Consider the following 54,817-nt stretch of genomic DNA (forward strand, 5'->3'; position numbering starts at 1 on the left):
AAAGAAATACGGTCAGACCTTGCTGCTCAAAGCGGAAAATTTTGCGGCATCTCGTGGTTGCAAAAGATCCAAAGTGATGGTGGACGAAGGCAATACTAAAGGTCTTCGATTTTACCAGAAAAATGGATATAGCACCATTCGATACATTATGTTAAGCCGCTGTTACGAGTTGGAAAAAACATTATAAATCGGTCTAAAAAAAGCCCGGTGGCCGTGGTCCATAGGGTCCATATCCTGGGCCAGGGCCATATCCACCACCAAATCCCGGTCCATACCCTGGGCCTGGTTTTGGTCCCGGGCCATATCCTGGACCACCACCTGGACCAAAACCGAAGCCAGGGCCAGGGCCGTAAGCATAAGGAAGCGTAGCGATGGCGAGTAAATCAAATAATACCAATGGCAAAATGGCTTTGGTGCGTACTTTTTTGCCAACGGGACGTTTCAGCACCAATTTATTACCCGATACTTTCAACAGTCTTCCGGTTACCCGAGTACCGTCTTTTTTGATCGCGACAATATTATTGCCTATTAATTTCATCGCTGCATCACGCGTAACATGTTGTTTCATACTTTCCCCTCCTCCTCGGATCGTTCAAAACAGTGTATTCGTCCAGAGCCGACTTCGCCTGTTTCTTTGTCCCTAAATGAAAATATGGGTGTCTTTCTCTATAACAGTTTAGAACACTAGTAATCTGATATTTATCTTTGTGAAACAAAAAAAGGTTCGCACGAGGCGAACCTTTTCTAGTAAAGCATTATGTGGGAACTCATAATTCTGTCGTTACCTTTTCCCCGGATCATACGGTTCCCCGAGTGCGGACGGAGCAGAAGAGCGTCCAACAGCCGCAACGAGCACGATGATGGTCAGCAGGTAAGGCAGCATATAAATAATTTCCTGGGGAATACTTTGAGACCATTCGAACAGCTGTACATAGTTCCGGATAGCTTGCGAGAAACCAAAGAACACAGCCGCCCCAAAGGCACCAATCGGATTCCACTTACCAAAGATCATCGCTGCAATCGCAATGTAACCTTGGCCGGAAACGGTATTATGAGAGAATGTGCCTGTCGTAGTCAGCGTGATTGCAGCTCCACCAATAGCAGCCAGCGCACCACTGATCATTACCGCAACATAACGATAACGACGCACTTTAACACCTACGGTATCCGCAGCACTTGGATGTTCACCAACCGAGCGAAGACGAAGACCGAATGGGGTTTTGTACATAATGTAATACGTCAGAAAGACGAACAAAACAGCCAGATAAGTTGTCGGGTACACATTCTTGAAGAAAGCTTCCCCAAGCAAAGGAATATCCTTTAACAGTGGCACATCAAACTTGCTGAATCCTTGTACCAATGGTGAATCGCCTGATCCTTCAAACAGCAACTTTACTAGATAAAGTGTGCTTCCTGCTGCCAGAAAGTTAATGACGATACCGCTGATAATTTGGTCAGCCTTAAACGTAATGGAGGCAACCGCGTGGATCAGTGATACCACTACGCCCAGCACAACCGCGAACAAAATCCCCATCCAGGCAGACGTCGTTCCCCCCATGCCAGCTTCTTGTGCATAATGCGCCGCAATCCCCGCGGCAAACGCACCAAATACCATGAAGCCTTCAAGTCCAAGGTTGGTCACACCGGATTTTTCCGAGAAAATTCCGCCCAGGGATGCAAAAATCAATGCCGTGGCAAAGACAAGCGTCGTATTGATAATTTGCCCAATTGTCAACAAGTCCATCTACAACACCTTCTCTTTCTTGCGCTTGGAATAGAACGGTTTAAGTACCCAGCGCACGATGCCTTGTGCCGCAATGAAGAAGATAATCGAACCGATAACAATCCGAATAATCTCGGGCGGTACATCCGCAGCAAAGCTCATTCCCGCAGATCCATAAGTGAGCGTACCGAATAACAACGCACCCAGCAACACACCAAACGGATGATTCAAACCAATCAGTGCAACCGCGATGCCGTCAAAACCTGTTCCTGGCGAGCCCGACATAACGGTCTGGTATTGGAACACACCAAGAACCTGAAATGCACCGCCAAGACCTGCAAGCATACCACTGATAAACATAGCTTTAACGATATTGCGATTGACATGCATACCCGCATACTCTGCCGCATTCGGGTTATATCCTACAGCACGAATCTCGTACCCTTGTTTGGTTTTCCACATGTAGATATAAAAGAGTACAGCCATGACAAGAGCAATCAATGTTCCCATGTGAACACGGGAGTTGCCCATCAGCTCAGAAAGCCATGTCAGACTAATCGAAGCGGTATCACTGATATCCACCGAACGATTTTCACCCTTTAACAGCAGGAATTGGCGCACGATCAGGTTGGCCAGATACAGACCAATCCAGTTCAGCATGATACTACTGATAACTTCGTTAACCCCACGCGCTGCTTTCAGGTAACCAGCAATAGCTGCCCACAGACCACCAAATACTGCACCAGCAATCAAAGCCAGTGGAGCATGAATGTAGATTGGCAGACCTGCAAACTTCACACCTACAAAAGTCGCCGCGGTCATACCGACAAGAAATTGTCCTTCTCCCCCGATATTAAACAGTCCTGCACGTGCCGCAAATGCAAATGCAAGTCCTGTCATAATCAGCGGTGTCATTTCCCGGACTGCTTCACCAAAGTTGTACATGTCTCCGAAAACCTTCGTAAACAATGCACTATACGCTTCAATCGGGTTGTATCCGCCGATCAGCATGACAATACCACCGAGGATCAGACCCATAATGATGGCTACAATAGGTAATATAAATGAATCACGGGTAAACCATTTTAATACGTTATTCATGCACAGTACCTCTCTTTTGGGTGCTGCCCGCCATCATCAAGCCGAGCTCCCTGTCATTGGTTTCTTCCGGCAGCACCTCGCCCACGATCTGTCCTTCATAGATGACAGCAATTCGGTCGGATACGTTGATAATTTCATCCAGCTCGAATGAGATCAGCAATACCGCTTTGCCCTGATCACGTTGTGCAATCAATTGTTTTTGAACAAACTCAATAGCACCTACGTCCAGACCACGAGTTGGCTGGGCAGCAATAAGCAACTCAGGGTTCTTATCAACCTCACGTGCGATAATGGCTTTCTGTTGGTTCCCTCCCGATAAGGAGCGGGCCTTCGTTTCAATGCTTGGTGTACGCACATCAAATGCCTCGACAAGACGCTTCGCTTGCTTCTTGATCGCATCGAAGTTAAGGAATCCTTTACGTGTATAAGGTGCTTTATAATATGATTCCAGGACGATATTTTCACTCACAGAAAAATCCAGTACTAGTCCATGTTTGTGCCTGTCTTCCGGAATATGGGCTACACCCGACTCCGAAATATGGCGCGGAGTATGATTAGACAGTTCTTTACCCTCGAGGCGAATCGAACCGCTATCTACTTTACGCAGTCCGGTAAGAGCCTCAATCAGTTCGCTCTGTCCATTACCATCAACACCTGCTATTCCTACAATCTCTCCTGCACGTACATTCAGGTTGAGTTCGTTCAGAACCGAGATACCTTCTTTATTTTTGGCGGTCAATTTGCTAACTTCAAGCACATTGTTTCCTGGAGTAGCTGGCTTTTTGTCCACTTTAAATGTGACATTGCGACCAACCATTTTTTCTGCCAACTCATTCGGATTCGTTTCTGATGTTATAACTGAATCAATCACTTTACCACGACGAATAATCGTCACCGTATCGGAGATTTCCATGATTTCTTTCAGTTTGTGTGTAATCAGAATAATGGACTTGCCTTCGGCCACCAATTTTTTCATGATTACCATCAGTTCTTTAATTTCCTGAGGTGTTAATACAGCAGTAGGCTCGTCAAAAATAAGGATGTCTGCACCACGATACAACGTTTTTACAATTTCAACACGTTGCTGCATTCCGACAGAAATGTCATGAATTTTGGCATGCGGATTCACTTTGAGTCCATACTGTTCAGACAGACGCTGCACTTCAGCAGCAGCTTTTTTATAATTAATGTTGAGACCTTTCCTTGGTTCAGATCCCAAAATAATGTTCTCTGTTACCGTGAACGGCTGTACAAGCTTAAAGTGCTGATGCACCATGCCGATGCCAAGATCGATTGCTTTGTTAGGGCTGTCGATGATGACAGGCTTGCCATTCACTTCAATGGAACCTTCATCCGGCTGATAGAGACCAAAGACAATATTCATCAACGTTGATTTACCAGCGCCGTTTTCGCCCAGTAGAGCATGGATCTCGCCTTTACGAAGCTGAAGGCTGATGGCGTCGTTGGCAACAATGCCTGGGAAACGCTTCGTGATTTGTTTCAACTCAACGACGGGGGTTGCTGCACCCATGTAATCACCCTTATACCTGATATAGTGTGGTTCCGCAAACGTAAGAAAAACGTCTAACGACGTTTATTCAAGGAAGATGACCGCATTTTAGCGGTACTTTTTCTTAGGATCATCGAATCCTTCAGTTTCACCGAAACTTCTGCATTCCATAATCTTAAGAAAAGCTCCTACCGGAGCGTTGATACGAAGTCTTCTTGCTTTTGCCGTGGGCTAATCCCCAAGCACATAAGGCCTAGCTTGTACAATTGTTATGATGACCTGAGCAAATTTTCCTGCTCTGACAATCATAAGGCCGGTCAAGACCGGCCTCGATGATTATTCATTTTTACAGCAGAATCAGATTACTCTGTAGGAACTTTGATTTCGCCGTTGATGATTTTTTCTTTGTACTCGTCCACTTTTGCAAGTGTATCAGCAGAAACATTTTTCGTAGAAGTATCAGCGACACCTACACCGTTTTCTTTCAAAGTCAGGTTCTCAGCTCCGCCTTTGAATGTACCATCGATGATTTCTTGGTTTACGCGCTTAACAGCTTCGTCAACTTTTTTGATCATGGAAGTCAGTGTTACATCATCACCAAACTCCAGGGATTGGTCTTTATCTACACCGATAACCCAAACGTCTTGACCTTGTTTCTTACGAGCGATTGCTTCGTTGAACACACCATTACCAGTAGCACCGGAAGCGTGGAAAATGATATCTACGCCTTTGTTGTAAAGTGTTGCTGCTGCTGCTTTACCAAGGTCAGGCTTATCAAATGCACCTGTGTAGTTCGGAATGAATTCAGCATTAGGATTAACAGCTTTAACGCCTTCTCTGAAACCTACTTCAAACTTTTTGATCAGTGGGCTTTCCATACCGCCAACAAAACCAATTTTGTTCGATTTAGTTGTCAGACCAGCTACAACACCTACCAAGTAAGAACCTTCTTCTTCAGCAAATGTTACCGATTTAACGTTAGGAGCATCAACAACACTGTCGATGATCGCGAGTTTGGAATCAGGATTTTGTTCAGCTACAGTCTTGATCGCATCAGCCAATTGGAAACCGATACCCCAAGTCAGATCGTATCCACCTTTAACGAACTCGTTCAGGTTTGGAATGTACTCTTCATCGGATTTACTTTGCAGGTATTTAACAGCTACACCTGTTTCAGTTTCAGTTGCTTGCAGAGCTTCCCAAGCAGATTGGTTAAACGATTTGTCGTTAACTCCACCTACGTCAGTAACCATACCGATTTTCAAATCGGATTTAGCTTCAGTGTTTTCGCCACCTGTAGTTCCTCCGGCATTTGTTTCCTCTTTCGGTTTGCTACCGCAACCTGCGAGCATAACCGATACTGCCAGCAACATGACCAAAGACAAGCTGAGCATCTTCTTCATTTCTCTTGTTCCCCCTTAATGATATATACCTAATTCCTGTCCAGGCCAAAATGGAACGGATCAACAGATCGATAATATGGCTTTTATGCAGAATGTATGGTTTCTTCGACATTAAAAGCGCATTCTTACCCCTTAAAGATTGTGTCACCTGTCGAAAAACCGAACATTATGACATGAAGAGAAAATTTTAGGACTAGCCTACTAGAGGTGATTATACATTCAACCCGTGGTAAAATCCAGATGTTTCATCACCAAATCTCACTTATTTTTGCTCTTTTTTTATTGAAAGCGCTTAATAATTTAACGATTTAACACACTAACGTTACAACGATGTGATGTTATATAACAAAAATATATCACTCTTCCTAGAAAGATGTGGAATTCACCTGTTTTCGTTTGCATTATTTCACCGTTCGTATTTTATGTATTATCACAGCCTGTTATTCACCCGTTATATGCTTTCATTGTTCCCTTACAGGCTGTAGCATATTCGTTTCACATAACCCTGCTCTTTGGAGTAAATCAATCTTCAAGCCGTAAAAAAAGCCGCCATAGGTACGGCGGCTTGCATAAACAATTTTAAGCGTTGATTTTGCCTTTAGCTACAGTAGCCAAAGAGTTGAACGCATTGATGTCGTTAACGGCCAGATCAGCCAACATTTTGCGGTTCATGTCTACTCCAGCAAGTTTCAATCCATGGATCAGTTTGTTGTAAGACAAACCATTCATACGTGCTGCAGCATTGATACGAACGATCCACAGTCTGCGGAAGTTACGTTTTGTGTTGCGACGGTCACGGTATGCGTAAACCAGGGATTTCATTACTTGCTCGTTAGCTGTTTTAAAAATACGGTGTTTGGAACCGAAATAACCTCTTGCCAGTTTCAAAACCTTTTTATGACGACGACGTACTACAAAACCGCCTTTTACTCTTGCCATATTAAAGAACCTCCCAATAAATATTAAATGTATCCGTGGTATGTGTACGGCCTAAGCCGATCCCCCCATACGGATTTACTATTTCAAGTTAGCCAGACCTTGTTTCAAACGTCTTACGTCCCCGGCAGCCATAACTGGGTTGCCGTTCAGAACGCGCTTAGCACGTTTTGATTTGTGGGAAAGCAAGTGGTTTTTGTGAGCTTTGTAACGCAGGACTTTACCGGAACCGGTAATTTTGAAGCGTCCTTTCAAACTGCTGTGTGTTTTCATTTTAGGCATTTTGTGTTTCCTCCTCCAATGTTATCAGGCTTTAGGAGCCAGAATCATGATCATACTGCGGCCTTCCAATTTTGGTTGACGTTCGATGGTGCAAAGTTCTGCAACCTCCACCTTAACGCGTTCCAAAATCCGTTGACCAATGGCGGCATGCGCAATTTCACGTCCGCGGTAACGAACGGAACATTTTACCTTGTCGCCTTCTTTCAAGAACTTAACTACATTACGAAGCTTCGTTTGATAATCATGCTCCTCAATATTGGAACGGAACCATACTTCTTTAATGTCAACAATTTTCTGGTTCTTACGGGCTTCTTTGTCTTTCTTTTGTTGCTCATAGCGGAATTTGCCATAGTCCATGATGCGGCATACCGGCGGTTTAGCCTGTGGTGCCACATTGACCAGGTCCAAGTTCAGGTCAATCGCCATTTGCAGTGCTTCCCGAATCGGCGTGATCCCAATTTGTTCTCCTTCAGCTCCGACAAGGCGTACTTCCTTCGCCCGAATCTCATCATTAATCATGTGATCTTTACTAATAACCGTCCACCTCCAGGTCATTTTGAATATCCTGTTACACAAAAATAAAAGGGATGCCGGTTAAGCTACCGACATCCCTGTAATCAACACAATTCTTCATGAGTAAACACTTCATAAATTATTGGGATCGTTGACCAGCCAACATGTTTGTTGATCAGGTGAGAAGTCGGACTTCTACTTGTGATTCCACAGCTATTCATTTAACGCACTTGAATACTATAACATCCTGCAAGGCCATTGTCAACGTCTCTACAATAATTTTTCAGAAATGCTATCATCCAAGTAGATCATACATTAACCTTGCTTGCTCTGCACCTCATCCAAACGTACAACACGTGTATGTTGGGTATGGCTCCATTGTTTATTATTCTGCGTGAAGAACGCGTAGAACGTAATTGGATACCATGAAAGAAGATAAATCGGGAACAAGATCAGGTACAGATACACTTTGGCAAAAGTAACCTTTTCCAGCGCCATGGACAACAAGAATGTCAGGACGTTCAGACCAATCGCTAGGAATCCTACCCAAAGCGGGAAGTACCCGTATATGTTTGCGATATGTGGACCACTGAATATCGCTGTATCCACCCACAGGACAGCAGTCATCAGGAACGTAAGCAAAACAACGTACACGTTTGCTCCATACACAGCAAGGTCAAATTTCACCAAACTTCTTTCCTTGATACTCTGCCACAGCAGCGGGAAGAAATATCTACGCGCAACCGTAAAGTGACCTTGCATCCAGCGAAGACGTTGTCTTGCTGAAGCTTTAAAAGTTAACGGCTTTTCATCAAATACTTTGGCATCATAGTTAAAGACAGGATATACATTACGCTGAACACTACGCATCGTAAACTCCAAATCCTCAACCAGACTTGTAGCACCCCAGCCAATTTCCTTGAGCAGGTTGGTCTCAAAGCACATTCCAGTACCACCGAGGAAATTCGCCATATTCAAATTATGACGGGACAACTGCCACAGACGGTTGATGTACCAGTAAGATACACCATATGCTGCAGTGATCCAGGAATCCTCCGGATTTTTCGTATCAATGTATCCTTGAATAACACGCGAACCATTGCACAAGTCGTCATTCATCTCAAGCAAGAAGTTACGGTCAACCAGGTTATCCGCGTCAAACATAACAACTGCGTCATACTGACGTGGCAATTTCCACAGGTATTTAAGCATCCATTCGATGGCATACCCTTTACCTCTGAGATCAGCATTGGTACGTACACATGCGTTCAATCCATGCTGTCTTACAATTTGAGCCGTTCCATCTGTACAGTTGTCACAAATGACAAACACATCGTACAGATCTTCCGGGTAATCCAGTTGTTTCAAGTTCTCCATCAAAGCACCAATGACTTGTTCCTCATTGTGTGCTGCGACGAGTACAGCGAATGATTTTGTCGCTGGATAATGTTTCTTTTTCTTTTTCTTAATCAGACCGAACAGCGAAAACGTGAATTGGTACACGGCTAGCAGTGCCAGAATGACCTGCATCGTGACGAATATAGCGTCCAACATCGTTCTCTGTTACCCCCTTTTTTTCAAAACCAGATTACTTTAAAATGTTTCTCTTCCTGGATTCTGCACTTTTTATTTTTTTGTGATGCGCAGAATATGACCCTGTTCTTTTGTTAACTACGCAAATATTTCAGACAATGTTTCAAGCATGGTTGATGCCAGTTGGCTGCTTTATCGATTTTGTATTCTTTTCAGCCATTTGTCAAAACCGCAATTCCACTTCCTGAAGCAGAAATGTGAACTTTAAACGCTGAATAGGCACTTCTTGATACTTCAACCTCGCATTCATGCCTGTTATATCTTATTTTCAGCCGTTTACTTGATTTTTATTTCTAAAGTCCCTGCTTTTTTTCATCTGGCTGATCTATATCGACAAGGGCTCTATATTAAACAACGTAAACAGACCTTAAAAAGTTCGGTCTTAAACTCACATTTTTTTAACCGCATTTCAGCCATGTTGAATCATTGTATCTTTTTTAGATCGTCCGAGTCAAAAAGTTAAGTTGGGTGTATATCCACTCTTTAACATGAATTTTACCTTCTTCACATGTGTTCTTCTTGAAAAGGACAACATTTAAAAATATGATAAACATATACCTGAAATAACCTCAAGCTCACGAAAAAACGGTTATATACTAATCAGGACGAAACCGGACACAGCAATTTACCGGAAATACTGCCGCCAACATGGGGCCTGACTGGCAGGAGGCCAATATGAGCCGTTTATTCGTAAAGTTTCAAGAGTATGATCGAAATGTATTTATGTGGATTAATGGTCGACTTCATAATCGATTTATGAACTTTTGGCTGTATTATTTCACCCATCTGGGCGGAGCAACTTCTTCTATTGCAGTATCCTTACTAATCTGGCTGCTGGCTCCCGCTCCTTGGAGTACAACAGGACTTCAGGCATGCATCGCTCTAGCGGCTAGCCACATTCCCGTAGCAATCGCCAAAAAACTGTATCCGCGCATTCGGCCTTACCTGGCCCTACCGGATACGATTACGTTCCGCAACCCCCTGACGGACCATTCGTTCCCTTCAGGGCATACTACTGCCGTATTTTCAGTTACGGTCCCTTTTATGACAATGGAGCCATTCCTGTTGCTGATGTTGCTCCCTGTTGCATTAATTGTCGGATTTTCACGAATTTACCTGGGATTACATTATCCCTCAGATGTGCTCGCAGGTGCTACGATCGGTACTTTAGTCGCACTTGCAACAGTTGCTTTATGGACATAAAGTGAATATGTTAGACTAAGGAAAACCTAGCAGGAACAGGTGAAGCAAGCGTGGAGAAAAAAAGAGTATTACTATTATCTGAAGGCTTTGGCGCTGGTCATACTCAAGCCGCTTATGCACTGTCCAGCAGTTTGCGAAAACTTTCGCCGAATGTGCAAACCAAAGTGCTTGAGTTGGGGAGTTTTCTGAACCCCAGAGTTGCGCCACTCATCATTACAGCGTACAAAAAAACGGTCATTAATCAGCCCAAGCTCATCGGGTATGTATACAAGCACCAATATAAAAAATCCTTAAATCGGCTGACTACACTCGCACTGCATAAATTGTTTTATACTCATACACGCAGTATTGTCCGTCAGCTTCGTCCGAATGTTATTGTATGCACCCACCCTATTCCCAGTGCCGTCATATCCAGACTGAAACGTCTGGGTGTGCAGGTTCCACTTTGTACAGTCATCACCGATTATGACGCACACGGGACATGGATTAGTCCAGAAGTGGATCTGTATCTTGTTTCTACAGATGAGGTAAAGTCCAAATTAATGCTGCGGGGTGTATCTTTAGACAAAATTCGGGTTACCGGCATTCCGATCCACCCCAACTTCTGGGAACATCCCGGGCGCGACGAGATCCGAAGCAAATTCAATTTGAAAAACATGCCCACAGTGCTTGTGATGGGCGGAGGCTGGGGAATGCTTAGTGATGAAGTGGTTAACCAACTATTAACACGCTGGCATGAGGATGTTCAGATTATTTTCTGTCTTGGCCGCAATGACAAAAGCCGTATCAGCATGGAACAGAATCCGTTGTATCAAAAAGATAATATTCATATCATCGGTTACACCAATGAAGTGGACAAATTAATGGAAGTATCTGATCTCCTGATCACCAAGCCGGGTGGAATGACATGCAGTGAAGGTTTGGCAAAGGGAATCCCCATGTTGTTCCATAACCCGATACCGGGTCAGGAAGAAGAAAATGTTCAGTATTTCACCGCACGAGGTTTGGGAGAGCCCATTACTTCCCTCGACGTTGTAGTAAAATGGATGAATAAACTGCTTCATAACTATCCTGACATTGTCCGCAAACGCAAACGCCACATGGCGCAGATTGCCAAGTATCACCCCATGCAGAGCGCACAAAGTATTATCGACCTTTTGGACCTGCGTCCCTACTCGGCAGACCAAGCCGGACTGTAACGGCTTCAAACAAGCCTGCATATACACAGTAAAGGTGCCTTCGAATCGAAGGCACCTTTTTTTTAATATGAAGAAAAGTACAAACTATTGAATACCAGCAGACTTCAAGTAATCCTGCCACTGCTTGGTATACTCAGTCTGAATTTTCTCAAGGCCTGCCTGTTTGGCTTTTTCCATAAATGTATTCAAACCTGCTTCTACATCCTCCACCAATCCCACATTCAACGGATAGAGATACTGCTTTTCTACCTGCTCCAGTGCAGCTTTCTCAGCTTGGAATGGCGTCCAATCCTCAGCAAATCCAGTAAAGATATCCGGCTTTTTCATTTTGTCTAGCTCTTTGAAAATAGCCAGCACATCATCAAAGCTCTTATCATAGAGCATGAATTCCGGATTACGCCAAGCCCAGCCATTCATGCCTTCGCGCGGGAATCCATTGGTCTGGGCATCGCCCACCATTTTATAATAACCGTCTTGAACTTCAAAGTTCTTGCCTTCCACACCATATTCGGTAAGCCAGTTGTAACGTTTATCGGTAACCAGTTTCTCATAGAATGCGAGTGCTTTCTCCGGGTTTTTGCTGCTGCGCGGAATTGCAAAACCATTGTGGATCGGGTGAACTGGTTGTGCAAATCCTTTGGCATTCGGGTAAGGGAAATAACCTAGCTTCCAATCCGGGTGAGTGGACTGGACCTTGATTACATCCGCATTAAATTTGTTCGGGTTCTCACCCGACAGTACAACAGCAGATTTTCCATTTTGCAGCAATGAGTTGGACGTATCCTTCACATTCAGCACGTTTTTCGGGAAAAAGCCTTTGTCCATCCAGCGTTTGTACGTTTTCAGGTCTTCCAGATGCTGTGCAGACCCCCAATAGGAAGTGATATTGGATGGTGTATCATACCTGATATCCAGACCATACGGGAGCTGACCTGCTGTATTCACCAGCTTGGACGTCAATTGTCGAATACCATGGGTATGGTTCGCATTGCTATCCGCGATTGGAATCATATTTGGTTCATTAGCTTTGATTCCATCCAGATAGGCTTCGAGTGTCTCCAGAGATTCCGGTTTGGGCAGATTGTACTTCTCACGCAAATCCTCTCGGTATGCAATACCCTCAGTAACATATTCAGTCCATGTCGATGGTACAGTATAGATCTTGTCGTTGACTTTTACCGCTTTCCACATGTCATCAGGTACATAAGCTTTGAGCGTTGGTGCTGCCTTAGGCAGTACTTCATCCAGAGACAGGAATGCTCCTTTTTTCGCATAGGACTGATAAAATGTCCAATCCGCGGTAAAGATCAGATCAATCGGTTGACCGGAGGATAGCAGTAGTTTGTATTTTTGGTCCCAGTCTGTCCAGGAGGTATAGTTAAATTTCACATTCACGTTCAGATCGGCCTCAGCAAGCTTGTTGATTTCCGACTCAATCACAGGCAGATCTTTAGGTGCATCACCAAGCATGTAGAATTGCAGTGTTACCTTCTCCCCTTTGTTTTCAGAAGAACCTCCCTGCTCACTTCCTTGCGCAGATCCCCCCGAACCGCTACTACATGCAGCAAGCACCCCGGCAAACAACATCAGGGCAAGTACCATAGACAGGTGCCGAATTGTTTTGTTACGCATACGCATCCTCCCTTTTTGTGGTCAACCTTATATGTTAGCGCAGACTCGCCATGGTTCAGACGCAGACGGACAGACAGCTATCCCGCAATCTGCACCCACAACGCGTGCACGTTCTAACCTTTTACCGCACCAATGGTAAGACCCTTGACAAAGTAACGCTGCACAAATGGATACAGAAACAAGATCGGGCCAGTAACCACAATAGCCATCGCCATTTTGGTCGATTCGGTAGGTACATCCTGGCTAAGTGTTATGCCCGTACCAATCGCCATCTGGTCAATGAAGGTAATCGTGTTCATGGTGTTATACAAATAGAATTGCAGCTGGTACATATCCGGGTTATTAATAAACAAGGATGATGTGAACCAGTCATTCCAATATCCCAGTGCCAGAAATAACCCTACAGTAGCAATGCCGGGCATCGCCAGTTTCAGCACTACGCTAAAGTAAATGCGGAAATCATTCGCTCCATCGATTTTGGCTGACTCAATCAGCTCATCCGGAACGGCTGAACGAATGAAGTTTTTCATCAGGATAATGAGAAATGGCGTCATCAGCCCCGGAAAAATTAACACGGTATACGTGTCTGTAAGATTGAAATAATTTGCCAGCATGATGTACCAAGGAACTAATCCCCCGCCAAAGAGAGTTGTAAAGTAGATGAAAAATGAGAAGGCGTTACGGTATTTGAAATCTTTGCGTTGCAGTACAAATCCCGCCATCGTAATAAGAAATAGTCCGAGGGCCGTACCCACAACGGTTGTAAATACAGTCACGCCATAAGCTTTGAGCACCTGAGTCGGAAATTTAAACACCATCTTATAACCTTCCAGAGAGAAATCGGTGGGAAAGAGGTGATACCCATCTCTTACAATGGATTCGTTGCTGCTGAATGAGCCGGATAAAATTAAAAGAAATGGAATGATACAGATTAAGGAAAGAATCAGGATCATGCTGTAAGCGATGATTTGAAACAACAAGGTGAATTCCGTATCTCGGGCACGAGTATGCATAGTGGTTCTCCCTTCTGCTTATTGGCGTTTTAGAACAAGGCGTAGTCCTCATTTACTTTACGGATGATATAGTTGACGGTCATGATCAGGATAAAACCAAACAGCGATTGATACAGACCAGCCGCAGTAGCCATTCCAATATCAAACGTCACTTTTAGGGAACGATACACATACGTATCGATAATATCTGTAGCGTTATATAAGACACCGTTGTTTCCAATCAGTTGGTAAAAGAGATCAAACTGTCCCTTCATAATGCTCCCGAGCGAGAATAACAACAGGATGACAAAGGTCGGTTTTAGCATTGGTACGGTGATATACCAAATACGCTGAAAGATATTGGCCCCGTCAATCCGGGCGGCCTCGTAATACTCATCGCTGATCCCTGTAATAGCTGCAAGGTAGATGACCATGCTGTAGCCGAGATTTTTCCACAGATAAAAAATGATGATCAGGAACACCCAGATCCAGGGTGTGTTGTAAATATCAACAGGCCCCGCCTCAAAACGTTTGAGTACCGTGTTCACAAAACCGGATTCATAGTTAAACATGTTGTAAGCGATTACACTTAATAGTACAAACGAGATGAAATACGGTAAAAACATGACCGACTGCGTAATTTTCTTAAACACTTTTCCCCGAATTTCACTGAGCAATATCGCACAGAAGATCGCTAGCCCGTTTCCTAATATAATGAAGGCCAGATTGTACCCCACCGTGTTGGTTGTCAGCTTGAGCAGCATTCCTGATTGCCACAGGAACTTGAAGTTCTCCAGTCCAACAAATGGGCTGCCGAACAAACCACCTTCAAAATCATAACGGGTAAACGCATAATAGATGCCGACCATCGGAAAATACGAGTTAATCAGAAAAAAGATCAGTGTAGGCAGCAGCATCAGGAACATGATTTTGTTTTTGTTCAATTCTTTGAGCATGGCTCGATCCCTCCCGAATTTCTTACGGCGCGGCGCGCAGTGGAGCTCTGTTTTTATTGTAGTTGCCCTAAGTGCTACCGGATACTGAATCATTCGGCCGGATCATGAACGATTCTGCGAAACAGAATATGAACAATATGAACGAACACTGAAATGAATGCCTGGGCGTTCACAAAAGTTGATATCGTGCATAGGTTGAACCTAGTGAACAATAAAGCGAAAGTTGAACTTTAGCTACGGAAATCGGCTATGCATGCTGTACATCGTTGATGTAAACGCATACATACTATATAATTCGAGATACATCCGTGATTCACCACGCCCATATATGAATTCTCATCCTTCGCTATGAAGTCTAACTTTGTTCATCCAAAACAGGAGGTCCACGGGAGGAAAGGTCATGCGCAAACGTTCAGAGGACAGCCAGAAGGTGTTTGCACGGATTCTAATCGGCATTATTGTTAGCACCGTTGCCACCTTGCTTGTGGCTTCTACCATTTTGTACGTCAACTATAATCGTATTGCCCTTCGCCAGGTCTACCGAACTGATATGAATGGTCTTACCCAGACCAGTCGGGAAGTCTCCAAGATGACCGAGACCGCCAAATCACTGTCTTACCAGATTTATCAGGATTACACCATCTCTGCCCTGCTGCTCTATTCGAATCCGAGTATCTATGAAATTACGTCAGCGATGGCACAACTCGACAACTATCGCATGTCCCTCCCTTTTATCGAATCCATCTATGTATATAACTCCAAAAATGATGAATTCTTTATCAGTTCAAATGAAGTTCGCAATGGACAACAGTCCATCTCGGAAATTGACGATCAGGGGATTACAAGCATCCTCGACCGATTCCATGACTACAAACCTTTTGTTCCCATTCCGCGTACATACCAGGTTGGATCCACCGAGGAAACTCAAGTCAGCAGCTATACGTACCTCTGTTATGACACGATCAATGACAATGCCACACTGAATTATGCGGTCGTCGTAAATATCAAGGACGACTGGCTCAGTCCCAATATGAACTCAGCCGATCAGCCAGGGAAAACGTTTATTATTAATGAACAGGGACAGTTATTGTCCGATTTTAGCAATCGAGCGTTGATGAAAGATTTGTCCAATGAAACGTTTATGCAGCCAATTCTGGAAAACAAGGAGCAGTCCGCTTACTTTACCGCAGACGTTGATGGAAAAAAGTCACTTATTACCTACACCGCTCCTGATAACCTCGGGTGGCGCTATGTACGAATCACGCCTTATGACCTGATCACCTCAGATATTCGTAATATGCGGACACACACTGTTCTGTTTTGTCTTGGACTATTAATTGCGGGAGTGGTCTTATCCTACCTCGTGTCCCGGAAGCTATATCATCCCATTGATAAGGTGCTTGTCCGTATGCGTGTGATGGAAGCAGAGCGTCGTGGCAGTCTGCATCTTCTACGCCAGGATTTTCTGCGCGGGGCTTTGCAAGGACGTGAAACGGTAACGGGAGGTATGCTGGAGGACCGAATGAAGTTTTATGGCTCTTCTGTTGATGTTCATCGTCTAACGAGACTCGTACTGCTTCGTATTGATCATTTTACCGATTTCAGCGATACCTACCGGGATGAAGTCCAACTTATAAAATACGCGATGATGAACATTTGCACGGAGACGGCTGACCTTTACTACCACACCGAAGCTGTGGATATGGGCGGTGATCTGATCACACTTATCTTTAATGATAAAATTCAGGATGAAGCTGATTATGAACGTAGCCCTATTGAGGACCTGCTGCGCATGATGCAGGCTGCCGTGATGACACATCTAAGATGTTCCATTTCATTTACTATCGGGCCAACGGAAGATTCACTGGAAAACAGCATCGCTTCTTATACCCGATCAGCAGAAGCTTCTCTTCATCGTTTGTTCATGGGTCCTGGATGCCTGATTTATACCTCGGACATCATGGCGTACCATGCCAAAGAATATGCTTTCCCTGTTGGAAAAGAGAGACAGTTGATAGATTGCCTGATGACAGGCAAAACAGGCGAAGCCAAACAAGTCTATGCAGACATCGTGAGTGAAACGGCAACATATCCATTTACCGTATTTCAACTGGCTCTGTCCCATCTGACCATGACCCTGAATCATGTAAGAAACACACTCAAAAAGAACAACCAGCTTACACTTGAATCCATCTCCGATCGTTCAATGCTGCCGATCCATGATGCCGAGGATCTCAGTGAAGTTCACGCACACTTTTATCGCATGTTCGACGAGCTTGGATCCAAAGTTGAGGAAAAAAGAACGCTTAAACATGACGAACTCATTCGCAAAATTAACTGCATTATTGAACGAGATTACGCAGACACCAATCTTTGTCTGACCTCGATTGCAGATGAACTAGCCATGTCACCCATCTATGTCAGCAGACTCTATAAACAACTAACGTTAAAAGGTTTAACCGATGTTATTAACGAGACTCGCATAGCCAAAGCGCAATTCCTGCTCATTGAGACGGAAAACTCTGTAGCTGATATTGCCGAGCAAACCGGATTCACCAACAGTTCTTATTTCTATCGGATGTTTAAGAAATTCAACGGGGTTACTCCCAACGATTATCGACGTAAGGAGCTTCATTCGGAGCTTTAGCAGAAGTAAAACGAACGTCCACAAGTGACGTCATGAGGTTTAGTTCATCGAAAATAGCAAAAAAAGCGTGATATGAGAGTCTGGTATCCAGATGCATATCACGCTTTTTTATAATATTACTCTTGATCTTCGCCAGACTCGTCCGCAGCTTCCCGAACTTTATACTTGTCCAAGCGGATCTGTTGATACTCGCGCAAGGCTTCTTCACCCACGATGACTTCAACCCGGTGAATGTTCATGCCTTTACCCATGAATTTCTGCTCATATTCTGTCATGACATGCTCTTCATTCAATCCATCACGGTGCAGGTTCAGGGACAAATTGGTCATTTGCAGGCCAAAGTCGGCAATCGCATTGAGAGAGAAATCAAACAATGTCTCCGAATCTGTTTTGAAATGAATCTGTCCTTTGGTGTTAAGCAGTTCCGTATATTTCTTCAGGAAACGTGGATGTGTCAAACGACGACGTGCATGCTTGGCTTTTGGCCAAGGATCGCTGAAGTTCAGATAAATCCGTTCCAGTTCTTCCGGTTCAAATACATCTTCAATCTGTTCGATATTAGCAAGCGCCAGCTTCAGGTTGGGTGGTGTCTCCACTTCCGCCTGACTCCATGCTTTCCGAGCCTTCTCGCTGGCACGACGTACCAATTCATCATACATATCAATACCGATAAAATTAAATTCCGGATATTTATAACTCATTTGGCTGATAAATTGACCTTTACCCATGCCAAATTCCACAAAGATCGGATGGTCATTGCCAAACAGTTCAGACCATTTTCCTTTGTACTGTTTGGGATCAAGAACAACGAGGTCAACTTGTTGCTCCAAATTTTCACGAATCCCTTTTCTGCCACGTAAACGCATCTTATTCCTCCGTTTATCCATACTTGTCTCAGAATCATTTTGCCGAAGAACTGGCTAATTGTAAAGAGCAATGAAAAAGGAATCTTCGGATCTGCCACTTTGGGGCAAATCTCAAAGATTCCCTCTTCGATTTATTTGGAATTGGGGTCCAACTACTTTAATAGTTCATAGTCTACCTTATCTTGGTGTGAAAAATCAAATGTCTTTTCGAAAGCATCGCGAACTTTTTGTCTTGCAGCCGCTTTCACTTTCGGATTGCCATTGAAACGAACACCTGTCAAAGCCAGAGCTTCTTCTGCCGTCAGTTCTACAGAAACATGATGAAGATCATTATTTTTAACTTGGGAATTCATTCATATCACCTCACGGTATAGTATGGTCCATGACGTCAACATTGATTCAAATGCTATGATGAATAGTACCCATTAGATGGTGTCTGACGCTGGTTTAAATATAACATAATGTGTAAACTATAGCAAGGATAAAACCTCGTTTCTACGGCCTATTTTTGCGACTAGATTCCCCTTTTTTTGAGTTTTTTGATACAATGGTAAAAGTTCAAAAAGAGTCGTATTCGGTAATATAACAAGCAAGCCATTAGGAAGCCAAAGGAGTACCCTGAAGATGAATGCACCTTCAATACAACCTCCTCTTCTATGGGGAGATAAACGATTCCATACCTGGAATTACGAAATGAGAGACGAATTTAACAATAAGGTTTTCAAAGTGATGCTGGATGCGGGTTTCACATGCCCGAACCGAGATGGATCTATTGCCAAAGGGGGCTGTACATTTTGCAGCGCTCGTGGATCGGGTGATTTCGCCGGTAGCAGACGGGATGATTTGGTCACCCAATTTAATACCATTCGGGATAAACAGCATCTGAAATGGCCTACAGCTCACTACATTGGCTATTTCCAAGCCTATACGAACACATACGCACCCGTTGAAGAACTGCGTGAATATTTTGAAGAAATTTTGAAGCAGCCCGGTGTTGTGGGTCTGTCCATCGCCACTCGGCCTGACTGTTTACCGGATGACGTCGTTGATTATTTGGCTGAATTGAATGAACGCACCTACCTCTGGGTTGAGATGGGTCTGCAAACCATTCACGATTCCACGTCAACCTTAATTAACCGTGCGCATGATACTCATTGTTATGAGGAAGCCGTTGCGAAGCTGCGCAAACGGAATATTCGGGTGTGTACACATATTATTTACGGACTGCCGCAGGAAACCCATGAAATGATGCTGGATACCGGACGGGCTGTTGCCAACATGGATGTGCAGGGAATCAAAATTCATCTACTTCATCTGATGCGCAAAACGCCAATGGTGAAGCAGTATGAAGCCGGTCTCCTCCGTTTCCTGGAACAAGACGAGTACATCAAACTGATCGTCGATACGCTGGAGATGCTGCCACCCGAAATGATTGTACACCGTCTTACAGGGGATGCACCGCGTGATTTGCTGATTGGGCCGATGTGGTCCATGAACAAATGGGAAGTATTGAATTCCATTGATCGTGAACTGCGTGAGCGGGATTCTTGGCAAGGTAAATACTGGAGGGGTGCTTAAGATGGGTTTTCTTTCGGTTTTAAGTTGTGCCCATCAATGGATTTCTTCCCGTCTACAGCCTGGAGATTTAGCTATTGATGCAACGGTTGGAACAGGGGCGGATACTCTGTTTCTGGCACAAAAAGTTGGTAAACGCGGGCAAGTCATTGGTTTCGATATTCAAAGCGAGGCACTTACCTTGGCACAAGCCCGTATTCGCAAACAAGAGGACAGCACTAAATTGGGGTCCATCTCCATGCTTCAATTAAGCCATGATCGAATGGCTGAGGCCGTTCCTGAAGCATGGCAGGGTAATGTGGGTGCTGTAATGTTCAACTTGGGATACCTGCCTTCGGAAGATGCGGACTCCACTATAATTACGGAAACCGGCAGTACCATTGCTGCTCTCCAGGCTGCACTGACATTGCTCAAGCCGCGCGGCATTATTACCGTTGTGCTGTATCCAGGTCATGATGGAGGATCACAGGAAGCGGATGCGGTATTGGAGTGGTCCTCTGCTCTGCCTGTAGAGCAGGCACAAGTGGTGATCTATCGCCAATTGCAGCGTGAGATCTCCCCTTTTCTGATTGGCATCGAGAAAAAATAATTTCCTTTGTTCCACAAATGCAATAAACTAGACACAATCGCAACAAAGCACTCTTTGGGTTCAATTTATGCGATTTGTGTTCTACATAAAGACGTGCAACCGTATTCACTTTTACATTCATGCCAACTACGTGGTCATGATTGATTAAAGCGATCCACCATTTCATATACTAGAGGAGAGATTAGAAATGCCTACGCCATACCCACTGCAATTTCAACCAGAGTTTAAAGAACGTGTATGGGGAGGTCGCGCGCTGGAGCAATTCGGCCTGACGCCACCTGAAGGACATATAGGAGAAGGCTGGATGATTGCGGATCATCCCAATGGTACAACTAAGGTATTAAATGGACCACTTGCTGGAAAAGGCCTGGACGAAGTTCGTGAACAGCTAGGCACAGCATGGCTTGGAACCAAAGGAGTTTCGGAAAAGGGCGGACGATTCCCGCTTTTGATTAAACTGCTTGATTGTAACGATGATCTGTCCGTACAAGTTCATCCAACAGATGATTACGAAGCGCTCCCTCCTGGCGAGCTTGGCAAAACGGAAATGTGGTATGTGCTGGATGCCAAACCAGGAGCACATATCATTTACGGCTTGAATGAAGGCGTTGATCGTGAAGTACTGAAGGAAGCGCTTGAAAATGGTACGGTCATGGATACCCTTCGCCAAGTACCTGTAGAGGCTGGAGATACGTTCTTTATTCCTGCGGGAACGGTACACGCTTTATGTGCAGGTGTCGTTGTGGCTGAGATTCAGCAAAACTCGGATACAACATACCGGATTTACGATTATAATCGTCCGGGCCTGGATGGCAAACCACGTGAGCTGCATGTTGAGGATTCATTAAATGTAACGGCTTATGAGGGCGCTGGCGCCACGACGATGAAAACCAACAATGCAACTCCAGGTGAGTGGCTGAAGCTTGCGGAATGCCCTTATTTTGTAGTGGAAAAAGGGATTGTTACAGGACGATGGGAGCTCTCTACAAGGGCTGAAAGCTTCACTATTCTTGTGGTCTGTGAAGGTAGCGGAACGCTGGAGTGGGATAACGCGGAATCGGATAAAATTGAACTAAAAGCTGGACAATGTTACTTACTGCCTGCCAACCTGGGCTCCTATACGCTGGATGGTAACACTACTGTTCTTCGTTCTTATTTGCCTTAATTGAATAATCAACTATCTATTCAAGGGTGAATTCCCTGATTTGAACTGGCTTTAATGTGACCTGTGAAGGAGGATTTACACGAGATGCAGGAATCTACCTTTAGCCTGGTTGGCAATGAAGGTACCCGTATTCATGTGTACCGCTGGCTTCCCGATCCGGAGTGCAACATCAAAGGTGTGGTCCAGATTGCACATGGTATGAGCGAGACCGCTGCCCGATATGCTGAATTTGCTCAACATCTCACCACGCACGGGTATGCGGTCTACGCGAATGACCATCGTGGTCATGGTAAAACGGTAGAAAACTCGAATTTATTGGGCAATGCCGGCGTCGATGCTTTCCGCTGGATGGCGAGTGACATGATAAATCTGGGCGAAGTTGCCGCCAAAGAAAACCCTGATGTGCCCCTCTTTCTCATGGGGCATAGCATGGGGTCGTTTTTGGTACAGCATCTAATGTATGCTGGCCACGAGCGTTACCATGCATTTATTTTGTCCGGCACCAATGGCAAGCGCGGTCTTCTTCGGATTGGAGAGAAACTGGCTTTCTTGCAGTGTGGCATTCAGGGAACCGGTCATCCAAGTATGCTGCTCAATGCGCTCGTATTTGGCGGATTCAACCGTTCTTTCCGTCCGGCAACAACGCCGTTTGATTGGCTGTCTCGGGACACCGAAGAGGTCAAGCGGTTTATTGATGACCCTTTGTGTGGAGCCGTCTGCTCCGCAGGTTTTTTCCGTGATTTTTTCAAACTGCTGTTGGACATTCACTTGCCACGCAACATGAAACGTATTCCCAAGGATAAATCTGTATATCTGTTCTCAGGTGAACAAGATCCGGTGGGGCTTCATGGCAAAGGGGTGCTTAACCTGGTCTCCCAATATCGGGCGCTTCAGCTTGAGGATATCGAATACCGCCTCTATCCAGGGGGACGCCATGAAATGCTGCATGAGACAAATCGGACTGAGGTTGCAGGACATGTCGTGGATTGGCTGGAGAGGCATACGCCCGACTACAGTGCCCATCATTCCACAGCACATGCAGAAACAGCCGATTCCATATAATGCGGCATATATTACTTATACAATGAAGAAAACCCCTGAACGGGTGCACAGCATACACTGTGCTTGTTCAGGGGTTTTCTTTTTTATTTATAAGATGGCAATTTAATATTAATCGTTATGGATTACCCTTCGATCAGTAAAGACTCTGGATCTTCAAGCAATTCTTTCACCGTCACGAGGAAACGAACGGCTTCACTACCATCAATGATACGGTGATCGTACGACAGAGCGATATACATCATCGGACGGTTCTCCATCCGCTCTGCATCAATCGCTACTGGACGAAGCTGGATTTTGTGCATACCCAGAATACCTACTTGAGGTGTATTCAAAATTGGTGTGGACAACAGGGAGCCAAACGTTCCGCCATTGGTAATGGTGAAGGTTCCTCCTTGCAGATCAGACAAAGCCAGCGTGTTGGAACGAGCTTTGGATGCCAGGTCAGCAATGCTTTTCTCGATCTCAGCGAAGCCAAGACGATCTGCATCACGTACAACCGGTACGACAAGACCTTCTTTGGCAGATACCGCAATACCGATATCATAGTACTTTTTGAGAACTACATCTTCGCCATCAATTTCTGCGTTAATGGTTGGGAACTTTTTCAGTGCACCTACAACTGCTTTGGTGAAGAAGGACATGAATCCGAGATTGATTTCATGTTTCTCTTTGAACTTGTCCTTACGACGTTTACGAACATCCATGATTGCCGTCATATCCACTTCGTTAAACGTAGTCAACATCGCTGCAGTCTGCTGTGCTTCTACCAGGCGTTTCGCAATGGTAGCACGACGACGGGACATACGTTGACGCTCTACTGGTTTGGTATACGTGGAGCCACCTGCTGCCGGAGCACTAGGTGCTGCAGCGGGAGCTTTAGCAGGAGGCGCTGAAGGAGCGGCAGCCTGAGTGTTGTGAGTTTTCACATCATCCTGATAAACACGGCCAATCGGATCCTTGCTCTGTACCTGATCCAGCTCAATACCACGCTCACGTGCAAGTTTGCGAGCAGACGGTGAAGCTGTCTTCGAGCTGCTATCCGAAGATTCCGGTGCTGCAGCAACTGGCGCTGGCGGCGGAGTTGGAGCTTCCGGCGCAGGAGCTGATTGATTCTGCTCCGTTGCTGCTGGTTGGGAAGCGGACGCGCCGCTTCCTCCTCCAGTTCCAGCTGAAAGTGTTCCAATCGTTTCACCAATTTCTACAGTCTCGCCTTCCTGGCGAACAATTTTCTCAAGAACACCGCTCTCTTCAGCACTGATCTCAATATTTACTTTATCCGTTTCCAGTTCCAGAAGAACATCACCCTGATTAACGGTTTCGCCTTCTTTGACCAGCCATCTGGATACAGTTCCTTCCGTTATCGACTCACCCATTGCAGGTACTTTAATTTCACTCACAGCTGTTACCTCCCCAGTGGAATATTATTCTTCGTCGTTTGCTTCAATGCGGATGTAATGATCTGTTGCTGTTCCATGCCATGCACAAGTTGATAACCGCTGGAAGGACTGGCATGTTCCGGACGACCTTCGTATTTAACGGTTGTTCCTTCTGGCGCAATTTCACGAAGACGAGGCTCCATGTATGTCCAGGCACCCATGTTTTTGTTTTCTTCCTGTACCCACACCAGCTCTTTCAGCTTGCTGAAACGTGCAAGTACACGCTTGATTTCTTCCGCCGGGAACGGATACAGCTGTTCGACACGAATAATGTGAAGCCAAGACCAATCTGCTTTATCCTTCTCAAAAGCATCTTCCAGATCGATGGCGATTTTACCACTGCATAAAATGATACGCTCTACGCGATCCGGTTTCGTGCCCAATCCTGCTTGCTCCAGCACAGGCTCAAACTTGCCTTCGCTGAACTCTGTTGCAGGTGAAGCGACACGCGGATTACGAATGAGACTTTTCGGTGACATCATAACCAGCGGTCGAGCATCTTCCGTTTCAGTCAACGAAGCCTGACGACGCAGCAAATGGAAATATTGCGATGCACTTGTCAAATTCGCAACGGTCATATTGTCTTCAGCACAAAGCTGCAGGAAACGTTCCAGACGAGCACTTGTATGCTCAGGTCCCTGGCCTTCGTTCGCATGCGGAAGCAGCATGACCAGACTGGATTTTTGTGACCATTTGGCACGGCCGGCAGATACGAACTGGTCAAAAATAACCTGTGCACAGTTGGCAAAGTCTCCAAATTGTGCTTCCCAGATTACAAGCGTATCTGGTGAATAGACGTTATATCCGTATTCGAAACCAACAACGGACTCCTCGGACAACGGACTGTTGTAGATGGCAAAAGATGCTCTTGCCTGTGGCAGATGGTGCAGTGGGCAGAATTTCGCACCATTCTCGGAATCATGCAACACCAAGTTCCGATGGGCAAACGTTGCACGCTCTGCATCCTGTCCACTGATGCGAATTGGTTTACCATCCGCAAGAATGGTAGCAAACGCAAGCGTCTCTGCAAGACTCCAGTCTACTTTCTCGCCTTCGTTCAGAGATGTGCTTCTGCGCTGCAAAATACGCTGCAACTTCGGATACACATTAAAATTCTCTGGCCATTTCAGCAAGTCTGCGTTAATTGCGCGCAGATTTTCCAATGGCACTGCAGTTGGAATAATCGAAACTGCCTCTGGCTCGCTAATTTGACGTTGGTAATATTCATGTACTTCATTGTTTTTCATCTGCTCGTAAGCTTCTTTTAAGCGATTCGTCACAGCCTCACGAATGCTGTTGATGGAAGCATCGTCGATTACCGATTCCTCTTTCAGATGATCCTGGTACAAGTGACTAACCGTTGGATGAGCTTTTACTTTGTCATACACTGTCGGCTGTGTTGTTTCTGGATCATCCGTTTCGTTATGACCATAACGACGGTAACCAATCAGGTCAATCAGGAAGTCCTTTTTGAACAGGTTACGGTATTCTGCTGCCATACGAATAGCTGCGATACATGCATCCGGATTGTCTGCATTGACATGCACAATCGGAATTTCATATCCTTTGGCAAGGTCACTCGCATAGTACGTTGAGCGTGAATCACCGCTGTCTGTTGTGAAACCAAGACGGTTGTTCACGATAATATGAATTGTTCCGCCATTTTGGTAACCAGGCAATGCTTTGAAATTGAGCGTTTCTGCTACAATACCTTCCCCAGGGAAAGCCGCATCACCATGCATCAGAATAGTTGCCGCTTTGGTTACATCCTGCTTCGGATATCCTGGATCACGGCGATCATCCTGTGCTGCACGTGCAAAACCCTGTACAACCGGATTTACATATTCCAAGTGACTCGGGTTATTGGCTAGCGTAAGACGCGCTTGTACTGTTTCACCGTCTTTTACATAACGGTTTGCGCCCAGATGATATTTGACATCCCCCGTCCAACCGTAATTGATTCCTGTTGACCCTTCGGAAGGAACCAAATCTTTGTTCGGAGAATGATGGAATTCAGAGAAAATTTTGCTATATGGCTTGCCCAGTACATGAGCAAGTACGTTCAATCGACCACGGTGAGCCATCCCCATCAGAATATGGCTTGAACCAGCGTGTGCCATAATCCGGACTGCTTCATCCAGCATAGGGACTAACACATCGTTACCTTCAATGGAAAAACGTTTTTGCCCAACAAATGTTTTGTGGAGGAAATCTTCAAATTGCTCCACTTCAACCAAACGTTCCAGTAAAGCTTTACGCTCCTCTGGATTAAGCGGTGCCGGCGAAGTACGAGATTCTGCACGGCGGTTCAGCCACTCCCGCTCATGAACTTCATGCACATGGCTGAATTCATAAGCGATAGGACCCGTATATATTTGCCGCAGGCGCTGGATGGCATCCAATCCTGTTACCGTCTGTCCATCTGCACCTTCCCAGATCAGGGAAGCTGGCAGAGCTTTCAAATCTTCTTCATTCAATTCAAAATGCTTCGGTTCAAGCAAAGAAGTATCTGAATCTTCACTGATTCCAAGAGGATCAATATCGGCCGCAAGGTGACCATAGGTACGAATATTCATTACCAGTTTCCCTGCTGTAACCGCTTTCTGTAATAGTTGAATATCCACGCTTCCGGAAGCCTTTTGGGCGTTGCCAGAATACGAGGCTGTATGTGCATCCCTGCCAGACATCGGCGGTGCACCCCATTGTTCAAATAATTCCCGATAAGCCGGTGTAACTGCACCCGGGTCTTGGGAGTATAATTCATATTGTTCCTGTACGTATCCCATATTCGGGCCATAGTAACTTTCCCAGGGTTTCTTGTTGCCTTCCTCGATCGTCATCGACGTTCCCTCCGTCTTGATTTAGTCATAAGTTTTTGACGGAAATCATTGACTAAGCCGTAATTTGCGTTCGTTCAACATTTTAAGCTAAATTTTTCATGAAGTCCAATAATCGTGCTGTTGGTGGTAGTAACGTTGTTCCGACGCTCCCGTCAAGGTTTGTCTGCGTTTTCAAAATCATAGTAAACTGATGATTGTATATACCGTCGCACAGATGTCGAATACTGTCCTGATCCGTTCGAGGGTTACACCTTCCTCAACTTTTTAAAGTGAAGTCCGTGTTCTAATATCTATTCTATAAACTTTTACGCTCAGGAGCATTTCCTATTTTTAGTTCAATTGATGCATAAATTAGATGAATCGAATAATCGGAACATTTCCGACCCACAAATATGCTCTGATTGTATGGCGTTTTGTTGTTAATCGCTTATCCTACGATGGTTTCTACACATTTTCAGGTTTCGCCCGATTGCAGCCTCCTTATTTAGAATTGTGGTCCATAATGTTCAAAAACAAACCGTCAAGATAAATATTAACCATTTGGCTTGATATTCAACAAAAAAATGGGTGTCTCTTGCAATTCAATGTTTTAACCAAAAGCCGCCTGAATGCGTAAAAGCATCCGGGCGGCTTCTTTTTGGATTGGTTTATTTAGGCTGACAGTCTTTTTGTTTTTAATGTGGCACCTGAGACTGAAAATCGCTCCGGCTGGACTGATCTGCATGGTAAAAGACCACATCGCCATCCTTCAAGGGCCAAGTTCGGCCTTGACTGTCTACTGGGCGATTGTTGAAACCTTCCATCTGCCACTGATTCATCAGTGGAGCATAAATGTATTGCAGGTGTGGAGCTTCTGTATTCCCATCTCGAAGTGTCTCGATATTGAAGTTGACCACGATATATCCGTCCTTTAGAAATACAGAAGCCTTTTCATCCAGTTGATTTTGTCTGGCGAGCGATTCAAGATTGGTTCCCTTTGGCACGGTGTATACATCCGCAGGCAGGCTGTATTCTCCGTACCAACGTTGGATCGCCGCATTCGCTCGGTCTACACTAACACCCGAAGGAATGTCTGTCTTGGGTCCAATCAGTGTACGAATGGAAGCGGGCAGAATCATCCAATCATAGCGGCCTACCCACGTTTTCTGGTGAGAGGTTTGATCTACAAGCGTAACCATATAATCAGCGAGCGAACTCTGATTGCGTTCATCGGCAGTCAGTTCATACGTATACTGATAACGCGCCGTATCCCCCAATTCCGTACCGGGTACATTACGCAATCTCGAGTTCAGGACAACAAACCGTTTCTCCAAATCCTGCACCGATCCTATTCTGATAAGTCGCTCTTGACCGCGGTGGTAGTATAGATCGACTTCTTGTCTGGAAGAGCCGTCTTTGCTCACAAAGTAGAATGTTGGAGTAATTCGAACACCATCTTGTTTGCCAAACATATTGCCTTTTGTTTTCAGATCGAACTTGATATGGTAACCCGTTTTTACTGCAATATTACTGAAACCCTGCACAGGGTGACTGCCTGGGCGAACAGGTAACACGAATGGTGCCAGATTCCCTCGCGGATCACCATCAATACTATTAAGTCCTGTCCAGTAACTCACCCCTGTCGGCTCTGAACTCCCGAGCTGCTTGCGGAACACGTTCTCCCAATTATAATCGGCGATATCCGTAACGTGAAAATCATACAATCGCCCAATAACCTCCACCGGAACCGTGTCTGCCGCAACATGATGGGTCAGATTCGTATTGGCATCCTGCTGTTCGGTTAATATGGAAGGAGCGTTTTCCGCAATATTGCGAAATTCAATTCGGTAATGTCCTTCATCCACCCATACTGGAAGATAGAAAACGGTATCCAGTTGGTTGACCGGAATGTCCACCCAGGTCTTGGCTGGAATAAACTGACTTCTATCCGCGTTATAGACATCAAAGGGGAAACGAACCTGCTTGATGCGAAAATACTTGGCATAGTCCCTATTGCCATAACCCGGGTAACTGGTTACGTCCAGATGCTGCCCTGAGGTCGGGATGCGTACGATAAATGGTCGTTCCAGAATAAGTGCCGAACTGGTCGGATCAGGCACTGTTTTCTGGTTATGCGGCTGATCATCAGACACTGAGGCGTAGTTAACGACAGGCGTGTGCACCGTAACAGAATTGATCCCTTGAATAGAAAACTTCTGATCCTGACCGCCTTTAATGTTGCCAGGAATCAAGCCATATTGGATCTCGCCTGTTGTCGGTTGTTCCGCCTTGTTGACCAGTGTATTTTGAATAGTTAAACGATTTTGGTACAGCACGTTGTCATCGATCATACCAGGCTGAGGGATTGTTTCAGGTCGCGGAGCAGTCTTATCCATCGGAGCAGGATCCATCACAGTGGCACCATTAAACACCACCTTGTCATTATTTACAGAGTTTTCTTTGACCTCAGCCTCTGCTTTGGATTGGAATAATGACGTCTCATCAGGTGTAGGCGGCTCGCTGTCACCGCCTGACTTTGTTTCAGTGCCAAGGTCGATTTCCTTGCAAGGTGCTGGTTTCACATGTGCGGTAACGGCATCATCATTAGCTGATTGTAAGGTCGGCGGTGTATATCCGTTTGGAGTCAGCGTTACTGTACCACCGTAGCCACCAAGTGCATAATTGGATATCGTAGCTTGATTTAGCTGATAGACTTCCAAATTATCAATCTGCCAATAACTATATTGTCGGATGACCTGCATTGGTTTTTCCACAGGAACATCTAGTTCCTTAGGTTGTGAAGGTGTGCCTGGATCATTCGGACCTGTCGAGGCTCTGCCCGGAATCGTCCATGTTTTGTGATACTTCTTTTTTACGTTAACCGTATAAGTCACTGTTCCCGTCATGTTCACCCAACGGTGCTGGAACAAGTATCCTCTAGCCATGACATTTGCATAGAGATCTTCAGAAGTCGGGATGCCACGGGTGACATCAAACTTCTCAGATCCCCGATCATCAGCTTTCAGAACGCCCCGGACGGATGGGTCCATGACAGCCGATTCGATTAACGCTCCTTTATTAGGTGGACTGATGGTCACGGGGCAACCCACAACACCGCCGTTACCTGGATCAGTTCCCCCATCTCCTCCGTTGCCTGTGCAATCCTTTACATCTAAAACCTGCGTTCCTTGCTCATCCAACTGCTGGGCAGTATCCAAAAATCGCGCAGTGATGGTGGTGCTGCCGACGATACCTTTGATCGTCATTTTCCCATCTGCACCTATGGTCGCTACTGCTGGATTGGAGCTTTGCCAGGTCAATTTGGGATGAGCGGTAAGCTCATGAACAGAAAGGTCTGACTTGGTCAAGATAGCTTTAGCTTGCAGCGGTGTAGCTGTGTCTGCTTTACAGGCATTTGGCAGGTTCACAACGAGTCCTGGTTCGGACGTTACCGTAATATCAGCAGTATCCGAGATGAGATATGTACCGTTGTTCCAGATTGCACGTACAAAAGCAGTACCCGGCTTTTCAGCCTTCACCATTCCGGTTTTGGGTTCAATACTCACAATACTCGGATCAGATGACCACCAGGTGGTCTCAGCATCGCGCCGACTTACGTCGATGCCGTTACTCCACTGTGTAGAACCGTAGTTTTTCGTCTTAACTTTGGCTACCATCTGTTTAGTTTCTCCAACCGTTAGAGTGGAATCTGGGGTTACGTCAATCTCCTTTTCTTCTTCGAGATCCCCTTCCCAGATGATGTCCATAGGTGTATGGTAGGCTACTACTTGCTTCACACAATTTTGATTAGTTTTACCACCATTTTCGAACTCTGTTCGATCACTTACTGAATGATTCCCTCCTGTTTTTGTGTTGATTTTTACAATGGTACTATCTCTTCGTATTACCGTTTCACCAATTCCTGTATAAGAAGTTTGCTGTAATCTGGTTTGATAAGTAACACTTTTTATTCTTATAGACTTAAGAACTGATGGAGTTATAGGATATCCATTATATTCATTCCATTGAGTAGCAGGCCAATTGGAAAAGTCAACTTCATCGGGTATATCTTTTTCGTCAGGATAAGGAGACGAACAAGACAAAGGATTCATGTTTCTAGAGAAAGTAGGCCCAGTAGTATGATCAGCTTTAAAACTTCCATCATCAAGCTGATACCAATAAACACCTGGATTAGCAACTCTTGGTGCAGATTTTACAGTCAGGACAGATGGACTCTTCATTGATTTTGGACCGTACGGATCATTGGTAGCTGCTTGAATTGGAAGATAAAATGTACCCATAGCACCTACAATTAAAAACATAACGTTAAATACTAACATTAATTTATAATGGAGTTTCAGTACTCACTCACCGCCTTGAAGAAACTACATGTTCTGAATTTGGACTAAATCATTGTTGTTAGCTTTTAAATAATAAGAGCCACCTTTTGCCACGAGCACAGAGGAAGTCCAAAAACGTTTTTTAACATCTTTCTTTATAAGATTACTAGACATCTCTGGAATAGTTATGAATCCATTTTTTTCGGCATGTTTAACATCCATACGATTAAATCTTAACAATGCACTGTCTAAACCACCGCTAAAAGCTAAGAGATTCGATTTTTCTATATTGGATGTAAACGATATATCTGCAAATGTCATGTAGCTTCCTGGAAACTGAATGGAATCGGGACCAATAAACAGTGATGAGTAAACCCCTTTCGGCGTGCCTTTCGTAACATCTACTACAATAATTCGATGCAGTCGAAGTATGCCGGAATTATTAGAGAGAGTTATATCTCCTTTAGAAAGATCACTTACCGTAACAGAATTTTTAGTATAAAAGTAATTACTAATCGTCGTTAAATTCGTTCCCGTCGTACCTACCTCACGCATTTCATTCAGATCACTGTACTTCCCTGCATCCGTGCCCTCCACATCCATATAACGCAGCAAAATGGCAGACACTTCGGCTCGCGTTGTTGGAGCAGCAGGCTTCAAGGAACCATCCTCAAATCCACCAACAATGCCAGTCCCGCGAACAAGTGCAAGATAAGGAATTTGCTCTGCACGAATCGTTCCCCGATTTACTTCAGGGGTAGGTAGCAGTGTATTTTTGCTATCGTCAAAAGCATCCTGGAAACTGGTTCCGGACTTGATCAGTCCGTTTGCAATCCATTTCATCATCTCGTAGCGTGTCAGCTCGGCATTGGGGTTGAATCCTTTCGGATAATCATTAGCATTAATAAAGCCTTGGCCTACCAACTGTGTCACAGCGGATTCAGACCAGTGCCCCTTGAGATCAGCAAAAGGATTCTCGCCTTGTACCTTTTCCAAGCTGGTTGCACGGCTGAGTAGTGTGGCATACTCACCACGGGTGATTTTGGCATTGGGGCGGAACGTACCATCCTGATAGCCGGAGATCAGATTTTTATCATAGGCTTTAACAATTGTAGCTTGCGCCCAGTGCCCTTTGATATCTTTGAACTTCGTAAGTGCAGAAGCAGTTGTACCCGCTCCATTCGTGCTTGTAGCAGCATCCACAGTAGACATCAGACCCACGGTTCCAGTAGTCAGCAGCGTTCCTACCAGCAAAGTCGACGTCAACACTCCGACTATCAACACATTCCTTTTTGACTTACTATCAGCTAATCTCATCTGTTTCTTCAATCTAATCACTCTCCTATGTACCTTAGTATGGGGCAAAATTCTGCTTCTTCAGCACTCGTACTACTCTTCAACCCAAAACCTAAATTTGTCATAATCATCAATATTCTACCATGCAAATCTAGGCTATTGGTATTATTTTTCAGCAATCCCCATCCCTACAAGGCATGCAACCTCCCCTTCCAAAGACCCAATTCACCCCTAAAAAACACAAAAAAAGGCCACGAATCCGCAGATTCATAGCCTTATGCTTTAAGGTGTCAGTCCTATTCAGTTGAAAAAAAATTGTATTCTATCTATCACAGAATAAACGATTCTGTTCCATTTGACCAGTCCTAAAATTCAAATCAAAGTAGGTTTCTATTAAAATTGTTAATCATATACTCTGCAAATGGCGTCAACGATAACGCTCCAACCTCTTCCATAGTAAACCATTGTGCGCCCAGCGAATCTTCGCCATCCGGTTCCCTTTTGATCTCATAAGGCCGACTTTCGCTTGTCAAATATACATCGTATAAAATTCCAATATGGTGCAGCTCTTCCGGCTGGCCTTCGTAAACCCACTCCAATACGATCGATTCCGCAGAACGAATCACCAATTGTAGATTGTAAAGGCCGGTCTCCTCTTCAATCTCACGGTGTAGGGCGGTCTCCGGTTGCTCACCAAATTCCAACCTTCCTCCAGGCAAATCCCATTTCCCCGTATAGGCTCCTCTTGCCTTATGAACTAACAGGAATTTTTGCTCCCAAGTGACTAAACCGTATACTCCCATGTGTGTGTACCGATCCACTTAAAGGTTCTTCCTCTCGTCTGAAAGATATCTAACCTGCTCTTCCAATCTACGAATACGCTTATTCATCTGATAGAACGATGGAGTAAAAATCACCCCAATAATAATAACAATGACCCAAACACTCAAATCATCAGCCCCTATCTAAGAGTCTCCCTCCTCTAGCGAAAACCGAACAATTAGTTCTTCACCCTCAATCAACAATGCGGTTAGTCCTTTGTTCGATCCAGATTGATGATTCTCTCCGTTAGTCCAATACGCGGCTTCTCCCGATCGTACAGCTACCCGTTCGCCTGTCTCACCTTCCACCCAACCTTCCCCTTCAAGCACCAGAAATACCTGCTCACCCACTGCTGGATGCAAACCTACACTTCCTCCTGCAGACAGTTTCAGTTGTGCTACGTGACAAGCTGTTGTGCTTCGGAGTATTGGCGTAATCTCTGCTCCCTCACTGCCATAAGCGGTAATGCTGCGACTATCCTCTAATTTCAGGCGGTATATCTTCACTTCTTGTTCTCCTCTGCAACGTTATCCAGATCCAGAGCCAAACGAATCATATCGACGCAGCGAATACCATCTTCTATAATCTCTTCTTCATAATGTTTCACAAAAAAGTCCCGATCGACCCCTATAATGCGAAAACCGCAGCGTTGATACAGCTTCAACTGATGAAAACTTGAGTTGCCTGTCCCAATTTCTATCGTTCGACCACCGAGCTTGCGTGCTGCTTCTATCGCTTCCTTGATCATGTGTTTGCCAACGCCCTGTCCCTGTAACTCTTCCTGTACGGCAATATTAACAATCTCTACCGTCTCTGGACGCGTCTTAAGCAAAACAAACTCTCCCACCATTTCTCCTTCATATTCAGCGATAAAGCAAACACCGCGACTCAGATATTCGTCAACTATGGCTTTGGACGGATCAGCCATCAATAAAAGTTCATAAGGTTTTTCTTCTTCCCAGTCCAAAATCCGGAACGACAATTTCACACCAATCTCCACCTTTTCCTCGTACATATTCATTTACGTCCCGTTTGCAGAAGCCTATGTATGGCTAGTCACCAAATATATAACAACCTTCCGTATATAAATGTTTTAGTCTGAATTCATATTTTTCTCTTTTTATAACTTCGGGTTACTCCGGAACGATTTTTATACTTTATTTCAACCATCTAGTTCACCAAATCTATTAGCTATTTACCGCTCCAGCCTGATTTTGATAATGACGAATCACCATGCCAGATGCTTTTTGCATGCCCTGTTTCTCATAGAACTCCTGGAGTTCGTTATCGCACAAAAGATCAATCATATAGAGATCACCCAGACGATTAAACATACGCTTGATGAGATCTGTTCCGATACCTTTACCCTGATACTCCGGAAGCACTTCCAATAAGGGAATATATGCACTAAGAACTCCATCTGAAATCGCTTGAATAAAGCCCACCACATTTCCGGTTTCTTCATCGATAGCCAGTTCGACAGCATAGGATTGTTCCAGCAGCTTCAGAAATGTAGACTTAGATGGAGGGTTTGGCCAACCTTCGAAAAAAGCCCCGCTAAGTTGGTCGATTCCTATTCCCTCAAGCGATTCACGAAATGTAATATCCATAATAGCAAGTCCTCTCCTTTTAAAAAGTAAATTTCATTATATCATAATATCTGGATATAAATATATAGAATTGGCTGATAAAATATGAGACATGCTTCAAATAGAAGCCTTAATTATTAGCTTTGTTCAAGTAAACTGTTATAAAAAGCAAAGTTTTATCCCTCACGTTATTCACCCGCACTTAAATGTTCATGGATTAATTTCCATTCTCCGTTGATGCCTGCAACAAATACATTGGTAGCTCGACCTTTTCCAGCAGCCGGCTGCCCTTGATACATTCCTTTCCAGTGATAGGTATAAATACAGACTGCCTGCTCTTCGCCAGTCGTAATCCACGTGACATCTTCTGCACGATACACCTCATCCTTGATTGTCTCCCAAGCGTTTTCAAAATAAGCCCGAATTTCGTTAAGGGTAGTACAAGACGTTCCCGTAAACCAATATACGGCATCCGGTGATAACCATTTGCTTACCTCATCAAAGTCATGTGTATTTGTCGCTGCAATGTATCCTTCCAGTGCATGCTGGTATCCCATGATTTCTTCCGCCTCCTGAGCGTTTTGAATTATTTGACTTTACTTTGTTCAAGAACCGAATCGCTATACACCATAAACGTCTCTTTCAGTGTAGTTCCGGTTGATTTCTCCCATATTACACTCCGCTCAAACGTACCTGCTTGAAAAAATCGCGGGAAACGTTCCGTAAACCAATCCTGCATAGGCAGTTCAAGCGCTTGACCTAAGGACACCCACAACAGTTCACCTTCAGGCGGCTCGCTCAGTAGCTCCCCCTCATAAGAAGTAGCCAAGTAGTTGAATACCATATATCGCAATCCTTGCTCCGGATCACAAAATTCATCAAGACCTTTATATGTAATCTCTTTCACCACAAGTCCTGTTTCCTCTTTAACTTCTCGCATGGCACCATCCACAATACTTTCTGGAAAATCAACTTTCCCTCCAGGAGCAATATATCCCGGAAATCCTTTTTGGTTGGGTCGATTCATTAATAGTACCTGATCATTCCGCTTGTCCCATATCATACACATCGTTAAAATCTCAGTTCTAATGTCCATGTTTATCCTCCCAGTTGCCTTATACAGAACCTAATCCATTTGCAATTCACACATATTCACCCACTCGACAGAAGAACCTTCCAATCCTTGATTCCTAGGTGTTAATTCGTTGTACACTAACACTTCTGGTACATAGATTGATTCTCCTGCTTCAATCTCTATTCCGAATTCCTCTTAACTTTCCTAATTATCTGCAAAGTCAATTTTGATATAAACGCATACGAAAGACGGACACCGGAAATTTCGGAAGCCCGCCTATTTATGATGTATGCAATACTTTACTTTTGAACCGAATATCGAATATGCGACACTTAGCTCATGCCTGTAATTAACACCCGACGCTCTTTCCACTCGGCACGGCGATAAGCCTGCAGCAGACCAAATTTGCGAATACTTGCTTTCGGCACCGATTTGTAAGGCATAACGACTGTAAAGTCCTCATCAAACGGCACAAAAGACAATCCTACTTTCTCATTGGAAAGCCACTCGGCCTGAATGGGCTGCCTTGAACAGGCATCGAAGGTAGAGCCCAGTCCATCAGCGAAAAAATCATAACGTGCAGCAGGTGTTCCGGGTTCCTCCATACAGAGAAAAAGGCTGAGCTGATCACAAAATAGCATAATTTCTAAATCATGTTTCAGCCTAAGCTTCAACGCTTCACCACCACCAAGCTGCTTTTCCATACGTAACTGATGCTCCCGTTCATCATTCAGATATTCCCTAATGTCTTCATCATCATTGGCGTTAGCACCCAGGTTGTTTTGAAACAAATCTGTATACATCATGCTGCACAACAACCCGGCGTACAGGTTTTTCTCCCGAACCTCTTCAATACCTTTACGGTAAAATACAAATCGTGGACGTAGCGGAAAATCACGAAACGAATACGGTATCTGACTATAATCATTCCAGAATGGAGCAGAATCCAACTCAATCCATCCCCGATCATGCTCTTTTGCGGCAAGAATCAGATCTTCTCGATGCGCTTCATCAGTTAACAATTCCGTTTTCCAATGGGAAGCCATTTCTCCGGCTACTAGTCCATGCTCATGCTGTGCGGTCAAAACAAAATCATGCTCTCTCTCATATACGATCATTTGCTGTCACCCTCCCGCATGGTATACGTTGACTTTAACATAATTTGGTTTACAATTTCCTATAAGTTGCTTTTCATTCAACTTTCAGGGAATATACTAATGGAGCCATCAATGTAAAGGTGTTGTCAGTTCCCTGAAATTTGGTACACTAATGATTGTGCCAACATAACATTACATACAGAAAGCGGGATCTCATGAATTTATACTCTCCTTACACCGAGTTTAACCGCAAGGAATGGGCTGACTTGAAGAAATATCAGACCACTCTTCCACTAACGACAGCGGAATTGGAACAGCTAAAGGGATTAAATGAAGAGGTATCCATTCAAGAAGTTGAGGATATTTATCTACCTCTTACCCACTTTATTGACTTATATGCAGGAGCTTCACGAGAGCTGAATCGCTTAACGGCATCTTTTTTAAAAAAAGAAGCACATCACGCTCCCTACATTATCGGTATTGGGGGCAGTGTTGCCGTGGGCAAAAGTACAACTGCCCGCCTGCTCCAGGCTATGCTTGCAAGAGGTAAAGGAAATCCCAAGGTGGATCTGGTCACTACGGATGGTTTCCTGTATCCCAATGCCGTGCTGCAAGAGAAAGGCATCATGAACCGGAAGGGATTCCCGGAGAGTTACGATATCAAGTCACTGATTCAGTTCATGGGTGATGTCAAATCAGGTAAACCCAAAGTAATGGCTCCCGTATACTCCCATCTTGCCTACGACGTCATTGCAGGTGAAGAGAATGCCATATGTCAGCCGGATATCCTCATTATTGAAGGAATTAACGTGCTCCAGGTTAAAAAGGAAACCCCACTGTTGGTCAGTGATTTTTTTGACTTCTCCATCTATATCGATGCGGAAGAGGAGCATATCCGTCACTGGTACATTGAGCGTTTCAAGCTACTACGCAATACAGCGTTTCAGAATGAGCATTCCTTCTTCCACAGTCGTTTTGCCAATCTGGAAGAAGATGAGGCTGTTCTTACGGCAAGTCAGATATGGAAAGATATTAATGCCAAAAACCTGCACGAAAATATCCTGCCAACTAAAGGAAGAGCCAGACTGATTCTGAAAAAGGAAGCGGACCATTCGATTCAGCGCATTCAATTGCGTAAGCTGTAAGCGTCATAATGAGCAGAAACATTCTGCTTAGTACCATTAAAAAGGAGACAAGACTACATGCAGACCTTGATTATACTTGGAAGTATCATGATGTTTCTTGCTGTTGCCCTTGGAGCATTCGGTGCACATGCGCTCAAACGCAGATTGTCTGCTGACATGATCAAAATATACGAGACTGGCGTTCAGTATCACCTTGTTCACGGAATCGGAATCATCCTGCTCGGACTGCTCGCTGATCGACTGGAGCAGCCATCTCTTGTGTTGCTGGCTGGATGGTTGCTATTCGCCGGCATCCTCTTGTTCTCGGGCAGTCTATATGTCCTAAGCGTAACTGGCGTTCGAAAGCTGGGGGCGATCACACCCCTCGGCGGAGTAGCTTTCTTGGCCGGTTGGGTAATGTTATTAGTTGCCGCTTTGTAAAACCAACATCGTAAACTGAAAAGAGTGTTCTAGTCGATCTCAAAAATCGCTGGAGCACTCTCTTTATGTTTAACTTTGCCATATACGGCGAATGCTGTGTGTAACTTTATCCCCTTGCTGTTTGTCCATGACATATACATCAGGATTAGATAGATTTTTCCACTCCTCGAATCCAAAGGATGCATCATGACTGCGAATGAGCAGAGATAACAGATTGCCGTGTGTAATCACAGCCCCGCTATGCTCCGGTCGACTCCACAGCTCGTCCAGCACCTCAAGGCCCCGAGCTGTCGCCAAACGAGAAGATTCACCACCTTCTTCTGTCCAGTCTTCGTCCGTGTATGTACGTTCAAGCACATCCATCCAATTATCCAGATGAAGGGTACTAAGCACCCTTTCTTGAAGACGTTCATCCGTATGTATATGTTTCAGGACGGTTTTGCCCAGTGGGGCAGCGGTCTGAAGTGCCCTTTTCCACGGACTCGACACAATGTATTGGACTGGGTGCTCCGCCAACATCTCAGCAAGTTCTTCGGCCTGACGAAGTCCTTCATCCGTAAGCTCGGCGTCTGGTTCTTGCCCAGTTGCTTTGGCATGACGAATGAGATAAATAGACTGCATCGCCCCTCACCTCCTGTTGATTCAAATTACATTCAAAGCCTCTCCAGATATTGGAGTGCAATTCTCATATTCTTCTGGTCTTCCGAACGGCCAGATGAACTAAGAAAAGTAACCTTATCCTCTGTCCACACGCCCTTTTGTTCTGCCAACCCAAGAAGCTGCTTCAAGCGGTTAACTGTTCCCGTACTACCATCAATAATCTGAATATGATCTGGCAGAACCGTACGAAGAATCGAAGTGTAGAACGGATAATGCGTGCAGCCAAGTACAACTGTACCGTATAAGTCCAGATCAAGATCAGCCAGTTTGAGGCGGAAATACGCCGCAATCTTCTGTGGATCAAAATCCAACTGTTCACACCATTCCACTAATTCTGGTAATGGAATGGAATCAACACTATGGTGATCATCCACTCGGGAAACCAATTCATGATATTTCGTTTGACTCAAAGTCAGGGCTGTAGCAAATACAAGCACTCTTTTGCCGGTTCTTCGATTCATTTCCACAGCTGGTTTCACAGCAGGCTCCATCCCGATAACGGGGATATCATACTTGGCACGCAAATCCTTTACGGTCAGACTGGTAGCTGTATTGCAGGCAATCACAATCGCTTGCACATTTTCCTGAACAATAGCCTCCACACAATTGAAGATATGTCCTCTAACCTCATCGGCGGACTTGGTCCCATAAGGAACATGCAATGTATCGGCATAATACAGAAACGCTTCTTCAGGGAATTGATGCAAAGCCTTATGCAAGACGGTTAAACCACCGATTCCCGAGTCAAAAAATGCAATTTTCTTCTTCAAGGGTTTCACCTCTATAACGTATTCTTTCAGGTTCCTGGAACCTCTCATTCCTGCTCATGATGACTGGGAGGTGAGTTATGTTATTCTGGGTCATCACAGACGTTAACGTTTGACGACCTGCGGTGATCGTTTCGGTTACGGATCGTTCTTTCGATCGCTGTTGTCTCCAAATTTTTTTGATATATTTTATAAATGTGCAAATTCGGAGACAAAGGCGAACGCTACCGCTTCTTCAGAATCGATTCCGTTCCCTCCACAACCTTCGCTGTAAGTCATGCACTAATGATGATGAGCCATTATTCTACCTTTATTTTATACTGTCTGAGCCAGTCTTTGCCACTTTGCCAGCGTTCCACGGGGTTACGCTCTCCGAGCAGCTTCGTACTTGCCTGAGCCATAAGCCATTCCTTAAGGCCATCATTCGAACTTGAGTCCAACTGCTGAATCAGGACATTCAGTCCCTCTTCACCCGTATCCAGAATCTGAGCATACGCGTCTGTATTAGCAGCAATATAATCACCTGGATTACTGCTGGTCAGAATCTCAGGTTCGTTCACGATTTGCTGAAGATTGCTTTCAATCTTCCAGCTCACGTTCTGACTTTCCATCTGATTCGAGCATGCTACCAACATCCATGCTGCACACAGCATCACCGTGCCGCTTGCAATACGTTTGCGAATCATGGAATCACTCCTGTCCTGTTCGAGAATCATCTCCCATTTTTCTTCCTGCTGTATGCTCATCCAGTTGAGTTAGACCAATACAGCAAAAAGCCGAATGATTCCCCTCGATAATCAATACACTCGACAAAGCTATGATCATAATTATACTCATCCCGATAGATACGGATATGCGCTACAATGACTTATTGCAGGTTCTTTTGTACAAAATGCCTAATCATTGCTGCAACAACAACTTTTGATTCCGAGTTTCAACGAGCGGATTGATGCCCTTCATTTAACATAAAGATTGCATCTTTTATGACGAAGTCGTGATGCTGAAATCCATACCAAACTGGATTAGTCCCAGTTTCCGGGCAACAGTTTGCGAAGCTATATTATCCCATGATGTACTATAGATTGGAATGCGCCCGCTCTCTTTAACATAATACTGCCAGCACTTTACCGCCTCCGCTGCATAACCCTGTCCTCTGAAATTAGGCGCCGTATACAGACTCGCCTCAGCACCCTGTGTGGATACACGGGCTGAGCAACATACAGCGACAGCCGAATTCTCAATAACATAAGCGGCAACGGGCATTTTTTCATGCAGACGCTCTATTAAATCAGAAAAATGCTCTTCCAGCAAAAAAGTACGATGACTCTCTATAAGCTGAACATTCGGATGCCATTCGCCGCACTTCTCGGGAAATGTATAAGCCGGGCCCATCCATACACTTCTCACTGTCTTAAACGTCTCCACTCTCCGAATCAGCTTCGCAATATCGAGCGGAAGCTCAGTGTCACAGCCTAGCTCCTCAATCAGAGTGAGCGGCAACTGCTCATGATAATAAGAGCATTGCCCGACAGAAGTTATTCCAATAAATAAGGCTGGTGCCTGCCCACCATCCGGTTCGTTAATACTTAACAGACGCTTCTGATTGTCCATCGTATACAATGTATTTGCCTGAATTTTCATCATATCCATGGGTGAAAGGTTTGATATGGAATTCATAATTACGGAATGAACCTCTGCAATAATGGTTGGCCTATACTTCTTTTTCCAGCGTCATGCTGCTTCAGAAAATCAGTTATTAATCCTGATATCGTATATTTGCACATTGGCTATACCCCCTCATTAATTTCCATTATACGGTATATCCATTGCAGATACGAATCAAATGTGCACAATTGCGTATGAGAAATATATTAGATAATTTCAAGATCTAGACAATGATTCAATATCGCTTATTGATCCTGCAGCACGGCTTTTTCCCATGCTTCACCTAATTCAGCAACCGACTCATAGCGACTCGCTCGCTCAGGGTCTATCGCACGAATAACCACCTGGTACAACGCTTCTCCCGCATCCCACCTGGCATATGAACGATCCAACTCTCCATCCAGCAGCGAGAAAGCCATCGCTCCCATGTTGAACACATTCGTGATTCCATCCATTGGTGCACCCAACTCAAATTCCTCAGGAGACATAAACCGGGATGATCCCCACATCCGTCCCATCGTATTCGTGAAAGAGCCCTTTCGATACAAATCAATATCACATATTTTCATCGTTTGTTTGTCAAAATCATAGATCAGACTGCCATCGTAAAAATCAACAGCCACATACCCTCTCCGTTGCACTTCGATGTGGAAATCCAAAATACGTTCCATCGCCTGAATGCGCGTCTTTACCGGAAGCTGTCTGAATCGATAATAGGGGGAACGAGGGTCCTCATACTTGGCTGGTGGTGGAAAATCCCAATGGGAATGCAGACATTCTCCTTCCACCCAATCGAATACACAGGCGTAGCCATGTTCCGTTGCAAAATGGTCTTTTAAATGAATCAATCTATCATGTGCCAAATCTTCGTATATGGAAACGGATGATTTCAAATAATGAATCGCTTCGGCAGGGGCACTTAAACTGTTCGCATGTATCGTGCGCGCTCCAGCATATTTCACGAATTTTCGCTTTCCGTCCAGACCCAGAATACCAAAGGACAAATTGCCGGAATCCTGCTGATCAAACACACGGAATACAGTACCCAGGCGCGCGATCCACTCGAATGAATGAGGTTCTTTTAACTCAAAAGAAATGCCGTCAAGTTCAAGCTGAACCGTGTCCGTCATAAGTCACCACCTGCTTCAACATACTCATCGCTCACATTCAAACGCTCAGCATAAAAGTACGTCATATGCGCTTCATCGTAACCTTTTCCCTGAACGACCAGTGCATTGCGCTCAATGCCATAGGTTTCAAATCCATGCTGCTCATACAATCGCCTTGCTGACCCGTTTGTGGTAACCACACTGAGATTGATTTGCTCTATGCCTTCCAATTCCCTGCCCCGATCCAACACTTCGCGGAGCATGCGGGAAGCAAGTCCACATCCACGATAAGACGGTGAGACATAGACTCCCCAGATATATCCTTTGTGCCTCAACTTTAGTCCCTGTTCTCTTTTGAATCCCATCGTTCCTGAGAGTATGCCTTCTTCTGTATATGCACCCAAAATGTAATCATCGGGTTCGGTATGTATGCGTTCCTGCACTTCACTCATGGGAAGCTGAATCGACATTTCAAATGAAGCCCCGAAGGCTTCCGGATGATTTTTCAGTGCTTCCAGCCGCAAAGGCCAGTATTTCTCTGCCTCATCTCTGCGTATATTGCGAAGGATGAACACGTTCTCCTTCTGACCTTCATTCATGCTTCAACCACTCCCTGCATGTCATATGGATAATCGATCTGGAGCTTCACATTATCTGCGGCTTCCTGGCCTGCAAGCAAACCTACAACATAGACCCCAAGATCAATGGACGTCGCTACCCCGCCGGCTGTAATCACATTTCCGTCTTTCACAATCCGGGTTTGAATCACCTCGGCAACGTATGGCTCAAGCAGTTCATAGACATTGGGATGCGTTGTTGCTTTTTTACCTGTTAAAAACCCGGCCGCACCCATCAGCAGAGAGCCTGTGCACACGGATACCTTTAATGGAACATTCTCGGCCTGTCTCAGCCAGCCGACAAAAGCCTCATCGAATCGAAGCTTACGTGTTCCCATACCACCAGGCACAAAAACGAGATCATATTCCGCCAAATTAGGCTTCACCCGGTCCACCTTCAACGTTAAGCCAGATTCGTCTGTGACCTGATCTGTTATGGCACATGTTTCCCACGTCGTGCCTTTGGTTTGTTCAAAGAAATTCAACCGATTGATCACATCATAGAATCCTGCAAAATCAAGGAAAGTCAAACCATCAAACAAAACAAAAGCGATTTTCATATAAAAGCCCTCCATTATTTTTTATTTCGACGCATCCCGCTCCATGGCTTCCTTCACCCAATCACGTTCGGGTAGTTTACTGTTGATACGGAAGAGCAGGCCAACAATGGACAGCAGTAAAATAATGACGATGATTTCGAACATAGCTCTTTACCCCCAGCATGTTAGTTGAGTGCGTTTTGCCCTATTTTAGTCCACGCGCAATAATCCACTCCAGCCATTTCCATGGAAGTAACAGCTTGCCGATGATAAGCAAACGCGAGCCTTTGCCCAGCGCATAACGAAGTCTTGGTGCACGCATACGTGCAATGCGAACAATCAGATCAGCCACTTCTTGTGGATCTGGTGCAGTCTCTCCAGCATGCTGGGAATAACGAAGAACCGCATCCAGCTTTTCTTTATAGGGAGAATGTTCGCTTCTGTGAATTTCACCCAAACCTTTACTCCATATGGGTGTGCGATAAGCACCCGGCTCTACGAGCACAACCCGGACGCCGAACGAAGACATCTCATGACGCAAACTTTCCGTGAAACCTTCCACGGCGAATTTGGATGCAGCATACGGCGCATAACCGGGAAAACCAGATAATCCACTGACGCTGGACAAGTTGATGATCAATCCCTGCTTTTGCTCACGCATGACAGGCAGGACCGCACGTGTAACAGCAATCAAGCCAAACAGATTCGTTTCCATTTGTCTATGCCAATCATCCATGGATACTTCCTCAATAAATCCGCCAAGCGCAAACCCTGCATTGTTCACCAGCATATCGATCCGCCCATTGTTTTGAAGTACCGTCCGAACAGCCTCCTGCACCGAATCAGCATCCGTCACATCCAGCCGAATATACTGTAACCGATCCGAAATGCCCGCCTGCTCCGCCAACCTTGCCAATTCCACATTCCGACTCAAATCTCGCATCGTTGCCACAACACGATATCCTTGCTTAGCCAGCGTAACCGCCGTAAGCATACCGAACCCACTCGATGTACCCGTGATTAACGCCACAGGGGCGTTTGGGTTGAACTCTTTCGATTTCCCCACGGTTGAACCTGTTTCGCCCTGTATATGATCGTCCTCTGTCTGTATCTTCTGTTCTGTCATCTGCTTCACCTCTTCCCTCGATGGATTTAGTAGATTTATTATCGTTAACACTATCATCAAAACGCTTCACTCAAGTGTGTTGTCTCTCCACTCGGCGCAGCTTCGTTATTCCAGGTTCAAACGTATAAGGAACGAATCTGATCTCGGGTACCGTGCATTCTAGCCGCTCTCCCAGCTTCATCAGCTCACGTTGCACACCAACTTCCACCTGCTGCATCCCTTCCCCTCCTCCAAGCCGAAGTGATACTTCCAACACCCCGTTACCTCGCTGTACGACGCGATAATGCTCAATAGCGGGAAAGGATGCAATCACTGCACGCGTAACAAAATCCGGGAATACAGGTACGGCTTCGCCCGTTTGTCGATGTGGAAAATAAAGCATGTCATCACAGCGGCCTTCGATTCGCTCTATGGCAGTGAAAGGAGACCCACAGGCACAAGGAACCGCTGCCTCGGTCAGAATGTCGTTCAGCCGATACCGGATAATCGGCTGTGAGGTTCTGGAGAAGTCCGTGATCACAGGCACGAACCTCCGGGTCGTGGGATCAATGAACTCTTTTTCAATATGAACGATATCTTCATTCAAATGCAAAGTGCCGAAGCGGCAGGTAGCGCCCAAGAACCCCTCCGTACACTGGTACACCTGATGTATCGTTTGCCCAAAAACACTCTCCAGCACCTTGCGATCCAGGGGGTCCAGCACTTCAGCAACCGAAATGATTTTGTCCGGTACAGTGGTCAATGTGCCAGACGTATAAGCGTCAGCCAATATTCTCAGCATGGAGGGCGGCGCTACCCATACGGTAGGACGGTATGTTTCCATACGTTCAACCAAGGTATCGACAGACTCTAACAGATCAAAATATTGAAATTGCAGCTTACCCCGCTGCACCGATTCATACAGATTACTGTTGGCCCGGAGGAAAAAGGCGATCTTGGCAGGCTTCCACAGTCCGCCAGGCAGGAGCTTGGCCAGCACCGTCCCTGTCCACGCATCCTGCTCCTGATCACTCACCAGAAACAACCCCCGGTTGCCTGATGTGCCTGAGGACAAGCCTACCGTCACGCCCTGAACGGATGGCTTGAAATCACGCGTTTCCTCACTTTCCCCGGCGAGAGCCATCGCTTCGTCCTTGGAAATGCCCACCGTGTTGAGCCGATCGAAATGCTGCATCATGATCGTTTTGTCAATCAGCGGAAAGCTTCTCCAGTTGGATGCAGCAACATCACCCCACCACTCCCGGTAAAAAGGCGACTTTTTACGAACCCGCTCCACTTGCCGAATGATCTGGCGTTCCTGCCAGCGTTCAAGCTGCGCTCGTGTTTTCCATTTTCTCAATCCCCGTGCAAGTGCATAATGATAGACAATACGTAGTGTATTGCTCATATGTCCTCACCCTCTGTACCCCAAACATCCAGCGCCTCGCGGCAATGACTGGGCACAATCCGAATCGCTGGAAACTGCTGATGTAACTGAACCAGTCTATCAAAATTCCTTCGATACGCCTGACGATCCGACATAATGATTCCAGCGAGTGCATGAGGTCTGCGTTTTTCCTGAAAAGCACGACTCGACCACACTGCGTCCGCGCACAGAAAATAGTCATGCGACTCCGTACTGAGCAAAATTCCCATCATGCCTTCCGCATGACCCGATACGTCAACACCCAGCAGACTGCCATCACCGAAAATATCGTACACCTCGGAAAAAGGAAAATCCTCACCCGCTCTCACCCAACGCTCCGGCTGATTCGTAACAGGCAATGATCGGGCATCAAAGTCCTCTGGCAGCAGGCCGGACAGAAAGCCTGCCTTCACAGCCGCAATGGGTCCAAGTGAACGCACGGCGTCATAAGCTCTTGGCAGATAGATCAATTGCGCCTGTGGAAAATCCCGCACACCTGCGATATGATCTCCATGAAAGTGCGAGAGGATGATGTACCGAATATCCGAAGCTTTTAGCCCTAAACGAGCCAGAAAATGCAACGCACTGTCTTCTTCACAATAGACCACAGGTGTAATATGACGGTACAACGCATTTGGCAAATGAGCGGTTTCTTTGAAAAAACGGGAGCTATATCCCGTGTCCAGCAGAATCGGACCATGTACAGGATGAATGATGCACGCAAAGCCGGCCGGAAAGGCCACCGGACGCAAACTTCCACCACGCAGCGTCAGAAACTCCGGATGTTTGCAGTAACCCGCTGCGCCCAGATGAAGATTTACCGAAGTTGTTGTCAGCATGATTCAGCCCTCCACCAGTCTGCAAATTGTTGTAACCCCTCATCAATGGACAACCGAGGCACATACCCCAGCTTCTCACGGGCATCCGTAATATCCAGCGTCTGCGGGATAGATAACGAACCAACCGTATACCGCGTCAATGGAGGTTCACCTAGCGCAGGAATCAAGCGATGTACACGTTCCAGCACGGCGGCTGCTCCGTATGCTGCTCGGTAGGGAATGTTTCGACGGCGTAAAGGCATTTCCAGCATTCCAAACAACGTGCTCACCAAATCCTGAAACGTTCTCGGATCTCCATTGGAAATATTGTAGGCACGCCCCAGCGCTTCTGTCTTGGCATCCCTGCATAACAACAGCGCGTCCACCACGTTATCCACACAAGTCAGGTCAATGAGTGCCTGTCCGCCTCCGATCATAGGTACACCCGATTTGCCATTTGCTGCTACGATTCTGGGAAAAAGGGTCTGGTCATACGGGCCAAAAATAGCTCTCGGACGAATCATGATCGATGGAAGTCCCTTGGCATGTGCCTGTAAAACCATCTGCTCAGCGAGCCGCTTGGTGGCTGCATAATGATTGGCTGGTTTGGATGGCAAGGGGTCATTCTCATGTATGTCATATCGCGGACTGTAGTTAAAATATAAGCTCGGCGTTGATACATGAATGAAGCGCTGTATGCCACCTTTCATACAACGGTCCACCAAATGCTGTGTCCCCTCCACATTGCTGCTGTAAAAATCCCGATATTTGCCCCATGGCGACGATAACGCCGCACAGTGAAACACAACATCCTGACCTGAACAGGCCTCATTCACCGCCGCCTGATCCCGTATATCTCCGTTATAAAATCGAATGCCTGCTGCCTCAAGCTGTGCACCGTGCTTTGGCTGGCGTCCCATACCCGTAACTTCCCAGCCTTGCGCTGCAAGTCGTATAGCCAGATGCCTGCCCAGACATCCGGTTGCTCCTGTAACCAATGCTCTATTCATCGTTGTTCACCGTTCCATTCTATGTCGTGAGTCAAAGCTTCAGTCAGCGAAAACTTATGTTTCCTTGCCAGACGCCAGGCGGAGAGTACAATTGCAAATTGCTCAAACAAAGGTTTCACATCGTGTCTAAGGTACACCACATCCCTAGTCCCCCGCCAGGCTGTCATCCATGTCCGCAGGCTGCCCTTCCCCCAGAGCTGCTGCAATCCACTTCCCAACATCGGAAGCATCAACATCGCTTTGCTTCCTTGCTTGGGGATGATCACCTTTGCTGCTTTCACCAGTTCTTCTGGTGCAATTAAAGCACGTACCAAGCCATCACCAGGGTGAAACAAATGGATTCCACTGGTCGCCCTCGGATTACACTCAATGGCATACACTTGTCCGTCCTCTGTTTCGATAAAATCAAAACCAATCTGCCCGCTAAACCCTGTTGCCTGTATAAATTGCCTTATCCACTCGTAAATTCCTTCATGTTCCACATGTTCAAAAAAAATACTCGCCCCTACGCTGCCCGTTCGATAGCGACTGTCGTAGGTCGTATGTGCAACGATTTTCCCTTCATAAGCTACGCTGTATGTACATAACATTTGCCCGGCAACATAAGCCTGTGCAACCCAAGGGGAAGCCGAGGATATTTCCGTGTCACCAGGAGGATCATTCTGTAAACGTTGCTGCTTCATTTTACCTGCGTATATCTTCTGATCAGGTGCGTCTCCCTCAAAGTCTGCTGTGGAGGATATCGGCATACGAACTCTGGCAGCAAAGCGGGAGTATACGGGCTTCCATACCCATTCACCCTCTATTTCTAGAACAGCCTTCGCATCCATCCATTCCTGCCGACTGTTGATCAGACGGGTATCTGGAACCAAAAGACCAAGCGACTCTGCAAGCTGGATAAAGTGATATTTATGATGCAATTCATGTAGCTGCTCTATAGGCGAAACAAGTACACGGCAGTGATCACGCAGTCGCTCTGCTCCTTGAGCAATATAAAAAACTTCTTCACACATCGGAATCAACAAGTCGATCTGCCAGGTCTGAACCAGACTCTCCATCTCTAACAAGTAATTCTCTGTTTCATGACGTGGAGATGGAACCATGAAGCACTGCTCCACCGCACTGGACAATCTGCACAAATGACGCACCACGCTCTCCGCGACGTAAACCCGGTGACCCGCACGATGAAACATTCGTGCCAGATCGAGGGTTACCGGAGCCCGGCCGCCCGTGAGCAGCACATTTAAGGATTCTGATGCTTGATGTTCATTCTTCATGAATCTAGTAGTCAAAAATAAGTCCTCCCAGTGATAATCCGGCGGCTGTTCCGATCATTAGCACCCGATCTCCCCTCTGAATACGCTGCTGCTTGATTGCTTCATGCAGCCCCATCGGAATGGAAGCGGCAATGGTATTGCCATGATTTCGTGTAATGTCCATAAAACGGTCCTCTTCGATTCCCAGCTTTTTGCGGATCAGCCTCATCGCCATGGCACTTCCTTGATGTGGAATCACCAATTGGAAATCCTTCATCTGATTACCGGTTGCCAGCAACATATCGTCAATAAATGCTGGCAGCAACCTGGAAGCCATACGGAAGATGGCCTGTCCATCCATATGAAAAAGATAGGGCTCCGGCTGCTCTGCCACATAATTCGAGGCATGCAGACGAGTACCTCCACCGGCAATTTCCGAGAATTGTGCGCCGCGACTGTACGTTTTCAACGAGGCATGTACAATCTGCGAATACTCTCCTTCAGCGGAGCGTTCAATAATGACAGCAGCAGCTCCATCACCGAACAGGGCAGCACTTTCCTTGTTCGACCAATTCAATCCCTTCGAAGCGATCTCCGTAGCTACAAGCAGCACCCTTTTATAACGCCCGGCATCCACCATATAGGAGATAACATCCAACCCGTTTAGGAAACTTAAGCAGGTCGCATCCATGTCAAAAGCCGGTACACCTGAATCCTGCTGCCCCATCGCCTGCTGAATGAATACCGCCGTACTGGGTAAAGGTTGTTCCTTCGTACCGCTCGTGCACACCAGACAGTCTATATCTGCGAACGTCAATCCCGCATCGGCAAGTGCGGCTTCGGCAGCCCTCGCTCCCATGAAGGAAGAGGTCTCTACACCCGAAGCGTAATGGCGAACACCTACACCTGTTGCTTTGCTGACCCAGCCCGCAGGTACCTGCAAACGGCGATCCAACTCCTCGTCGGTTACTTCCTGTTCAGGCAAATACTTGCCTGTTCCAACAATTCTCACTCTTCTAAGCTGCATATGACCTACCTCTTTCTCTTCTTCTGACTGACGATATAAGTTCAACTAATAAATATTTACACTAACACTCCGATGGCAGAACAACCTTTCGCTCGCTGTTATCGTGTAGATGTTTAATAGATATATCTAATTGAAATTACACTTCACCCCGCCTGGCTAAACGCCATGACGAAGTGAAGAAAATACAGCAGAAGGGCAGATATCTCTGCCCTCCCGTTGTGTTATCTTTTTTATTGAGTCATGTTGATTCATTTCCTTACTTCAAAATCTCGGCCAGTGCAAGATCGAGCGTATCATATCTGAATGTAAATCCTTCTCTTTCCAGCCTCTCGGGAATAACCCAACGGCTTTTGAGAACCAGCTCTGTTTCAGTCCGAATGAATCGCGCTCCCAGTTCCAGCATCCAGCGAGGTGAAGGAAGTCCAATCCGAACTCCCATCTGCCGCCGCAGACTCTCCATAAGCTGGCGGTTCGTGACAGGATGCGGAGAGGAAGCATTAAATACACCCTCCAGTTGCGGATGCTGCTGAATATAGATCACCATGCGGAACAAATCCTCTATATGAATCCAGCTAAACTGCTGGGTTCCAGGTCCTTGTGATCCACCCAGCCCAAAGCGGACCAGATTGGTCAGTGGCTCCATGACGCCGCCTTCTCCCAGCACAATGGCAATCCGTAATGCAATCTGACGTGTAGACGGCAGACTGAATTCAAAAAAAGCCTTTTCCCACGCCTTGGCGACATCCACCGAGAACCCGGAGCCAATCTCGCCCTCTTTCTCCGTCATGGGACGATCTTCTGCATGTCTGTATATGGTGGCCGTGCTCGAATTAATCCATAATTCAGGAGGTTTGCTACAAGCCAGAACAGACTCGCCCAAAATGCGGGTTGTGCGTGTTCTGGATTCCAGAATGATTTTGCGGTTCTCGTCCGTGTAACGGCAGTTTACGGATTTTCCGGCAAGGTTAATCAGCAATTCTGCACCTTCAAGTGCCTCTATGATTCCAGCCTGGTTCTCCCAGGCAATATGACCGGACTGGCGCGAGATGATGAGCACCTCATAACCAAGCTTCTTGAATCTTTGGGCAAAATCCTGACCAACAAACCCTGTTCCACCCGCCAACACAACCTTTTTCACGGTATCCCCTCATTTCCCCATACTGGGTAAAGCAACTACGCTATATATGGACTAACATCGTCTGCGACCGTTTTGTTTGATTTTAATTTATGCCCAATGCTGCGTATAAACGATTGCGTTCTTCAATCGCCCATGCGTTCGCTGAGTTTTGCTCCAACTGATACATAAGCTCATCGTGGAAATCATGAATCATGAACCCTTCAGGCAAATTCCCCAGCATGGCTGTAAAATTGTATTCAGGCAGTTTTCTTTGACCTTTACTGATCTGCTTCAACCATTCCATCCATTCGGCAAGCGTCAGCACTTCTGCCTGCCATAGTTCAGCCTGTAGTCCAAGTGCATCCTGAAACCGCTCATAGGCAGATGGCTCGGAGAAGGGACGACAAGCTTGCACAGCCAGCTCATACAACTCGATAACTGCGCGCCGCACCTCATGCTCAAGCTCGATTTCCAACCCTTCCATGAAGTCCTGAACTTGAATTGTCAGCCCGTCATCGTAAAGTAATGGTGCGTGTGCCAACAGACGTACAATCTCTTCCATGTCGTGCGCTGAAACTTTCTTTTGCTCATAGAGAGCAGGTAACATATATGCTGTAATGATCATTCACTCCTACATCGTTCTTCTATTAATGACGTATATTATATCATGATTTGGCGTTGAAATATTTGAACACTTGAATCGTTTCTTCCAGATCTTCAGGACCTGAATAGATATTCATAACTTTACCGATTTCGATTCCAAAATCCACATAAGCACTCGCCTTGGCTGTAATGATATGTCCATCAACAACAACACCTTCATTTACATATTTCCCTTGGGCTGTGACTGCTCTCATCTCGGATTCAGCATTAGTCGTAAATGATCTGCTCTCCAATATTTGCGCTTGACCGAACAATAATGTTCCTGCACAGATGGCTGCAATGGGCGTCTTGCGCTCATTAAGTGCTTTGATGAAGTACATCAAGTCCGGACTTTGCAGCATTGCCGTAACATCACCTCCGGGAATTATGAAAAGGTCCACTTCGGACGGATCAATCTCATTTAATAGAACAGAGGGATTAACTGAAAATTCCTCATATGACTGTAACGGTCCCTCTTCCAACGCCACCGTTATGATGTCTCCTTGTGTTTTCATAAAATAGCTGGCTAACATAATCTCAAATGATACGTATCCTTCAAATAATAATATGTATGTTTTCAAATCAGCTGCCCCCCTTCTTTTTATCCTTCTACCCTCGATACATATCAGTCCGCAAAAGTTTTAAAGCATACTGATGTTATTTCTGATCAGATGATCATGGGCCATTCTCAAAAATTAGTTGTAGGCATCATTTGAATCCCGCAGCTGGATAAAATGCTTTTTAATCCTGCTTTTCTATTTTCACATAAAATGATCTTGATTAGTAACTAATGCATCCTCTCATGTTTATCCCCTATTTATGTTTCAATTTTCCAACTTCCTCATTGTACAAGATTCTTTCGATTGATGGTGTGTTCCAACAAAAAAACAGCCTATGTGAATGAAAACGAGGCAACTCTCCTATGAAGATAATAACATTCAGAAACTAATTACCATCCTGAGAACCCATGAACCACATGAAATAGCTATGGCTCTCAATGTGATCACTGAAATTTTCAAAACGTATGATAATAAATAACAAAAAGGCAACGTTCACTCGATTAGGAGTGGGACTGACCCCATAACGTGAGACAAATCAAAACACCTTCAAGAGAATGAAACCTTGTCGTAAGATAGGGAAATCATCTTGGAGGTGTTTTTGTAATGGCAACCAGAGTGAGTTATCCCGTGGAGTTAAAGATGAAAGCCATAGAAATGAGATTGGCAGAGGTACCCGTGAAAGAGGTTATGGATAAGCTCGGAATACGAAATAAGACACAGTTAGAAACGTGGATGAGATGGTATCGAAATGGAGAATTGCACCGCTTAGAGCAACCGGTTGGTAAGCAATATAGCTACGGAAAAGGTCCAGAACACACGACAGAACTCGAAAAAATCAAAGCAGAAAACCGATTTTTAAAACAACAACTGAATTTGCTAAAAAAGTACAAGGAACTGGAAAAGAGGTGGAAGCAGAAGTCGTTATCGCTTGGATCGAGTCCATTCGAAAAGAAGTAACCATATCGGAGGCTTGTGCATGGCTTGGAATTTCTCGGGCGACCTACTACCGGTGGAAAGCAACCGGGGAGAACAAGCGTCCAGATCCGATGGTGGAGAAAGTAATTCAGCTTTGTACTCAGCACAAGTTCCGGTATGGATATCGAAAAATCACTGCCTTGCTCCGGATTGAAGGCCCCATTAATCATAAACGAATACAGCGGATTATGCAGTACGAGGGCTTACAGTGCCGAGTGAGGATGAAAAAACGAAAGAACACGGGGCAACCTGCAAAACCTGCGGAACATCTTCTAAAACGCAAATTTCATGCAGAAGCTCCTTTGCAAAAACTGGTGACCGACATTACTTATTTGCCGTTCGGTAATAAAATGTTATACCTTTCAAGTATTTTGGATCTGTACAACGGAGAGATTGTCGCTTACAGTATAGCGGACAAGCAGGATACATCCTTGGTTTTGGATACGCTGGATCAACTTCCAAAGCGGACAAATATGCTGCTCCACAGTGACCAAGGTAGCGTGTATACATCTCAAGTTTACCAGACGGTAGTAAAGGA

55 protein-coding genes (1 of these 55 cut by a window edge) are annotated in these 54,817 nt (G+C 45.4%); 12 read left to right on the forward strand and 43 right to left on the reverse strand.

Annotated elements, in window-relative coordinates; genetic code table 11:
- Positions 1-187, forward strand: the 3' end of a protein-coding gene (locus G3352_RS21255) for a GNAT family N-acetyltransferase (RefSeq protein ID WP_163759649.1). 257 nt of this gene lie to the left of the window's left edge; only the last 187 of its 444 coding nucleotides appear in the window; its start codon lies beyond the left edge, outside the window; it ends in the stop codon at positions 185-187.
- A 6-nt stretch (positions 188-193) separates the two neighbouring features.
- Here G3352_RS21255 and G3352_RS21260 read toward each other — a convergent pair whose 3' ends face one another.
- The 9 genes from G3352_RS21260 to G3352_RS21300 all read right to left on the reverse strand — a co-directional run bounded on the left by G3352_RS21260 (position 194) and on the right by G3352_RS21300 (position 9,022).
- Positions 194-568, reverse strand: a complete 375-nt coding sequence (locus tag G3352_RS21260) for a hypothetical protein (RefSeq protein ID WP_163759513.1) — start codon at positions 566-568, stop codon at positions 194-196.
- Positions 569-781: 213 nt separating this feature from the next.
- Entirely contained in the window at positions 782-1,744 is a 963-nt protein-coding gene (locus G3352_RS21265; protein WP_076289934.1) for an ABC transporter permease, read from the reverse strand.
- Complete coding sequence (locus tag G3352_RS21270; protein WP_163759516.1) at positions 1,745-2,824, reverse strand: ABC transporter permease; 1,080 nt, start codon at positions 2,822-2,824, stop codon at positions 1,745-1,747. It abuts the gene before it with no gap.
- The gene (locus G3352_RS21275; protein WP_163759519.1) at positions 2,817-4,355 is read right to left on the reverse strand and encodes an ABC transporter ATP-binding protein; all 1,539 of its coding nucleotides are present in this window, start codon (positions 4,353-4,355) and stop codon (positions 2,817-2,819) included. Before G3352_RS21275 ends, G3352_RS21270 begins: the two co-directional genes overlap by 8 nt.
- A gap of 341 nt (positions 4,356-4,696) precedes the next feature.
- A complete protein-coding gene (locus G3352_RS21280; RefSeq protein WP_163759522.1) occupies positions 4,697-5,737 on the reverse strand; it encodes a BMP family lipoprotein in 1,041 nt (346 codons plus the stop codon).
- A 579-nt stretch (positions 5,738-6,316) separates the two neighbouring features.
- Positions 6,317-6,676 carry a 50S ribosomal protein L20 gene (rplT, locus tag G3352_RS21285; protein ID WP_017689664.1) on the reverse strand — a complete coding sequence of 120 codons (360 nt, stop codon included), beginning with the start codon at positions 6,674-6,676 and terminating at the stop codon, positions 6,317-6,319.
- Positions 6,677-6,754: 78 nt separating this feature from the next.
- Complete coding sequence (gene rpmI / locus G3352_RS21290; protein WP_062320217.1) at positions 6,755-6,955, reverse strand: 50S ribosomal protein L35; 201 nt, start codon at positions 6,953-6,955, stop codon at positions 6,755-6,757.
- A 24-nt stretch (positions 6,956-6,979) separates the two neighbouring features.
- Positions 6,980-7,474, reverse strand: a complete 495-nt coding sequence (gene infC / locus G3352_RS21295) for a translation initiation factor IF-3 (RefSeq protein WP_024628309.1) — start codon at positions 7,472-7,474, stop codon at positions 6,980-6,982.
- Between the two features lie 309 nt (positions 7,475-7,783).
- Entirely contained in the window at positions 7,784-9,022 is a 1,239-nt protein-coding gene (locus tag G3352_RS21300; RefSeq protein ID WP_163759525.1) for a glycosyltransferase family 2 protein, read from the reverse strand.
- 714 nt (positions 9,023-9,736) lie between these two features.
- Between G3352_RS21300 and G3352_RS21305 the strand changes: the two genes are divergently transcribed.
- Both G3352_RS21305 and G3352_RS21310 read left to right on the forward strand, forming a co-directional pair.
- Positions 9,737-10,264, forward strand: coding sequence for a phosphatase PAP2 family protein (locus tag G3352_RS21305; RefSeq protein WP_163759529.1), 528 nt, complete (start codon positions 9,737-9,739; stop codon positions 10,262-10,264).
- A gap of 50 nt (positions 10,265-10,314) precedes the next feature.
- Positions 10,315-11,463: an MGDG synthase family glycosyltransferase gene (locus G3352_RS21310; RefSeq protein ID WP_163759532.1), complete on the forward strand. Its 1,149-nt coding sequence runs from the start codon at positions 10,315-10,317 to the stop codon at positions 11,461-11,463.
- Positions 11,464-11,547: 84 nt separating this feature from the next.
- Here the strand turns inward: G3352_RS21310 and G3352_RS21315 are convergent, their stop codons facing one another.
- From G3352_RS21315 to G3352_RS21325, 3 genes are all read right to left on the reverse strand, one after another.
- Positions 11,548-13,101: an extracellular solute-binding protein gene (locus G3352_RS21315; protein ID WP_481856318.1), complete on the reverse strand. Its 1,554-nt coding sequence runs from the start codon at positions 13,099-13,101 to the stop codon at positions 11,548-11,550.
- A gap of 107 nt (positions 13,102-13,208) precedes the next feature.
- Positions 13,209-14,048, reverse strand: coding sequence for a carbohydrate ABC transporter permease (locus G3352_RS21320; RefSeq protein ID WP_371121667.1), 840 nt, complete (start codon positions 14,046-14,048; stop codon positions 13,209-13,211).
- A gap of 89 nt (positions 14,049-14,137) precedes the next feature.
- The gene (locus G3352_RS21325) at positions 14,138-15,043 is read right to left on the reverse strand and encodes an ABC transporter permease (RefSeq protein ID WP_063564186.1); all 906 of its coding nucleotides are present in this window, start codon (positions 15,041-15,043) and stop codon (positions 14,138-14,140) included.
- A 400-nt stretch (positions 15,044-15,443) separates the two neighbouring features.
- Here G3352_RS21325 and G3352_RS21330 point away from each other — a divergent pair, with 400 nt between their 5' ends.
- A complete protein-coding gene (locus G3352_RS21330) occupies positions 15,444-17,690 on the forward strand; it encodes an AraC family transcriptional regulator (protein WP_163759539.1) in 2,247 nt (748 codons plus the stop codon).
- Positions 17,691-17,806: 116 nt separating this feature from the next.
- On the opposite strand, the gene trmB is transcribed toward G3352_RS21330, so the two are convergent.
- Entirely contained in the window at positions 17,807-18,556 is a 750-nt protein-coding gene (gene trmB, locus G3352_RS21335; protein WP_113051602.1) for a tRNA (guanosine(46)-N7)-methyltransferase TrmB, read from the reverse strand.
- A gap of 152 nt (positions 18,557-18,708) precedes the next feature.
- A complete protein-coding gene (locus G3352_RS21340; protein ID WP_062320234.1) occupies positions 18,709-18,909 on the reverse strand; it encodes a hypothetical protein in 201 nt (66 codons plus the stop codon).
- Between the two features lie 271 nt (positions 18,910-19,180).
- Between G3352_RS21340 and mnmL the strand changes: the two genes are divergently transcribed.
- The 4 genes from mnmL to G3352_RS21360 all read left to right on the forward strand — a co-directional run bounded on the left by mnmL (position 19,181) and on the right by G3352_RS21360 (position 22,947).
- Positions 19,181-20,134, forward strand: a complete 954-nt coding sequence (gene mnmL, locus G3352_RS21345; RefSeq protein ID WP_163759542.1) for a tRNA modification radical SAM protein MnmL/YtqA — start codon at positions 19,181-19,183, stop codon at positions 20,132-20,134.
- Between the two features lies 1 nt (position 20,135).
- Positions 20,136-20,720, forward strand: coding sequence for a tRNA 5-(aminomethyl)-2-thiouridylate-methyltransferase MnmM (mnmM, locus tag G3352_RS21350; protein WP_163759545.1), 585 nt, complete (start codon positions 20,136-20,138; stop codon positions 20,718-20,720).
- Between the two features lie 187 nt (positions 20,721-20,907).
- The gene (locus G3352_RS21355; protein WP_163759548.1) at positions 20,908-21,885 is read left to right on the forward strand and encodes a type I phosphomannose isomerase catalytic subunit; all 978 of its coding nucleotides are present in this window, start codon (positions 20,908-20,910) and stop codon (positions 21,883-21,885) included.
- A gap of 84 nt (positions 21,886-21,969) precedes the next feature.
- On the forward strand, positions 21,970-22,947 hold the full coding sequence (locus G3352_RS21360) for an alpha/beta fold hydrolase (RefSeq protein ID WP_163759551.1): 978 nt from the start codon (positions 21,970-21,972) through the stop codon (positions 22,945-22,947).
- Between the two features lie 122 nt (positions 22,948-23,069).
- Here G3352_RS21360 and odhB read toward each other — a convergent pair whose 3' ends face one another.
- The 11 genes from odhB to G3352_RS21415 form a co-directional block, all read right to left on the reverse strand.
- Positions 23,070-24,344 (reverse strand): 2-oxoglutarate dehydrogenase complex dihydrolipoyllysine-residue succinyltransferase, encoded by a 1,275-nt coding sequence (gene odhB, locus G3352_RS21365; RefSeq protein ID WP_163759554.1) that lies wholly within the window; start codon positions 24,342-24,344, stop codon positions 23,070-23,072.
- A gap of 5 nt (positions 24,345-24,349) precedes the next feature.
- Entirely contained in the window at positions 24,350-27,223 is a 2,874-nt protein-coding gene (locus G3352_RS21370) for a 2-oxoglutarate dehydrogenase E1 component (RefSeq protein ID WP_113051596.1), read from the reverse strand.
- Between the two features lie 674 nt (positions 27,224-27,897).
- The gene (locus G3352_RS21375; protein WP_345940788.1) at positions 27,898-30,999 is read right to left on the reverse strand and encodes a DUF5704 domain-containing protein; all 3,102 of its coding nucleotides are present in this window, start codon (positions 30,997-30,999) and stop codon (positions 27,898-27,900) included.
- Between the two features lie 588 nt (positions 31,000-31,587).
- On the reverse strand, positions 31,588-32,826 hold the full coding sequence (locus tag G3352_RS21380; protein WP_345940789.1) for an S-layer homology domain-containing protein: 1,239 nt from the start codon (positions 32,824-32,826) through the stop codon (positions 31,588-31,590).
- Between the two features lie 389 nt (positions 32,827-33,215).
- On the reverse strand, positions 33,216-33,659 hold the full coding sequence (locus G3352_RS21385) for an NUDIX domain-containing protein (protein ID WP_076289951.1): 444 nt from the start codon (positions 33,657-33,659) through the stop codon (positions 33,216-33,218).
- A 144-nt stretch (positions 33,660-33,803) separates the two neighbouring features.
- On the reverse strand, positions 33,804-34,166 hold the full coding sequence (locus G3352_RS31260; RefSeq protein WP_163759563.1) for a cupin domain-containing protein: 363 nt from the start codon (positions 34,164-34,166) through the stop codon (positions 33,804-33,806).
- Positions 34,163-34,681 carry a GNAT family N-acetyltransferase gene (locus G3352_RS21395; protein ID WP_076289953.1) on the reverse strand — a complete coding sequence of 173 codons (519 nt, stop codon included), beginning with the start codon at positions 34,679-34,681 and terminating at the stop codon, positions 34,163-34,165. The genes G3352_RS31260 and G3352_RS21395 overlap by 4 nt, the downstream gene beginning before the upstream one ends.
- A gap of 166 nt (positions 34,682-34,847) precedes the next feature.
- Positions 34,848-35,270: a GNAT family N-acetyltransferase gene (locus tag G3352_RS21400; protein ID WP_205524981.1), complete on the reverse strand. Its 423-nt coding sequence runs from the start codon at positions 35,268-35,270 to the stop codon at positions 34,848-34,850.
- A gap of 167 nt (positions 35,271-35,437) precedes the next feature.
- A complete protein-coding gene (locus G3352_RS21405) occupies positions 35,438-35,806 on the reverse strand; it encodes a YybH family protein (protein WP_163759566.1) in 369 nt (122 codons plus the stop codon).
- Between the two features lie 29 nt (positions 35,807-35,835).
- On the reverse strand, positions 35,836-36,345 hold the full coding sequence (locus tag G3352_RS21410; protein WP_163759569.1) for an 8-oxo-dGTP diphosphatase: 510 nt from the start codon (positions 36,343-36,345) through the stop codon (positions 35,836-35,838).
- Between the two features lie 311 nt (positions 36,346-36,656).
- Entirely contained in the window at positions 36,657-37,442 is a 786-nt protein-coding gene (locus tag G3352_RS21415; protein ID WP_163759571.1) for a DUF3891 family protein, read from the reverse strand.
- Positions 37,443-37,636: 194 nt separating this feature from the next.
- On the opposite strand from G3352_RS21415, the gene coaA reads away from it, so the two are divergent.
- Positions 37,637-38,566, forward strand: a complete 930-nt coding sequence (gene coaA, locus G3352_RS21420; RefSeq protein ID WP_163759574.1) for a type I pantothenate kinase — start codon at positions 37,637-37,639, stop codon at positions 38,564-38,566.
- 57 nt (positions 38,567-38,623) lie between these two features.
- Entirely contained in the window at positions 38,624-38,986 is a 363-nt protein-coding gene (locus tag G3352_RS21425; RefSeq protein ID WP_076289959.1) for a DUF423 domain-containing protein, read from the forward strand.
- A 69-nt stretch (positions 38,987-39,055) separates the two neighbouring features.
- Here G3352_RS21425 and G3352_RS21430 read toward each other — a convergent pair whose 3' ends face one another.
- The 18 genes from G3352_RS21430 to G3352_RS21505 form a co-directional block, all read right to left on the reverse strand.
- The gene (locus G3352_RS21430; RefSeq protein WP_163759576.1) at positions 39,056-39,607 is read right to left on the reverse strand and encodes a histidine phosphatase family protein; all 552 of its coding nucleotides are present in this window, start codon (positions 39,605-39,607) and stop codon (positions 39,056-39,058) included.
- A 32-nt stretch (positions 39,608-39,639) separates the two neighbouring features.
- Positions 39,640-40,464 (reverse strand): glutamate racemase, encoded by an 825-nt coding sequence (gene murI / locus G3352_RS21435; protein ID WP_163759580.1) that lies wholly within the window; start codon positions 40,462-40,464, stop codon positions 39,640-39,642.
- A gap of 248 nt (positions 40,465-40,712) precedes the next feature.
- Positions 40,713-41,099: a hypothetical protein gene (locus tag G3352_RS21440; RefSeq protein ID WP_205524982.1), complete on the reverse strand. Its 387-nt coding sequence runs from the start codon at positions 41,097-41,099 to the stop codon at positions 40,713-40,715.
- Between the two features lie 4 nt (positions 41,100-41,103).
- Complete coding sequence (locus G3352_RS31470) at positions 41,104-41,238, reverse strand: hypothetical protein (RefSeq protein ID WP_275898447.1); 135 nt, start codon at positions 41,236-41,238, stop codon at positions 41,104-41,106.
- Positions 41,239-41,394: 156 nt separating this feature from the next.
- A complete protein-coding gene (locus G3352_RS21445) occupies positions 41,395-42,057 on the reverse strand; it encodes a GNAT family N-acetyltransferase (protein ID WP_205524983.1) in 663 nt (220 codons plus the stop codon).
- A 266-nt stretch (positions 42,058-42,323) separates the two neighbouring features.
- A complete protein-coding gene (locus G3352_RS21450) occupies positions 42,324-43,208 on the reverse strand; it encodes a serine/threonine-protein kinase (RefSeq protein WP_163759588.1) in 885 nt (294 codons plus the stop codon).
- Complete coding sequence (locus G3352_RS21455) at positions 43,205-43,786, reverse strand: GNAT family N-acetyltransferase (protein WP_163759591.1); 582 nt, start codon at positions 43,784-43,786, stop codon at positions 43,205-43,207. The genes G3352_RS21450 and G3352_RS21455 overlap by 4 nt, the downstream gene beginning before the upstream one ends.
- Complete coding sequence (locus tag G3352_RS21460; RefSeq protein ID WP_163759594.1) at positions 43,783-44,364, reverse strand: DJ-1/PfpI family protein; 582 nt, start codon at positions 44,362-44,364, stop codon at positions 43,783-43,785. Before G3352_RS21460 ends, G3352_RS21455 begins: the two co-directional genes overlap by 4 nt.
- Positions 44,365-44,385: 21 nt before the next feature.
- Positions 44,386-44,508, reverse strand: coding sequence for a hypothetical protein (locus G3352_RS31475; protein ID WP_256336659.1), 123 nt, complete (start codon positions 44,506-44,508; stop codon positions 44,386-44,388).
- 40 nt (positions 44,509-44,548) lie between these two features.
- Positions 44,549-45,469 (reverse strand): SDR family oxidoreductase, encoded by a 921-nt coding sequence (locus G3352_RS21465; protein ID WP_163759598.1) that lies wholly within the window; start codon positions 45,467-45,469, stop codon positions 44,549-44,551.
- A 70-nt stretch (positions 45,470-45,539) separates the two neighbouring features.
- Positions 45,540-46,856, reverse strand: coding sequence for a F390 synthetase-related protein (locus G3352_RS21470; RefSeq protein WP_163759601.1), 1,317 nt, complete (start codon positions 46,854-46,856; stop codon positions 45,540-45,542).
- Entirely contained in the window at positions 46,853-47,713 is an 861-nt protein-coding gene (locus tag G3352_RS21475) for an MBL fold metallo-hydrolase (protein ID WP_163759604.1), read from the reverse strand. Before G3352_RS21475 ends, G3352_RS21470 begins: the two co-directional genes overlap by 4 nt.
- Positions 47,707-48,702, reverse strand: coding sequence for an NAD-dependent epimerase/dehydratase family protein (locus G3352_RS21480; protein ID WP_163759607.1), 996 nt, complete (start codon positions 48,700-48,702; stop codon positions 47,707-47,709). The genes G3352_RS21475 and G3352_RS21480 overlap by 7 nt, the downstream gene beginning before the upstream one ends.
- Positions 48,699-49,994: an ATP-grasp domain-containing protein gene (locus tag G3352_RS21485; protein WP_240343164.1), complete on the reverse strand. Its 1,296-nt coding sequence runs from the start codon at positions 49,992-49,994 to the stop codon at positions 48,699-48,701. Before G3352_RS21485 ends, G3352_RS21480 begins: the two co-directional genes overlap by 4 nt.
- Positions 49,984-50,985 carry a beta-ketoacyl-ACP synthase III gene (locus G3352_RS21490; protein WP_163759610.1) on the reverse strand — a complete coding sequence of 334 codons (1,002 nt, stop codon included), beginning with the start codon at positions 50,983-50,985 and terminating at the stop codon, positions 49,984-49,986. Before G3352_RS21490 ends, G3352_RS21485 begins: the two co-directional genes overlap by 11 nt.
- 256 nt (positions 50,986-51,241) lie before the next feature.
- Complete coding sequence (locus G3352_RS21495) at positions 51,242-52,123, reverse strand: TIGR01777 family oxidoreductase (protein WP_163759612.1); 882 nt, start codon at positions 52,121-52,123, stop codon at positions 51,242-51,244.
- A gap of 82 nt (positions 52,124-52,205) precedes the next feature.
- Positions 52,206-52,727 (reverse strand): hypothetical protein, encoded by a 522-nt coding sequence (locus G3352_RS21500; protein ID WP_163759615.1) that lies wholly within the window; start codon positions 52,725-52,727, stop codon positions 52,206-52,208.
- Positions 52,728-52,767: 40 nt separating this feature from the next.
- A complete protein-coding gene (locus G3352_RS21505) occupies positions 52,768-53,325 on the reverse strand; it encodes a DJ-1/PfpI family protein (protein ID WP_163759618.1) in 558 nt (185 codons plus the stop codon).
- 582 nt (positions 53,326-53,907) lie between these two features.
- On the opposite strand from G3352_RS21505, the gene G3352_RS21510 reads away from it, so the two are divergent.
- Entirely contained in the window at positions 53,908-54,261 is a 354-nt protein-coding gene (locus tag G3352_RS21510; protein ID WP_163759620.1) for a helix-turn-helix domain-containing protein, read from the forward strand.
- The coding region (locus G3352_RS21515) for an IS3 family transposase (RefSeq protein WP_345940790.1) at positions 54,210-54,817 on the forward strand (608 nt) is incomplete at its 3' end. The genes G3352_RS21510 and G3352_RS21515, both read left to right, overlap by 52 nt.

The organism is Paenibacillus sp. ALJ109b (genome assembly GCF_010747435.1).
Taxonomy (GTDB): Bacteria; Bacillota; Bacilli; order Paenibacillales; family Paenibacillaceae; genus Paenibacillus; species Paenibacillus taichungensis.

What these genes read in the sequence shown, in the direction of transcription:
- G3352_RS21265 (WP_076289934.1), bottom strand. Translation starts at nt 1,744, where the DNA reads ATGGACTTGTTGACAATTGGGCAAATTATCAATACGACGCTTGTCTTT.
- G3352_RS21415 (WP_163759571.1), bottom strand. Translation starts at nt 37,442, where the DNA reads ATGATCGTATATGAGAGAGAGCATGATTTTGTTTTGACCGCACAGCAT.
- G3352_RS21280 (WP_163759522.1), bottom strand. Translation starts at nt 5,737, where the DNA reads ATGAAGAAGATGCTCAGCTTGTCTTTGGTCATGTTGCTGGCAGTATCG.
- G3352_RS21425 (WP_076289959.1), top strand. Translation starts at nt 38,624, where the DNA reads ATGCAGACCTTGATTATACTTGGAAGTATCATGATGTTTCTTGCTGTT.
- G3352_RS21360 (WP_163759551.1), top strand. Translation starts at nt 21,970, where the DNA reads ATGCAGGAATCTACCTTTAGCCTGGTTGGCAATGAAGGTACCCGTATT.
- G3352_RS21405 (WP_163759566.1), bottom strand. Translation starts at nt 35,806, where the DNA reads ATGGGATACCAGCATGCACTGGAAGGATACATTGCAGCGACAAATACA.
- murI (WP_163759580.1), bottom strand. Translation starts at nt 40,464, where the DNA reads ATGAGAGGTTCCAGGAACCTGAAAGAATACGTTATAGAGGTGAAACCC.
- G3352_RS31470 (WP_275898447.1), bottom strand. Translation starts at nt 41,238, where the DNA reads ATGATCATAGCTTTGTCGAGTGTATTGATTATCGAGGGGAATCATTCG.
- coaA (WP_163759574.1), top strand. Translation starts at nt 37,637, where the DNA reads ATGAATTTATACTCTCCTTACACCGAGTTTAACCGCAAGGAATGGGCT.
- G3352_RS21465 (WP_163759598.1), bottom strand. Translation starts at nt 45,469, where the DNA reads ATGACAGAACAGAAGATACAGACAGAGGACGATCATATACAGGGCGAA.
- G3352_RS21440 (WP_205524982.1), bottom strand. Translation starts at nt 41,099, where the DNA reads ATGATTCGCAAACGTATTGCAAGCGGCACGGTGATGCTGTGTGCAGCA.
- mnmL (WP_163759542.1), top strand. Translation starts at nt 19,181, where the DNA reads ATGAATGCACCTTCAATACAACCTCCTCTTCTATGGGGAGATAAACGA.
- G3352_RS21500 (WP_163759615.1), bottom strand. Translation starts at nt 52,727, where the DNA reads ATGATCATTACAGCATATATGTTACCTGCTCTCTATGAGCAAAAGAAA.
- G3352_RS21275 (WP_163759519.1), bottom strand. Translation starts at nt 4,355, where the DNA reads ATGGGTGCAGCAACCCCCGTCGTTGAGTTGAAACAAATCACGAAGCGT.
- mnmM (WP_163759545.1), top strand. Translation starts at nt 20,136, where the DNA reads ATGGGTTTTCTTTCGGTTTTAAGTTGTGCCCATCAATGGATTTCTTCC.
- G3352_RS21450 (WP_163759588.1), bottom strand. Translation starts at nt 43,208, where the DNA reads ATGACGGACACGGTTCAGCTTGAACTTGACGGCATTTCTTTTGAGTTA.
- G3352_RS21300 (WP_163759525.1), bottom strand. Translation starts at nt 9,022, where the DNA reads ATGTTGGACGCTATATTCGTCACGATGCAGGTCATTCTGGCACTGCTA.
- G3352_RS21340 (WP_062320234.1), bottom strand. Translation starts at nt 18,909, where the DNA reads ATGAATTCCCAAGTTAAAAATAATGATCTTCATCATGTTTCTGTAGAA.
- G3352_RS21270 (WP_163759516.1), bottom strand. Translation starts at nt 2,824, where the DNA reads ATGAATAACGTATTAAAATGGTTTACCCGTGATTCATTTATATTACCT.
- infC (WP_024628309.1), bottom strand. Translation starts at nt 7,474, where the DNA reads ATGATTAATGATGAGATTCGGGCGAAGGAAGTACGCCTTGTCGGAGCT.
- G3352_RS21490 (WP_163759610.1), bottom strand. Translation starts at nt 50,985, where the DNA reads ATGCAGCTTAGAAGAGTGAGAATTGTTGGAACAGGCAAGTATTTGCCT.
- G3352_RS21410 (WP_163759569.1), bottom strand. Translation starts at nt 36,345, where the DNA reads ATGGACATTAGAACTGAGATTTTAACGATGTGTATGATATGGGACAAG.
- G3352_RS31475 (WP_256336659.1), bottom strand. Translation starts at nt 44,508, where the DNA reads ATGTTCGAAATCATCGTCATTATTTTACTGCTGTCCATTGTTGGCCTG.
- G3352_RS21320 (WP_371121667.1), bottom strand. Translation starts at nt 14,048, where the DNA reads ATGATCCTGATTCTTTCCTTAATCTGTATCATTCCATTTCTTTTAATT.
- G3352_RS21455 (WP_163759591.1), bottom strand. Translation starts at nt 43,786, where the DNA reads ATGAATGAAGGTCAGAAGGAGAACGTGTTCATCCTTCGCAATATACGC.
- G3352_RS21475 (WP_163759604.1), bottom strand. Translation starts at nt 47,713, where the DNA reads ATGCTGACAACAACTTCGGTAAATCTTCATCTGGGCGCAGCGGGTTAC.
- G3352_RS21470 (WP_163759601.1), bottom strand. Translation starts at nt 46,856, where the DNA reads ATGAGCAATACACTACGTATTGTCTATCATTATGCACTTGCACGGGGA.
- G3352_RS21510 (WP_163759620.1), top strand. Translation starts at nt 53,908, where the DNA reads ATGGCAACCAGAGTGAGTTATCCCGTGGAGTTAAAGATGAAAGCCATA.
- G3352_RS21480 (WP_163759607.1), bottom strand. Translation starts at nt 48,702, where the DNA reads ATGAATAGAGCATTGGTTACAGGAGCAACCGGATGTCTGGGCAGGCAT.
- G3352_RS21305 (WP_163759529.1), top strand. Translation starts at nt 9,737, where the DNA reads ATGAGCCGTTTATTCGTAAAGTTTCAAGAGTATGATCGAAATGTATTT.
- G3352_RS21330 (WP_163759539.1), top strand. Translation starts at nt 15,444, where the DNA reads ATGCGCAAACGTTCAGAGGACAGCCAGAAGGTGTTTGCACGGATTCTA.
- G3352_RS21355 (WP_163759548.1), top strand. Translation starts at nt 20,908, where the DNA reads ATGCCTACGCCATACCCACTGCAATTTCAACCAGAGTTTAAAGAACGT.
- G3352_RS21445 (WP_205524983.1), bottom strand. Translation starts at nt 42,057, where the DNA reads ATGATGAAAATTCAGGCAAATACATTGTATACGATGGACAATCAGAAG.
- G3352_RS21325 (WP_063564186.1), bottom strand. Translation starts at nt 15,043, where the DNA reads ATGCTCAAAGAATTGAACAAAAACAAAATCATGTTCCTGATGCTGCTG.
- G3352_RS21260 (WP_163759513.1), bottom strand. Translation starts at nt 568, where the DNA reads ATGAAACAACATGTTACGCGTGATGCAGCGATGAAATTAATAGGCAAT.
- G3352_RS21430 (WP_163759576.1), bottom strand. Translation starts at nt 39,607, where the DNA reads ATGCAGTCTATTTATCTCATTCGTCATGCCAAAGCAACTGGGCAAGAA.
- G3352_RS21370 (WP_113051596.1), bottom strand. Translation starts at nt 27,223, where the DNA reads ATGACGATCGAGGAAGGCAACAAGAAACCCTGGGAAAGTTACTATGGC.
- G3352_RS21315 (WP_481856318.1), bottom strand. Translation starts at nt 13,101, where the DNA reads ATGCGTATGCGTAACAAAACAATTCGGCACCTGTCTATGGTACTTGCC.
- G3352_RS21460 (WP_163759594.1), bottom strand. Translation starts at nt 44,364, where the DNA reads ATGAAAATCGCTTTTGTTTTGTTTGATGGTTTGACTTTCCTTGATTTT.
- G3352_RS21395 (WP_076289953.1), bottom strand. Translation starts at nt 34,681, where the DNA reads ATGAATATGTACGAGGAAAAGGTGGAGATTGGTGTGAAATTGTCGTTC.
- rpmI (WP_062320217.1), bottom strand. Translation starts at nt 6,955, where the DNA reads ATGCCTAAAATGAAAACACACAGCAGTTTGAAAGGACGCTTCAAAATT.
- G3352_RS21400 (WP_205524981.1), bottom strand. Translation starts at nt 35,270, where the DNA reads ATGGATATTACATTTCGTGAATCGCTTGAGGGAATAGGAATCGACCAA.
- rplT (WP_017689664.1), bottom strand. Translation starts at nt 6,676, where the DNA reads ATGGCAAGAGTAAAAGGCGGTTTTGTAGTACGTCGTCGTCATAAAAAG.
- trmB (WP_113051602.1), bottom strand. Translation starts at nt 18,556, where the DNA reads ATGCGTTTACGTGGCAGAAAAGGGATTCGTGAAAATTTGGAGCAACAA.